A 57,671-nucleotide genomic window follows, 5' to 3' on the forward strand; every position below is an offset into this window, starting at 1 on the left:
GACAACGCTCAGACCTGGCGTCTCGCGCAGGCCTTTTTCGATTTCGAAATAGCGTTCGTTCCAGCGTTCAATCTGCCGATCCAGATCGCGCAATTGCGGGCGCAGGATTGCGGCCCGCAGATTATCCATTCGCCCCGAGACATTGGGGGTATGATACTTGATCCGCTCAAACACCTCTGGCCCCGGTGCCGCAAGGTGGCGTTCGTACAGCATGTAGGACCCCGACAGCATCGTTGCCTTTGCCGCCAGTTCCTCATCATCGGTGATAAGCAAGCCGCCCTCGCCCGAATTGACGTGTTTGTAGGTCTGGCAGGAATAGCAGCCAATCGCGCCTTGTCGGCCCGAAACCTGCCCATGCCACGCAGCGCCCATTGTGTGGGCGCAATCCTCGATCACCGTGACACCTGCGGCATCGCACATCTGCATCAGCCGATCCATGTCACACAGATGACCACGCATATGGCTCAGCATCAAAACGCGGGCCTGATCCAGCTTGGTTTCGAGATCGTCCAGATCAATCGTAAGGTCTTCGGTCACACCCACAAAAACGGGGCGCGCACTGACCGAAGCAATAGATCCGGGCACAGGTGCCAGAGTGAACGTGTTCGTCAGCACCGGGTCCCCCGGGTTGACCCCCACGGCCCTCAGTGCCGTTGCCATCGCATAGCCGCCCGAGGACACGGCCAGACAGTATTTGGCACCTGTCTGGGCGGCAAATTCCTGTTCCAGCAGGGCGGTTTCGCCCAATTCGCCAGGTACGACGTTATAACGATGCAGACGCCCGTGGCGCAGTACCGCCAGCGCGGCCTCAACCGCCTCTTCTGGAATGGGTTCCTGCTGGGTGAAGCTGCCAGTGAATATCTCGGTCATAAGAGTGTTCTGGTCCTGCAAAACGTTCGGGTCAAGGGATTACGCGGCCGCGCCAATCAACTCTGCAACCAATTCTGGTAAATCATGGAAATGGTGCAGCAGAGCTTCGGGTTCCAGCGCGGCCATATCATCGCCGGACGGGCCGAAGGTAACCAATACCGACGGCACACCCGCGGCACGGGCCGTGTTTCGGTCAGTGTCGGAATCGCCAATCAGAACACATAAATCAGGATGACCACCCGCCCGGCGTGCAGCTTCGCGCAACGGCTCCGGATCAGGCTTGCGCACCGACAGCGTGTCTGCACCAACTAAAGAGGCAAACAGTTCACGCACTCCCATCTGCGTGAGCAACTGATGGGCCAAGGCTTCAGGCTTATTGGTACAGATGCCAACCCCGTAACCTGCGGACTTCAACATTTCCACTGCGTCCAGCGCGCCAGGGTAGAAATGGGTATGCCTGTCGATATCGTCGGAATACGCTTCAAGCAGCATCGGGTAGTAGTCTTGAACCGTTGCATCGTCATAAGCGCCCACCCGTTTCAACCCATGGGTCAGCATCATTCGGCCACCGCGCAGCGCAACGCCCGCATCTTCACCGTGAACCAACACATCCCCATGCCCCATATGCCGAAAACAGTGGTTAGCGGCGGCCAGCAAATCGCCCGATGTATCGGCCAAGGTCCCGTCCAGATCGAAGATAACCGTACGCATTTTGCCCCCTAATTCGGCGATACTTCGCCATAAGTGTTGCAAACGGCAATCTTGTTTGATGCCCGAACCGCTTGCGCCTTTGAACTCAGCGGATAAAACGGGCCGCAACAAAACACAAAGAGAAATCGATTTTATGACCACTGCCCTTGTTATCCTTGCCGCCGGAAAAGGCACCAGGATGAATTCGGATACCCCAAAAGTTTTGCACCCGATTGCCCAGACCCCGATGCTGGTTCATGCAATGCGCGCCGGAGCAGTGTTGTCACCCGAACGAACAGTTATTGTAACTGGTCACGGCTCTGAGGAGGTTGCTAAAGCCGCCACTTCCGAGGATGAAGCCGCGCAGATTGTCGTTCAGAAAGAACAGCTTGGAACAGCGCATGCAGTTGCGCAGGCGCGGGATGCACTTGCCGATTTCGATGGCGATGTGATCGTCCTTTACGGCGACACGCCCTTTATCAACCCCAGAACACTGGAGCGTATGATTGAGGCGCGCGCGTCCTTTGATCTGGTCATGCTGGGCTTTGATATTGCCGAAGTTCAACCCCGCTATGGCCGATTGATCATGGATGGCGAAAAACTGGTCGAAATCGTTGAATACAAAGACGCAACCGAAGAACAGCGCGCCATTCGCTTTACCAACAGTGGATTACTGGCCTGCAACGCAAAAGTACTGTTCGAATTGATTGACGCGGTCGGCAACGATAACGCCTCGGGTGAATACTACCTGACCGAAATCGTGGCACTGGCAAATGCGCGCGGTCTGTCGGCAACTGCCATCAAATGCGATGAGGCTGAAACGCTGGGCGTGGACTCTCGTGCTGATCTGGCTGCGGCCGATGCCGAGTTTCAGACCCGTGCGCGCAATGAGTTGTTGGCTTTGGGCGTGACGCTGATGGCCCCCGAAACGGTTTATCTGTCCGCTGACACGATCGTAGGCCGAGACACGGTGATCGAACCCAACGTCGTCTTCGGCCCCGGCGTTACCGTCGAAAGCGGCGCGACGATCCGTGCGTTTTCGCATCTGGAAGGGTGTCATGTCAGCCGCGGTGCCATCGTCGGCCCCTACGCGCGCCTGCGCCCAGGTACAGAACTGGCCGAAAACACCCGTATCGGCAATTTCGTTGAGACAAAGAATGCCCAGATCGCTGAAGGCGCTAAGGTCAACCATCTCAGCTATATCGGCGACGCCTCGGTTGGAGCGTCGACCAATATCGGCGCGGGTACGATCACTTGTAACTATGACGGCGTGATGAAGCACCAGACGACCATCGGAGAGAACGTCTTTATCGGCTCCAACACTATGCTAGTTGCCCCGGTTTCTGTCGGTGACGGCGCGATGACCGCAACAGGTACAGTCGTCACGCGGGATGTAGAACCCGACGCGCTGGCCGTGGCACGTGCCAAGCAGGACAACAAGCCCGGCTATGCGCGCAAATTGTTTGAGATGTTGAAGGCGAAGAAGGCTCGCCGCAACAAGGGAGCCTGAGTTATGTGTGGAATTGTAGGTGTACTGGGTGAGCATGAGGCCGCGCCAACTTTGGTCGAGGCGCTAAAACGTCTTGAATATCGTGGCTATGACAGCGCCGGGATTGCCACGGTCAATGGTGGCACGCTTGGACGTCGTCGGGCGGTCGGCAAGTTGGTCAACCTGAGCGATCTGCTGGTGCACGACCCGCTGCCCGGCAAATCCGGTATTGGTCATACCCGTTGGGCTACCCATGGCGTACCGTCGGTGACCAACGCGCACCCGCATCAGGCCGGCCCTGTGGCGGTTGTTCATAATGGTATCGTCGAAAACTATCGTGAGTTGCGGGCAGAACTGGCCGAACATGGCATCGGTTTCGCGACCGAGACGGACACCGAAACCGTCGCCCTGATGACGGAGTATTACCTGAAGACAGGCCTGTCGCCGGTTGAGGCCGCCTTCAAGACCATCGATCAGCTTGTTGGTGCGTTTGCGCTGGCCTTTCTGTTCGACGGTCAGGACGATCTGATCGTCGCCGCGCGCAAGGGATCACCTTTGGCTATCGGTCACGGAGATGGTGAGATGTACGTGGGCTCAGACGCCATTGCGCTGGCCCCGCTTACGGATCGCATCACCTATCTCGAGGAAGGCGACCGGGCTGTTCTGACCCGAACCTCTCTGGAAATCTGCAACGAAGCCGGTGAATTGGCTAATCGCGAGACTCGCCAGATCAAACTGGACCACACACAGACCGAAAAGAACGGCCATAAACACTTCATGGCCAAGGAAATTGCCGAACAACCCATCGTGATTGCCGACGCGATCCGGTCATACCTGCCAAGTGGTGGTGATCAGGTGGTTCTGCCTGGCGCCGATCTGGATTTCACCAAACTGGATCGATTGACCATGGTGGCCTGTGGCACCGCATTTTACGCCTGCCTGACGGCGAAGTACTGGTTCGAGCAATTGGCCCAAATGCCAGTCGAGGTCGATATCGCCAGCGAGTTCCGCTATCGCGAACCTCCGATCACGGGGCGCACGATGGCGCTGTTCGTTAGTCAGTCGGGTGAAACTGCCGACACTCTGGCGGCACTGCGCTATTGCGAAGGCAAGGCGGACAAGATCGTCTCGGTCGTCAACGTCCCCGAAAGTTCGATCGCCCGCGAAAGCGATATCGCCCTGCCCATCCATGCAGGCGTTGAGATCGGCGTGGCTTCGACCAAGGCGTTCACGTGTCAACTGAGCGTTCTGCTGATGATGGCGCTCAAGGCGGCTGCGGATCGTGGTACGCTGACCGACGACGAGCTGGCCGACCACTATGCTGCGCTACGCGGCCTGCCAACGGTGATGAATGCAGCGCTGGATCAGAATCCGGCCATCAAGACGTCCGCACAGCGCCTGTCCGAAGCCCGCGACGTTCTGTTCCTGGGTCGCGGCCTGATGTATCCGCTGGCGATGGAGGGGGCGCTGAAGCTCAAGGAAATCAGCTATATCCACGCCGAAGGTTATGCTTCGGGTGAGCTGAAGCACGGACCAATCGCCCTGATCGACAAGAACATGCCTGTGGTGGTTATGGCCCCGCGCGACGCCGTGTTCGACAAAACGGTGTCGAACATGCAAGAGGTGATGGCGCGCAAGGGTAAGGTTATTCTAGTCTCGGACGATGACGGGATTGCCGAGGCTGAAGATGGCGTCTGGAGCATCATCCGGATGCCGCATGTCCACCCTAGCCTGGCGCCGATCCTCTACTCGGTCCCGGCGCAACTGCTGGCCTATCACACGGCGGTGGCCAAAGGCACGGATGTAGACCAGCCGCGCAACCTGGCAAAATCGGTTACAGTGGAGTGAGACATGGCCAAGCAATTTCCGGAACTGGACGACGGGCAGCGTAAATTCATCGAAGAACAGCACATGTTCTTCGTCGGCACTGCGGCACCCGACGGACGGGTCAACATCTCGCCCAAGGGCATGGATTCGCTACGCGTTCTTGGCCCGAACCGGATTGCATGGATGAACCTGACCGGCAGCGGCAACGAAACCGCCGGTCATCTGCTTGAAGCGAACCGCATGACGCTGATGTGGTGTTCGTTCACGACCCGCCCCATGATCCTGAGAACGTATGGCACCGCGCGCACGCTGCATGTGGGGGACGATGGCTGGGATGAATTGGCTGGCCTTTTCCCTGATCACCGCAGCGCGCGTCAGATCTATGATCTGGATATCGATGTGGTCCAGACTTCGTGCGGCTATGCCGTGCCGTTCATGGAATATCAGTCCGAACGCGACACGATGCAGAAATGGGTCGATGGCAAGTCCGACGAGCAGATCCAATCCTACTGGGTTGAAAAGAACCATCAGACCATTGATGGCAAACCCACGCGCACCCGACCCTGAGTTTATTGATGCTTGAAGCCTATCTGAACCAGATCAAAGCCCATTCCGATCCCGAGCGCGCCGAACAAATGGCGGCCTACCACAAGGCCGACCGCACCCATCTGGGCGTGGCAAACCCGATCCTGAATGATCTGACCAAAACCTGGCGACAGGAGTTGGATGTGGCAGCGCGCGTCGAATTGGCAGATGCGTTGTGGCAGACCAATATCCACGAAGGACGCCTTGCCGCTGCAAAACTGCTGACACAGGCACGCATACGACCTGATGATGCCGTTTGGGACCTGCTGCAAAGCTGGTTGCCGGATTTTGATGCCTGGGCTGTGGCGGATCACGCCTGCATGGCGATGCAAAAGCGCCTGTCAGCCGACCCTTCGCGGCTGGATCAGGTGGAAAGCTGGACAAAATCGGACCACATGTGGACCAGGCGCGCGGCGCTGGTGGCGACCCTGCCCTGGACCAAACAGAACCACCCCAAACCGGAAGACCTGCAACGCCGAGACCGCATTCTGGGTTGGGCTGCAGGCTACGTGCCCGATCGCGACTGGTTCATTCAAAAAGCCGTCGCTTGGTGGCTGCGCGAATTGTCCAAGCACGACCCGGACCGGGTCATTGCCTTTTTGAACACACACGGCGACGCGATGAAGCCATTTGCGCGAAAAGAGGCCGGTAAATATCTGAAAGGTCAGTTGGAATAAACTTCCAGCTCAACCAGTTCATCAAATGGCAGCAGCAGGGCCCGCATCGCATCCAGCGAAAGGCGGCTGCCGCCCCCGGCTGGCCCGGATGCCGGAATCAGCGTGATATAGGCCTGCGCGCCCGTCCGCGGTACAACCACGCGCCCGGTGAATTCAGTCTCCACCAAAGACGTTTCCAGCCATCGACCAGGTGTTGTGGGATCTCCCAGACCGGCAATCGTGGTTTTTGGACCGAGCCAACCAGTGGCGGCAACGGCAACGGGTTGCGGCTCGACCACCTCTTCTACAACGGCTGGTTCTGCCTCTTCAGGGGGCTTGTCACCACCAAAGACACGATCGGTGGTCGACCGAACGGTGTCACATCCCGCCACCAGAACACAAAAAGCCAAAAGCGCATATCTCATGACGCAAACCTATCGCCCTGCGCGCATCTGTTCCAGCGCAAAGCGCAGTTCGCCCTTGTCGCAGGGCGGTTGCAGCTTTACCTATGTCGCATGACAGCTCCGCTTATCGACCCGTTCGCACGTGCCATCACCTATCTCCGCGTATCCGTCACGGATCGCTGCGATTTCCGCTGCGTCTATTGCATGTCCGAGGACATGACCTTTCTGCCCAAGAAAGACCTACTGACGCTGGAAGAGCTTGACCGCATGTGCTCGACCTTTGTGAACATGGGCGTGGAAAAGTTGCGCATCACCGGCGGTGAGCCTCTGGTGCGCCGCAATATCATGACATTTTTCAATTCGATGACCCGACACCTGGACAGCGGCGCACTGAAAGAGCTGACGCTAACCACCAATGGTTCGCAACTGCACCGATTTGCCGATGATCTGTACGCCGCAGGTGTGCGTCGCGTGAACGTATCGCTGGATACGCTGGACGAGGATAAATTTGCCAAGGTCACCCGTTGGGGACGCCTCAAACAGGTTCTTAACGGAATCGACGCCGCGCAGAAAGCGGGTCTGCGGGTCAAGATCAATGCGGTCGCCTTGAAAGGGTTCAATGAACCCGAATTGCCAAAGATCACCGAATGGTGTGCCGAGCGTGATATGGATCTGACCTGGATTGAGGTCATGCCCATGGGTGATATCGGAAACGAAGACCGCCTGGACCAGTACTGGTCTCTTGAAGATGTGCGCAAGGAATATGAAAAACATTATTCCGTCACGGATCTGGCCGAACGTACCGGTGGCCCTGCGCGCTATGTACGGCTTGAGGATACAGGCCAGAAAATCGGCTTTATCACACCGCTGTCGCATAACTTCTGCGAAAGCTGCAACCGCGTGCGCCTGACCTGCACCGGTGAGCTGTACATGTGCCTTGGGCAAGAGGATATGGCCGACCTGCGCGCGCCGCTGCGCGATCATCCCGACAGTGATAGATCATTGGAAGAGGCAATCAGGTCCGCGATCACGCTCAAGCCCAAAGGGCATGATTTCGACTATTCCCGTCAGGCCGTCGGCGGCCAGATGAGCCGCCACATGAGCCACACGGGCGGCTAAAGTGCCAAACAACCCCGACCAGCCAACGCTGCTGTACAAGCTGTATTGCGGCCTGACTTCCATTGCGGCCCCGCTGGCATGGCGCACGGTTCGCAAAAAGCTGCAGACGGCGGGCGTTCCCGAAACGCGCCAGCAGGAACGCCTTGGCCACGCCACGCAAACCCGCCCGGATGGGCAGCTGATCTGGTTCCACGCCGCCAGCGTTGGCGAAACTCTGTCCGTCATCAGCCTCATCAAACGTCTGGGCGAACGCCTGCCCCAGGCTGAGTTTCTGATTACCTCCGGAACTCCAACTTCGGCCGCGCTGATCGAAAAACGAATGCCACCGCGCGCACGCCATCAATACCCACCACTGGACACAGCCGGACCGGTGAAGCGTTTTTTGGATCACTGGCGCCCTGACGCCGGCGTCTTCGTCGAAAGTGAAATCTGGCCACGCCTGATTGTCGAAGCATCTCGGCGCGAGGTTCCGCTGGCGCTGCTCAACGCGCGTCTATCGGATCGCTCGGTCGAGGGATGGAAGAAGCGACCCAAAACCGCGCGATTTATTCTGGACCATTTCACACTGTTCCTAACCCAGAATGACAAGACGGCGGGAAATCTTATCGACATGGGTGCACTCCCCGATCGGGTACAGCCCGGCACCAACCTCAAAGCCATGTCGGACCCCCTGCCGGTCGATCGGACCACGCTGAGCGATATCCGCGCTCAAACCGCCGACCGCCCGGTCTGGATCGCCAGTTCGACCCATGCAGGTGAGGAAGAAGCGGTTCTGGCCGCGCATGCCAAGCTGTTGCAACGCTGGCCCGATCTGCTGCTTCTGCTGATCCCCCGGCACCCCGAACGACGGTCAGAGGTTGCAGATCTTCTCGAGTCCGCCGGGCAGTCCGCCGCCTTCCGCACCAAGGGCGAAAAGATCGCGCCGCAGACTCAAGTTTACGTCGCTGACACACTGGGCGAAACCGGCACATGGTACGCATTGTGCCCAATCGTGTTCCTGGGCGGCTCGCTCAAGGAAATCGGCGGTCACAACCCGTTTGAGCCCGCACAGGCCGGTGCCGCTGTGATCACTGGTCCGGGGTACTTCAATTTTTCTGAAACCTTCGCGCCACTGATCGAAAGCGGTGGCGCGGCCGAGGTCAACTCCGCCCCGCAACTCGCGGATGCCGTTGCAAATTTGTTGTCAGACGACACCGCGCTGGACAAAGCGCAGGCTGGCGCGAAATCCTGCGTAAATCTCCAGAAATCCGCGTTGGGCGATGTGATCAACACCTTGTGCGAGACACTCAGCCTCGCCTGACGCAGCAAGGGTCCACTTTCATCTGCCATAAATATCCCGGGGAGCGCGAGGGGCTGGCCCCTCGCTTCCTTACGCCTACATCAGGCTGCGGGCATCCGTTGTTCCACGATCCCGGCCCACCAACTGCATCCAGCCGGAATCGCCTCGTCGTTAAAATTGTATTCAGGATGATGCACAGCAGCCGTGTCGCCATTGCCAACCAGGATGTAGGCTCCTGGCCGTTCTTCCAGCATAAAGGCAAAATCCTCACCGCCCATGATCAGGGGCGCTTCGTCACAGTTTCCGGACACCGAGCGCGCGACATCCGCTGCAAAATCGGTTTGCTCGTCGCTGTTTACCATCACCGGATAACCCCGGTAATAGGTCACATCGGCCGCGCCGCCAAAGGTGGTGGCGATACCTGCGCAGATTTCCTGAACGCGCTTCTCAGCCAAGTCGCGCATTTCCTTGCTCATCGTGCGCACGGTCCCTTTGATCTTCACCGATTGGGGGATCACATTGAACGCGTTTGACGACGTCTCAAACGACGTGACCGAAACCACAAGACGATCAATCGGATCGGCATTGCGCGATGCAATGGTCTGCAGCGCCAAAACGGCCTGCGCAGCCATTACCGTAGTGTCGACCGTTTCATGCGGCTTGGCAGCGTGCCCGCCTTTACCTTCGAAAGTGATATCGAACTGATCTGTTGCCGCAAAAAAGGCACCAGGCCGAATGGCGAAACTGCCCACCGGGCGGCCGGGCCAATTGTGCATGCCATAGACCTCCTGAATGCCCCAGCGGTCCATCATGCCGTCTTCGCACATCTCGCGCCCGCCGCCACCGCCTTCTTCAGCGGGCTGGAAGATCACAACCACGGTGCCGTCAAAATTGCGCGTCTCGGACAGGTATTTCGCGGCCCCCAACAGCATGGCCGTATGCCCGTCATGCCCACAGGCATGCATCGCGCCATCGGTTTTTGAGGCATAGTCCAGCCCGGTCGCCTCGTGGATCGGCAGCGCATCCATATCCGCCCGTAGCCCGATCACCTTGCCGCTTGTGTCCGTCTTGCCCTTGATCACGCCGACAATTCCGGTTCGGCCGATGCCTGTCACCACTTCATCACAGCCAAAGTCCCGCAACCTGTCGGCGACCAGGGCACTGGTGCGGTGGGTTTCGAACAGGATTTCCGGGTTTTCATGAATATCGCGTCGCCACTCGGTGATTTCACCCTGCAACTCGGCGAACCGGTTTTTGATCGGCATGTTGGTCTCCTAACTGTTGGTTTTCCGGCCTGCTGCTCCGCTATGGCTCCGCCATGACTTCAATCTGTTTCGGCGGGTCGCAACGAACCCGCCAACAGGACGATGAATACGGCCAGCGGCAACAGCGCCGTGAATGCTATGCGCAATGTAAGCATCTCTGCGAGAAACCCAATAAGCGGTGGGCCAATCAACAGGCCTCCGTACCCCAGCGTGGCGACGCTGGCGATCGCCTGCCCCGGCGGTACGTTGGGATCACTTGCCGCCCGGCTGAACGCCAACGGCATGATCACCGCGTACCCGATCCCCATCATCGCAAAACCTGCCAATGCCAGTCCTGCCTCGGCAGCGGACACAACACAGAACACACCCAAAGCGGCGCAAGCCCCGCCAAATCGCGCTGTTGCCACCGGTCCAAACCGCGCAATGACAAACCCGCCTGCCAAGCGGAAAGCAACCATGGCTACCGAGAATACCGCATAGCCCAATGCCGCAATGCTTTCGGCGGCGTCGGTCACGTCCCGTAGGAAAATCGCACTCCAATCCGCCACTGCACCTTCCCCCAAAGCTCCGCACAGAGCGGTGAAGCCCACAAGGATCAAAGCGCCTGAAGGCAAAGCAAAAACCTTGCCTCCGGACACGGCCGCGCGGCGCGATGTCCAGCGTACCCATGACAATGCCAATGCCAGCCCAACGACGATCCCGCCCGCCAGCAAAAAGTGTTGGATCACTGTCAGCCCCATCTGCACCGCTGCAAATCCGCTGAGGGCGCCCAACCCAGCCCCAAGGCTCCACATCGCGTGGAATGATGACATCACGGGCTTCTTGTACGCCTGCTCAACCTCCGCCGCCCAGGCGTTCATCGCCACATCCATCGAGCCGTGGAAAGCCCCGAATACAAACAAAAAAGCCGCAAGCGACCAAAAGCTACCCGCGAGGGCCAGAAGGATCAACGAAACCGTATAGAGAACGGCAATGTACCGCGTCAGAACCATCGCGCCGAACCTGTCGGTCAACCGGCCTGTGATCGGAAATGAACACACCGCGCCCGCCGCCATGAACAACAGGCCATATCCCAGTGTCTCATGCGTCAGGTCCAGTTTGTCCCGGACCGCTGGAATGCGCGATGCCCAGATGCCGAACAATGCGCCATTCAATATGAACATGGCGGCCACGGCCCGCCACGCCGACACGATTCCAATCACAGAGAATTCCTCGACCCAAGTGTCAAACGCGTTTGTTGTACAACTCGCAGGTCCAAAGGCAAATACGGATCTACTCCAACCGCTTTCGAATCCTGCGAACGGCAAACCATACCGCCAAGACAACCGGAATCGTCACTGCTGCGCTTAACATCCCTTTACTGATCCCGGCACCCGTCAGGGGGTAGAGCAGATAGCTGACCAGCGATACAGCGTAATAGCTGATCGCGACCACGGAAAGCCCCTCGACCGTGTGCTGCAGACGCAGTGCCAGATCCGCCCGGCGATCCATACTTTCCAACAGGGCCTGGTTCTGTGCGCTTCGCTCAACATCTACGCGGGTTCGCAGCAATTCCCCTGCACGGATGGCCCTATCTGACAGGGCTTGCAGGCGACGTTCCGTGGATTTCACCGTACGGATCGCCGGGTCGTATCGGCGCATCATAAAGTCCGCAAAGTTCTGACCGCCTTCAAAACGCTCTTCGCGCAGGACCTCAATCCGCTGATTTACGATGGCCTCATAGGCACCCGTGGCTCCGAACCGGAACGAACACTGCGCCGCCAAAGTTTCCAGTTCAATCGAGGTCGACAGCAAGTCCTGAAGCAACTCGTCGGGCTGGGCAGAATTGTCGGTCATCTGCCCCATCAGGCGCGTCAGTTTTTCATCCAGCTTTCCGATACGAGGCATCAGTTGTTTGACCCGCGCAAAACCCAGCATAGACATTGCCTTGTAGGTCTCGATTTCACACAAACGCTGGACGATCCGTCCCGTCCTGCGCCGACCGGTTCCATTCGCGACAAACAGCGCAAACCGCATGTGCCCTGCCGGATCGATACGAAAATCACTTGCACAAACAGCTGCGTCATCCAGCACCCGAGCAACAGCCAGGCTTTCTGGTTCGAACCATTCCAGCAGCTTGGATTTGATCACCTCGTCGCCTTCGCGTTCGACAACACGCACCATGGCCGACGTGACCCTCTGACCGGGGCTGGCCATCAACCAGTCGGGGGGAAAAACCTCAAAATCAGCCGGGTTGAACGCACGCTCGCTGACGTTCTGGGCGATGGCCGTATAGGTCACGAACTCGGTATGTTGTTCCCACTTCAACCAATGGCGGCCGATTTGTCCGGCATAGTGTGTGGCGTCCGGCTGCGGATGCTGCGCCCCGTGGCGGTCGAGAAGATCGATCAGGTGATCCAGATCTTCGCGGCGATCCCGTGCGACGGCGGCAACAGATTTCTTGATCGCAAGAAAGACCACTGTACAGGGCATTGCCGCCACCGGAAAGGGACGGGCGTGCAATTCATTAGCCAGCGCATAGCGCAGCGGATGGTCATCTATCGGCGTCATCTTGGGCTCCGTTTCGTCCGAGGCACTATACGACACCTATAAAATTCATCAATTCTCTTTTTATTTCATATACTTACAAGGATACTACGGTATACAAACCCGCTATCTCATTGATTTGGCTGCCACAGCTCGATCGGGTTGCCCTCAGGGTCATGGATGCGCGCGAACTTGCCAACCTCACTGTCCCACTCTGCGTTAGTTTCAACCTTGATCCCTGCGGCTTCAAGCTGTGCAATCATGGTGGCTAGGTCATCGACACGAAAATTGATCATCCACTGCTGCTCGGATCTTCCGAAGTACGCGGTGTCCTGCGCAAAGGGGGCGAAGACTGTGTAACCCTCGCGCTGTTTCCATGGCTCCGGGATATAGTGATTTACGCCCAGGTGCTTTTCATACCACGCGCTCAAGGCCTCGGGATCACGAGCGCGAAAGAACACGCCGCCTATGCCGTTCACTTTTTCCATCGGGCACCTCCTTTTCAATTCAGAATACACCAAAAACAGAAAAGGCGCCCACTGGGGCGCCTTTCCGATAGTTATCCTGACCCGTTCAGTCGATCATGGGCAGTAATTTGTCCAGGCTTGCCTTTGCGTCGCCGTAGAACATGCGGGTGTTTTCTTTGAAGAACAGCGGGTTTTCGATGCCCGAGTACCCGGTGCCTTGGCCGCGTTTGGACACGAAGACCTGCTTGGCCTTCCAGCATTCCAGAACCGGCATGCCGGCGATGGGGCTGTTGGGGTCTTCCTGCGCCGCAGGGTTCACGATGTCGTTCGAGCCGATGACGATGGCCACATCCGTTTCGGGGAAGTCATCGTTGATCTCGTCCATTTCCAGCACGATGTCGTATGGCACCTTCGCCTCGGCCAGCAGCACGTTCATGTGGCCCGGCAAACGGCCCGCGACCGGGTGGATCGCAAAGCGCACATTCTTGCCCTGTGCCCGCAGCTTGCGGACCAGTTCGGACACCGATTGCTGTGCCTGCGCCACCGCCATGCCGTAGCCGGGGATGATGACAACGCTGTCAGCGTCGTTCAGGGCCGCAGCCACACCGTCGGCTTCGATGGCGATCTGCTCGCCCTCAACCGCCATCTGCTCACCCTGTGGGCCACCAAAGCCGCCCAGGATCACGCTGACAAAGTGACGGTTCATCGCCTTGCACATGATGTAAGACAGGATCGCACCCGACGAGCCCACAAGCGCACCAACCACGATCAGCAGGTCGTTACCGAGGCTGAAGCCGATCGCCGCAGCCGCCCAGCCCGAGTAGCTGTTCAGCATCGACACAACCACCGGCATGTCGGCACCGCCGATACCCATGATCAGGTGATAGCCGATGAACAGCGCCGCCAGCGTCATCAGGAACAGCGGGAAGAAGCCGCCCGATGCGGTGTACCAAATCAGACAGATCAACGAGAGACCCGCCGCTGCCGCGTTCAGCGCATGACCGCCCGGCAGCTTGGTTGCCGTAGACGTCACCTTGCCCGCCAGCTTGCCATAAGCCACGACCGACCCGGTAAAGGTGATCGCACCGATGAAGACGCCCAGGAACAGTTCGACATGCAGGATCGACAATTCCGCCGGGGTTTTCTTGGCGATCAGTTTGGCAAACCCTCCGAGGCCCGTGTACAGAACTTCTTTCGAGGCATCTGAGACCGCCATCACCTCGGCGACATTCAAAACTTCAAAATGCGCGTTGTATCCGACGAACACAGCTGCCAGACCGACCAGCGAGTGCATCGCGGCCACCAGCTGCGGCATCTCGGTCATCTGCACGCGCTGTGCGACGTACTGACCGATCAGACCACCGCCCGCGATCAGCAGCAGCGACAGCAGCCACAGACCCGAACCGGGACCAACCAGCGTGGCAAAAACCGCCAGCGCCATACCGACGATGCCATACCAGACCGCGCGCTTGGCGCTTTCCTGGTTCGACAGGCCGCCGAGCGAAAGGATGAACAGAACAGCCGCAACAACGTAGGCGGCAGTAGTGAAGCCAAATTCCATGTGCCCGGCCTCCTTAAGATTTCTGGAACATGGCGAGCATGCGCCGGGTTACGAGGAAGCCGCCGAAGATGTTGATCCCGGCCATGAAGATAGACAGCGCCGCCAGCAGAATGACCAGGATCGACCCCGATCCGATCTGCATCACAGCCCCGACGATGATGATCGACGAGATCGCGTTGGTGATCGCCATCAGCGGTGTGTGCAGGCTGTGCGCGACGCCCCAGATCACCTGGAAGCCCACAAAAATGGCCAGCACAAAGACGATGAAATGCTGCATGAAGCTGGCCGGAGCGATCAGCCCCACCAACAGCATCAGCGCGCCACCAACACCCAGCAGGGTGAACTGCTGTTTGGTCTGCGCCTTGAAGGCCGCAACCTCCTGTGCCTTTTTCTCTTCCGGGGTCAGTTCCTTGACTTCCGGTTTCTTCTGCGCCGCGATCGCCTGCACCTTGGGTGGCGGCGGCGGGAAGGTGATGTCCCCTTCAAATGTCACAGTCGCACCGCGGATCACGTCATCTTCCATGTCGTGATTGATCTGGCCGTCCTTTTCAGGCGTCAGGTCAGTCATCATGTGACGGATGTTGGTCGCGTACAAAGACGAGGATTGCGCCGCCATCCGGCTGGGGAAGTCGGTATAGCCGATGATGGTGACGCCATTGTCGGTCACGATCTTCTCATCCGCCACGGTCAGCTTGCAGTTGCCGCCCTTTTCCGCCGCAAGGTCAACAATGACCGAGCCCGGCTTCATCGCCTCGACCATATCCATGGTCCAAAGCTCGGGCGCTTCGCGGTTCGGGATCAACGCGGTGGTGATCACGATGTCTATCTCGGGCGCCAATTCACGGAACTTGGCAAGCTGCGCCTCGCGGAATTCATCCGACTGAACGCTGGCGTAACCACCGGTTGCTGCACCGTCCTGCTGGTCTTCTTCGAAGTCCAGATAGACGAACTCGGCGCCCATGGATTCAACCTGCTCGGCCACTTCGGGGCGTACGTCGAACGCATAGGTGATCGCACCCAGCGAGGTCGACGTCCCGATCGCGGCCAGACCGGCCACACCGGCACCAACGATCAGCACCTTCGCAGGCGGAACCTTACCGGCAGCCGTCACCTGACCGGTGAAAAAACGGCCAAAGTTGTTGCCCGCCTCGATCACCGCGCGGTAACCGGCGATATTGGCCATCGACGACAGCGCGTCCATCTTCTGCGCGCGGCTGATCCGCGGCACCATTTCCATGGCGATGACATTGGCACCCTTGGCCTTGGCCGCCTCCATCCCCTCTTCGTTGCCCGCAGGGTTGAAGAAGGAAATCAACGTCTTACCCTTGGTCAGACGCTTCAGCTCAGCCTCGTTCGGTTGACGCACCTTGGCAACAATGTCGGCCTGCTTCCACAGCGACGCAGCCGTCTTGACGACCTCAACCCCAGCTGCCTCATACGACGCATCCGAAAATCCAGCCGCAGCACCAGCACCCTTCTCAATCAGACATTCATAGCCCAACTTCTGAAGCTGCAACGCTGACTCTGGCGTCATCGCAACACGGTTTTCACCGTCATAAGTCTCTCTCGGTGTGCCTATCTTCACTGGCAGTCCCCCTAATTTTCACTCTGACCGAGCGGGTGGTCGGTATTGTTTGTTAAGCAAAGGTGTATCCTGCGCAACATTATTTCGCAAGCGCAGCATTATTACGTTGTGTCATTACCACATCACCTCATATCCATCGGCGGGTTTGGCGTTCATATCGGGCAAAGTCGGCGCGAAAAGTTCTGCGCATTCTGTCCTCTTCTGGCACGATGAAACGACGTTCCAGAAGCCATACAAATATTGGAATCAGAACCAATGACGATATGGCATCAAACCGCAGGATCAGGCCGGCTAAGATCAGCACATCGCCAACGTATATGGGGTTTCGGCTACGCTTGAAGATCCCCGATTGCACCAGCGATGTAGGCGTTTCATGCGGGATAATCGTGGTGCGATGACGGCGAAACTCGGCCGCAGCCAGGACGATCAGAATAACTCCGCCCCCGATCAGAACACCGCTGAGCAAATCAACAAACCCATTGTCGAGCGACAAACCCATTGGGAAATGCCGCGCCTGCAGCCATGCCAGCACCGCAAAGCCCAGCAACCACACCGGAGGGACGTCGATTTTTCGCATGTCTGGCAGTCTTTCTTATCCGGGCGAAACAAAGTGTCGCTTTTGCCCGATGACCTACCGCTTTTTGCCGGAAATAGCAAAATCACAGTTGGTCGCAGCCGCGCAATCGACGCGGGTCCGGACATGGCTGCAGAGAGGGTCTTCGATGATGGACAGCCGCTTTTGGATCAGATAGCCATTTTGCATCAACAATTGCACACACAATGATGAGAAAACGATGACCGACTTTGCCGCGACAAAAGCCATGTTCAACCTTCCCCAAGGCGTCGTTTATCTGGACGGAAACTCGCTTGGACCGCTGCCCCGCGCCGCCGGAGATCGGGTCAGTGGCATGATGGTTCAGGAATGGGGGCAGATGCTGATCACCGGCTGGAACAAGGCAGGCTGGATGGCGATGCCGACCGGTTTGGGTGATCGCATCGGACGGCTGATTGGCGCAGAACCCGGTAGTATCGTCACCGGTGACACCCTGTCGATCAAGGTTTACCAGGCCGTTGCTTCAGCGCTGGAATTGTGCCCGGACCGCAAGGTCGTGCTTTCGGACAACGGTAACTTTCCTTCCGACCTCTACATGGTGGATGGCCTGCTTCGCTCACTCGGGCCGGAATATGAACTGCGCGTCGTCGCACCGGAAGACGTAGCTGACAATGTGACCAAGGATGTAGCCGTTTTGATGCTGACCGAGGTGGATTACCGCTCGGGCCGGATCCACGACATGAAAGCTTTGACAGAACTTGCCCATGCAAACGGTACAGTGACAGTCTGGGACCTAGCCCATTCAGCTGGCGCGATTCCCGTCAATTTGGCGGCATGCAATGCAGATTTCGCGGTTGGTTGCACCTACAAATACCTGAACGGCGGGCCGGGTGCGCCCGCATTCATCTATGTCGCCCCGCGCCTGACGGGACAGGTGCGCCCCGCTTTGTCCGGGTGGTTGGGCCACGAGTCGCCTTTTGCCTTTGATCTGGACTATCGCGCCGGCAACGGGATCGAAAGAATGCGTGTCGGTACGCCTCCGATTCTTCAGATGGTCGCCCTATCCGCAGCGATGGACATATGGGATATGGCTGACATGCAGGACGTACGGACCAAATCCATTGAATTGACCGAGTTGTTCATCAAACGTGTCGAAGCCGCCTGCCCCGATTTGCAACTGGCAAGCCCGCGTGATCCTGCCCAGCGCGGTAGTCAGGTGTCTTTCCGATTTGCCGACGGCTATGCCGTCATGCAGGCCCTGATTGCCCACGGTGTGATCGGAGACTTCCGCGCGCCTGACATCATGCGGTTTGGCTTCACGCCGCTGTACATTGATGAGCAGGATGTTGAAAATGCAGTCGGAATCTTGGCGGACATCATGCAGAACCGACTGTGGGACACCCCAGAATTCAAGGTGCGCCAGCGGGTTACCTGACTTCTAGCCCTGCCCCTACCAGAGCGGCAAACTGGGCAACACGGGTTTCATATTCTTCCGCGCCAATAGCGCTTGCCTTCAGCCCTTTCAGAGTGGCCGTTATCGTTTTGGCCGTCTCGTCTGCCTCCACCTGCAATCTGACTCGCCCGGCCTGATCTTCGCGCTTCAGCCACTCGGCATATAGGCGCGCAAGCTTAGCCTCGCCTTGCGATATGATTTCTGACGACATGGATTTGGTCGTATCCAACATTTCAAACCCATGTGGGGACGCTAGGATGGTGGCCATCCCTTCGGTTTGAGCTTGAACCGCGCCCTTGAAAATGTCCGAAACTGAGCCCGGTTTGGTCAGCGCCGCAGCCACTGCAACGCTTTTCGCGGCATAGTAGAGTTCGGTCAGCTTAGTGACGATCGCCTCTTTATTTTTAAAATGCAGATACACTGCCGGACGGGACATCCCTGCGCCCTGCGCTATGTCATCCATCGAGGTCTTGCGGAATCCATAAGTCGCAAAGGCCCGAAACGCCGAGTCCAGGATCGCCTGTTGCCGTGAATCTTCAGTTACATCTGCCATCCCCGAACTCGTGACACTTTTTGTTCATTTTGTCAATTGACATACTGACACTTTTCACCAATTATGTCAGAGACCAGCCACAGTTACGAGAGGTGCGCCATGGCGACCGCCCTTAAGATCAATGGAACGCAACATCAGGTTGACCTGCCCGATGACGTCCCCCTGCTTTGGGTTCTACGGGATGAGGTCGGCTTGACTGGCACCAAATTCGGCTGCGGCGTGGCCGCTTGCGGGGCGTGCACCGTGCACATTGACGGCGAGGCTGTGCGTTCGTGCCAAGTGGCCCTGTCCGATGTCTGGGGCGATGTGACCACGATTGAAGGCATTGGCACCCCGGACGCGATGGCCGCGATTCAGCAGGCCTGGGTCGATCATCAGGTGGCGCAATGCGGCTACTGCCAGTCGGGCCAGATCATGCAGGCCGCAGCGCTGCTGGCCGAGAACCCTGCGCCTTCGGATACCGATATCGACGATGCCATGCAGGGCAATTTGTGCCGCTGTGGCACCTACCCCCGCATCCGCGCTGCAATTCACGACGCGGCATCCAAGCTGAAAGAGGCATAAACGATGGCATCTGTTGGAAAAATCCTCCGTCGTACGTTCCTGATCGGCTCGGCCGCGATTGTCGGCGGCGTGGCATTCGGCGCCTATTACGTCAGCCGTCCGGCCGCCAATCCGCTCAAACCTGCTAAGGGCGAAACCGCGCTCAGCCCCTTTGTTCTGATTGATCAGCAAGGCGTCACCCTGTTCGCCCCGCGTGCTGAGATGGGACAAGGTGTAATGACCACGTGGGCGGCGCTGATCGCAGAAGAACTGGATGTGGAACTGGACCAGATTCGCGTTCTGCACGGCCCTGCAGCGGCGGCCTACTACAACTCTGCCCTGATTGGGGAAGGCTTGCCGAACAAGGGTTATGACATCTCGGGCTTCCAGCACAATCTGGGGGAAGCGCTGGGTGTGTTAGGTCGAACGCTGGGCCTGCAAGTTACCGGTGGCTCGACCTCGATGAAGGACGGGTTCGAGCGTATGCGCGAGGCGGGTGCGACCGCGCGCGAAACGCTGAAACAGGCCGCTGCCGACCGTCTGGGCGTGGATCGTGCGCAACTGAAAACCGAGAATGGTGCTGTAATCGCGCCGGATGGGACGCGCATTCCGTATACTGAGCTTGCCGAGGCTGCCGGTCAGATTGAACCGCCCGAAGTCGAACTGCGCGACCCGTCCAACTGGCGCTTGCTGGGGCAGAACTTGCCGCGTGTGGATGTGGTCGGCAAATCCACCGGAACGGCTGAGTTCGGGATCGATGTGCGCCCCGAGGGTCTGAAATTCGCCTCGGTCCGGATCAATCCCAAGCTGGGCGGCGAGATGAAAGGCTTTGATGCCAGCGCGGCCGAACAGATGCCGGGCGTTGAAAAAGTGGTTGATCTGGGCAACGGCGTGGCTGTGATTGCCACCAACACATGGCTGGCCATTCAGGCCGTCGAGGCGATTGACGTAGATTGGGGCGACGCCCCCTACCCGCCGGAAACCGACGCCATTTTCACCGAAATTGCCAATGCATTCGACGCGTCCCCCAATTCGACCATGCGCGATGACGGGGATGTTGACACTCTGCCCGACGGCGCCACCGAAATCACGGCCGAATATACGGTGCCCTATCTAGCCCATTCCACGATGGAGCCGATGAACGCCACAGCGTTGTTCACGGGATCGGCGCTGGAATTGTGGTGCGGCAATCAGGCCCCGACGCTTGTCCAGATGCGCGCGGCCAACACGGCCAACCTGGATAAAGACGCCGTTCAAATCCACACCACCTATCTAGGTGGGGGATTTGGCCGCCGGGGTGAGCTGGACTTTGGCGAGATCGCCACAAAGGTCGCGATGGCCATGCCCGGCGTTCCTGTCCAGACCACCTGGAGCCGTGAAGAGGACATGCGTCACGACTACTATCGCCCCGGTGCGATGGCCCGTATGCGCGGTGCTGTCAAAGACGGTCAAGCCGTTCTGATTGACGGCAAGGTCGCAGCGCAATCCTGCACGCAACAAGCGGTTCAGCGCTATACTGGCCTGCCGGCTGGCGGCCCTGACAAAGTGCTGGTCGAAGGGTTTTTCAACCAACCCTACGCGGTGCCCAACTATCGCATGAGCGGGCACATCGCCGATCTGGATATTCCCGTCGGCTTCTGGCGTTCAGTCGGGAACAGCCACAATGGCTTCTTCCATGAGACCTTCATGGACGAGATGGCGCATGCCGCAGGTCGTGACCCGCTGGAGTTCCGTTTGGAATTGGCCAAGGCCGAGCACGCTCCATCGGCAGGCTGCCTACAAGCCGTGAAAGAGATGTCCGGCTGGACCGGAGAAACTCCTGACGGTGTCGGGCGCGGTGTGGCGATGACCTATAGTTTTGGCACGCCGGTCGCTCAGGTGATCGAGGTCGTCGATGAGGACGGCACTATCCGTATCGCCAAGGCATGGATCGCATGTGACGTCGGTCTGGCCTTGGACCCCGGCACAGTCGAGGCACAGATGTTCGGCGGCATGATTTATGGCCTGTCGGCGGCCGTGATGGGTGAGATCACATTCTCGGACGGTGAGGTCGAACAGTACAACTTCCCCGACTACGACGCTCTGCGGATGCACAATGCTCCGGTGACACAGGTGAAAATTCTGGAAACGAACCACCACATGGGTGGCGTTGGCGAACCGGGGACACCCCCGTCCATGCCGGCCCTTGGCAATGCCCTTTTTGACCTGACGGGTGAGCGCGCCCGCACCCTGCCTTTGATCAATCAGTTCAATCTGCTGGTTTGATCGTGCTGCGCCGGTCCGATCCCTCTCTCTCGGATCGGCGCAGGACTTACGCGGATTGTTGGACCAATGCCCTATCCGAACCGGTTGCCCATGCATGTACAGCAGCACCGAACGCCTTGAATAAAGGGCGGGACACGGGATCATTTTCAGCATCCCATTCCGGGTGCCATTGCACTGACAACGTGAATCCGGGCGCGTCCTGAATGTATATCGCCTCGGGCGTTCCATCGGGGGCTTGACCATCAATCACAACCCGACGCCCAACCGATTTGATCCCCTGTCCGTGCAACGTGTTCGTCATCACTTCGGTCGCGCCCATCAGGCGGTGGAATACACCGCCCTCGTTTAGCGCAACGACATGACGCAGGGCAAATTTCTCTTCCAGAGTCCCATCGGGCGGCATGCGGTGGTTCATCCGACCCGGCAGTTCGCGGATTTCCGGGTACAGTGTCCCGCCCATCGCCACGTTGACTTCTTGGAACCCTCGGCAGATGCCAAAGAAGGGCTGGCCACGCTCCACACAGGCGCGCACCAGCGGCAATGTGATCGCGTCGCGCGCCCGGTCAAATTCACCATGGGCCTCAGTTGCGGGCTCGCCGTATTCTTCAGGGTGAACGTTCGGGCGCCCGCCGGTCAGCAGAAATCCGTCACAGACCTCTAGCAGCTCATCAACCGAGACATAGCGCGGATCGGCTGGGATCAGCAGCGGCAGACAGTCCGACACATTGGCAACCGCGTCCGAGTTCATCGTGCCACCGGCATGGGTCGGATATTGATCATTCATCAAATACGAGTTGCCGATGATACCGACGACGGGTCGAGACATGCTGCGTTCCTGCGTTTTCTGTTTGCTTTCCAAAAACTATCGACCGCAAGAACAGCGCGCAATAGCACAGGCCCTGCGTGTCAGCGCAAGCTCTTGTTCAACTGTGCACATGATGGAATATGAACGCGCTTTGTCTGGTACCTTGGCCATTGGCCGTTTTTATGGCTTTGCACGAACACCGCATTGGGTCAGAGAGCCCAAATGGCTCTCCGACAGTCATCAGGTTCAGATCTCGCCAATCAGGCCGGCAGTTTCGATCCCGGCCAATGCCGCTGCGGCATCATTGTCAGACGTATCGCCGGTCACGCCGACGGCACCGATCACCGCGCCCTTTTTGTCGCGCAGCAACACACCACCCGGAACCGGCACGACCTGCCCGCCATAGACGCCATTCACAGCTGCCATGAAATAGGCCTGCGCTTCGGCCCGCTGCATCTGCGCGGTACCAGCCATGCCCAGCATCACTGCGCCATAGGCCTTGCCATGCGCAATCGCGAACCGACCCGGGGCCGCGTCGTCTTCGCGTTCGAAAGCAATCACGTGACCGCCTGCATCAAGAACGACGACGGAAAGGGGTTTCAGCTCCATTTCGTGCCCCTTCTCAAGGGTCTTTCGGATGATGGTGCGGGCTTTGCGGAGGGAAACTCCCATGTCGTGTCCTATCGTTCCTGATGGTTTAAAGGCTGGCTTTTAGTTCCAGACGGCGGGCATGCAGGACCGGCTCGGTATAGCCCGAGGGTTGCACACGCCCCTTGAAGACCAGATCACAGGCCGCTTGGAAAGCAATTCCGTCGAAACCGGGTGCCAACGGGCGATAGTCTGCGTCATTTTCGTTCTGGCGATCCACCACAGCGGCCATTTTTTGCATCGCAGCCATGACCTGCCCTTCCGAGACAATATCATGGTGCAACCAGTTGGCCAGCGCCTGAGATGAAATCCGGCAGGTCGCGCGATCCTCCATCAGACCGACATCGTTGATATCCGGCACCTTCGAACAGCCAACACCCTGATCAACCCAACGCACCACGTATCCAAGAATGCCCTGCGCGTTGTTCTCGATCTCGCGGGCGATCTCGTCTTCGCTGAGGTTTCGACCGCCCAGCAGCGGAATGGTCAGCAAATCCCCCAGCGTCCCCCGTGCGCCACCGGCAGCCAGTTCATCTTGGCGGGCCAGTACGTCGATCTTGTGATAGTGCGTCGCGTGCAGTGTCGCGGCCGTCGGCGACGGCACCCAGGCACAGGTCGCGCCGGATTTCGGGTGGCCGATCTTCTGCTCCAGCATGTCGCCCATCCGGTCGGGCATAGCCCACATGCCTTTGCCGATCTGCGCCTTGCCCTTCAGGCCACAGGCCAGACCGATATCTACGTTGCGATCTTCATAAGACGCAATCCAGGGCGTGTTCTTGATGTCGCCCTTGGGCAGCATTGGCCCGGCTTCGATCGAGGTGTGAATCTCATCCCCGGTCCGATCAAGAAAACCTGTGTTAATAAAGGCTACCCGCGATTTCGCAGCGCGGATGCATTCCTTGAGGTTGACCGACGTGCGGCGTTCTTCATCCATGATGCCCAGCTTCACAGTGTTGCGCGAAAGGCCAAGGATGTCTTCGACCATGTCAAAAATCTCAACCGAGAACGCGACTTCTTTCGGGCCGTGCATTTTGGGTTTCACCACATAGACCGAGCCTTGGACCGAATTTCCGCCGTCACGCTTGAGATCGTGCATGGAGATCAGCGTCGTGCAGAGCGCATCCATCAACCCTTCGCCGATCTCATTGCCCTGTTCATCCAACACAGCAGGGTTTGTCATCAAATGCCCGACGTTGCGGATCAGCATCAGCGAACGACCCTTCAAGCTGCCTGTCTCACCGGATGCCGTTGTAAAGCTCAGGTCTTTGGCAAGTTTGCGGGTGAAAGTCGTGTTGCCCTTGTTCACCTCTTCGGTCAGGTCACCCTTCATCAACCCAAGCCAGTTGCCATATGCCACCACCTTGTCAGCGGCATCGACGCAAGCGACCGAATCCTCGCAATCCATGATGGTCGACAAGGCCGATTCCAGACGCATATCGGCAATACGCGCCGGATCAGTGGCCCCTATAGCGCTGTGTCCGTCGATCCTGATCTGAATGTGCAGCCCGTTGTTGCAGAGCAGTACCGCATCCGGTTTGCCCGGATCTCCGTCGTAACCTACAAATTGTTTAGGATTGGCCAGAGTTGGCATCAGCGCGCCGTCCTGTACGCTCAGATCTGAGACATCAGCCCATGACCCGAAAGCCAGCGGCACTGCGTCATCCAAGAACCCTTTGGCCCATGCAATCACCCGCGCGCCCCGCGCTGCGTCGTAGCCGCCAGCCGCGGGCAGATCACCCATCGCATCCGTTCCGTAAAGCGCATCATAAAGGCTGCCCCAACGTGCATTGGCTGCGTTCAGTGCAAATCGCGCATTGGTAATCGGAACAACAAGCTGCGGTCCGGGGATCGAGGCGATCTCGGGGTCGACATTGGCGGTTTCAATCTGGAAATCCGCACCTTCCTCAACCAGATAGCCGATCTCGTGCAGGAAAGCCTGATAGGCCTCGGCATCGTGGTCCTGGCCTTGGCGCTCAAGATGCCATGCATCGACCTTACCCTGAATGTCCTGCCGCTTGGCCAGAAAGGCGCGGTTCTTGGGGCCAAGCTCGGCGACCATGCGCGCCAGACCATCCCAGAAGGCATTTGCTGTGACACCGGTTCCCGGCAGGGCTTGGCCTTCGATGAACTCGGCCAGAACCGTATCCACCTGCAATCCGCTGCGCGCCTGTCTGCTGCTCATTTTGTTTCTCCCGGGAATGTGCACGACTGTATGCCGTCAGCATTTAGGACGAAAGTTTCCGATAGGCAACGTGCGCCGCAGCGTCGCGGTCAAAAAGACTTACCAAAATCAATTTTCGGGACATTCCGACGCGCGGATCGCACCGCTTGCAGCCAACCGCCACAGCCCATACGTTCGCGCAAACACAAAATCACGCGAGGCCCCTGATGCGCGACGCTGCCCCAACGACGATCTATCTGAAAGACTACACACCCTTTGGTTATCTGGTGGACAGCGTGCACCTGACGTTCGACCTCGCCGCCCACGCAACCCGCGTCACCTCTCGCATTGCATTTCGCCCGAACCCGGAGGCCAGCGACAAGACGTTCTTCCTGCACGGCGAAGACCTCAAGCTGATCCGCGCATCCATCGACGGCGCGGATATCACCCCCGAGATTACCGACAAGGGCATGACCGTTGTTACCCCCGACGCGCCGTTTATCTGGGAGGCCGAGGTTGAGATCGATCCCGGCAATAACACGGCGCTCGAAGGCCTATATATGTCGAACGGCATGTACTGCACTCAGTGCGAGGCCGAAGGTTTCCGCAAGATCACCTTCTACCCTGACCGCCCTGATGTGATGTCCACCTTCACTGTGCGCATCAATGGTGATCTGCCTGTTTTGCTGTCCAACGGCAACCCTTCGGGCAAAGGCGAAGGTTGGGCAGAATGGACCGACCCGTGGCCCAAACCCGCTTACCTGTTCGCGCTGGTCGCGGGCGAGTTGATCGCCCATCCCGGCCAGTTCACCACCATGTCGGGTCGCGATGTGGAGCTGAACCTCTGGGTCCGTCCCGGCGATGAAGGTAAATGCGATTTCGGTATGGAAGCCCTGAGGAAGTCCATGAAATGGGACGAAGACGTCTATGGTCGGGAATACGATCTGGACGTTTTCAACATCGTTGCCGTGGACGATTTCAACATGGGCGCGATGGAGAACAAGGGGTTGAATATCTTCAACTCATCCGCTGTTCTGGCCAGCCCCGAAACCTCGACCGATGCCAATTTTGAACGGATCGAAGCGATCATCGCGCATGAGTATTTCCACAATTGGACCGGCAACCGGATCACCTGCCGCGACTGGTTCCAACTGTGCCTGAAAGAAGGGCTGACCGTTTTCCGGGATGCGCAGTTTACCTCGGACATTCGCTCGGCCCCGGTAAAGCGGATTGAGGACGCCATCGACCTGCGCGCGCGGCAATTCCCCGAAGATAACGGGCCCTTGTCGCATCCAGTCCGGCCTGAGAGTTTTCAGGAAATCAACAACTTCTACACCGCGACCGTCTACGAAAAAGGTGCCGAGATCATCGGTATGCTGAAACGTCTGGTTGGTGATGAGGCCTACTCAAAGGCCTTGGATCTGTATTTCCTCCGCCATGACGGACAGGCCTGCACCATTGAAGACTGGATCAAGGTGTTTGAGGACACCACCGACCGCGATCTGAGCCAGTTCAAGCGCTGGTACAGCCAATCTGGCACGCCGCGCGTGACAGTGAGCGAAGATTGGAATGACGGCACATATACGCTGACATTGGCGCAGCACACCGAAGAAACACCTGGGCAGTCCGAAAAGCTGCCGCAAGTGATCCCTGTCGCGGTGGGTTTGCTTGGACAAAATGGTGTCGAAGTACGCGCGACCGAAGTTCTGGAACTGACTGAGGCGGAACAAAGCTTCCAATTCACTGGGCTGGCGGCAAAACCTGTGGCCTCGATCCTGCGAGATTTCTCGGCCCCTGTGATCCTTGAGCACGATCACACTGACGCCGAACGCGCCTTCCTTCTGGCCCACGACACTGATCCTTTCAATCGGTGGCAGGCGGGACGGTCATTGGCGCAGGACACGCTGTTGCGCATGATCCTCGAAGACGCAACGCCGGGTGCGGATTACTTGGACGGGGTGCTGGCCGTTCTGCGCGACGGCGAATTGGACCCGGCGTATCGCGCCCTGATGCTGGGTCTGCCTTCCCAATCCGAACTGGCCGCTGCGTTGTTCGACCGGGGTGAAACACCTGACCCGATGGCGATCTGGACAGCGGTAGAAACACTGCGGCAGGCAACAGCCCAGCACGTTCAGGATCTTCTACCGCGTTTGCACAGCGAAACCTTGATTGAGGCGCCATACAGTCCCGACGCAGACCAAGCCGGCAAACGTTCGCTGGGCAATGCCGCACTGGCCCTAACATCCCGGCTTGATGGTGCGGCAATGGCGGCCGAGCAATACGCGGCGGCTGGCAACATGACGCAGCAGCTAAGCGCGCTGTCCTGCCTGCTGCGCGCAAGCAAAGGCGAGGCCGAGCTTTCTGCATTCTACGAACAATGGCAGCACGACCGCTTGGTGATGGACAAATGGTTTGCCCTTCAGGTCGGGATGGCCTCGCCGGCGGCCACGGCAGACATCGCCCGCACCCTGACCGAGCACGCCGATTTCAACTGGAAAAACCCCAATCGTTTCCGGGCGGTGATGGGTGCGCTGGCGATGAACCACGCCGGTTTCCACCGCGCAGATGGTGCGGGTTATGCGTTGCTGGCCGACTGGCTGATCAAACTGGACCCTGTCAACCCGCAGACCACGGCGCGGATGTGTTCGGCCTTCCAGACCTGGAAACGCTATGACGCGGACCGTCAGGACCTGATCCGCGCACAGCTGACCCGCACCGCAGAAACGCCCGACCTGTCGCGCGACACGACCGAAATGGTTTCGCGCATTCTAAACGCATGACAGAATTCAAGTTTACACGTCAGAACCGGGCACCGCGCACTGTCGGTGTCCTGATCTGCGTTTATGCGGCCTTGCTGGCACTTGTGATCCTGTTCGACGCGGCATGGTGGCTGATGGCGCTGTTGGCGTTGCCTACGTTACCGGCCATTTGGGATATTGCGCAGAACACCAGCGCAGGGCTGGTTCTTGATCAAAACAAACTGCGCTGGTTTACCGGCACCCGTGAGGCCGAAATTGATCGTTCGGACATTGATTATGTTCGCTTTGACACGCGTTGGGATTTCTCGGTGCGCGTTTCTCTGATTTTGAGATCCGGCAAGCGGATTCGGCTGCCTGATGAGTCGTCTCCGCACCACAGGGACTTCGAACAGGTCCTGCAACAGGCTGGTTTTCGAATTGAACGTCATCACTTCGTCACATTTTGAAACAATAGGTTCATTTTTGAAAGATTAGAGGCAAATGCTAACCGGTCCCCTTCAAAGACCTTGAATTTGACACCGATTACGGCAAAGCTCTTACCCTCAAGTTTCTGGTTTGTTTGTTTCGAGTGCCGCCATGTTCTGGTTTTTTAGGGACCGTTCGTCCCGTTCCCGATCTTCTATTGCTCATCCCGCTGCATCCGGCGCGTATTTCGCTGACCCGGCTGTTTCGCCCGTGTTACCGGACCAAGGGCAACTGAACATCCCATTGGCTGATGTTCAGGCCCAGGATGAGATTGGGCGCAGCTCGATAGAAAAAGGCCGTTTCCTCGCCAGGCAGGATCGCTGGGCAGAATTGTCCGACCTGATGCACAAAGCAGACGACGCACGGGAAACTGCACCCGACGGCATGCCTGTCGCGGAATTGCTGGCGTTTGGGGCGCGGGCCGATGTGGTTCTGGCGGCAGAACATGCGCTGTCCGATGCCAAAGCGCTATCAGAGTTTGACGTCCTGAGCGGCATTTCCGAATTGGAAGACGAGATGCGCGCGCATTCGTGTGACCCGATGATCGCCTTGGTTGTCGCTTTGGCCCACATTGATATGGCATGGGCATGGCGCGGTACGACGAACGAAGCAACCCTGCCCTCGCTGCACCAATCCCGCTGCGCCGCCCATTTCGATCGGGCAGCTGCAATCCTTCCCAATTGTCGCGAGGCCGCAGCGGACAGCCCCATTGTCGCCTCGGCTGGCTGCGCAATTTTGGCAGGTCAGCGTAGAGCCAACACACGGGTGGCGGATGAATACGAGCGGTTGATTAAGCTCGACCCGTTGAATCATCGGCACATGCGCGCGATGGGGACCCACCTGCTGCCGCGCTGGTTCGGAAGCTATGGCGAGCTCGAGGTCCAGGCGCTGCGTATGGCGGCTCAGACCCGGGACATCTGGGGGGCCGGAGGCTATACTTGGGTTCAGTTCGACGCAATTGCCCTGGACGAAGAGGCCTGCGCGCGTCTGGATGTCGATTTCTTCCTGGAAGGCATGCACGATATTCTCCGTCGGCGTCCTGACCAGCAAACCGTCAACATGTTGTCTGCCTACTGCGCCATCACGATCCAGAACGGTGCTGGCCAGTGCGACAAGGCTGATCTGGTGCGCAGCCAGATACACCAGGCTGCAAACTGGCTGATCCGCGATCACCTGACAGAACTGCACCCGTTGATTTGGGCCCATGCAGCAAATGGGTTCAACAACAGTGTTCGGATCAATTCACCCGAACGGTTCGCGGCCCGCGGGCAGCGCGATGCCCTGCGTGCAATTGGCGATCTGTTCCGCGATGAGCTGCGCAGCGGATTGGATGTGACGTTTACTCCGACGGGTTTGCGCCTGTCCGGGCACTGATTCCCCCTTGCCCCTAGGCCGTGCCGGGCCTAATACGCAGGCTTAGACTTCTGCGGAAATGAGGCGCGCCATGCTCGACCTGACATACGAAATGCCCAAACCCAAAACCATTGCCGGGGCCAAGCACGATTGGGAACTGGTCATCGGGATGGAGGTGCATGCGCAGGTCTCGTCCAATGCCAAGCTGTTCTCGGGAGCATCGACTCAATTCGGGGCCGAGCCAAATTCGAACGTGGCATTCGTGGACGCGGCGATGCCGGGAATGCTGCCGGTGATCAACGAATACTGCGTTGAACAGGCGGTACGAACCGGTCTGGGCCTGAAGGCGGATATCAACCTGGTATCGGCCTTTGACCGCAAGAATTATTTTTATCCGGACCTGCCGCAGGGTTACCAGATTTCTCAGCTGTACCAGCCCATCGTGGGCGAAGGTGAAGTGCTGGTGGAAATGGGCGACGGCACCGCGCGCATGGTGCGAATTGAACGCATCCACATGGAACAGGACGCAGGCAAATCGATCCATGACATGGACCCGCATATGTCCTTTGTCGACCTGAACCGGACCGGTGTTTGCCTGATGGAGATCGTCAGCCGCCCCGATATTCGCGGCCCCGAAGAAGCAGCAGCCTACATCGCCAAGATGCGCCAGATTCTTCGTTATCTGGGTACCTGCGATGGCAACATGCAAAACGGCAACTTGCGGGCGGACGTCAATGTTTCGATCTGCTTGCCCGGTGCCTATGAAAAGTATCAGGAAACGCAGGACTTCTCGCATCTGGGTACGCGTTGCGAGATCAAGAACATGAACTCGATGCGCTTTATCCAGCAAGCGATCGAGGTCGAGGCCCGGCGTCAGATTGCCATCGTCGAAGGTGGCGGTACTGTCGATCAGGAAACCCGCCTGTATGATCCGGACAAGGGTGAGACACGCTCGATGCGGTCAAAGGAAGAAGCGCATGATTACCGCTATTTCCCCGACCCTGACCTGCTGCCCCTGGAGATTGAACAGGCGTGGGTTGATGACATCGCAGCCAGGCTTCCAGAACTACCGGATGCTAAAAAGGCGCGTTTTATTGGCACCTTCGGTCTGACGGATTACGATGCGTCGGTTCTGACGGCCGAAGTAGAGTCGGCTGCCTATTTCGAAGAGGTCGCCAAAGGCCGCAACGGCAAACTGGCCGCAAACTGGGTCATCAACGAGCTATTCGGTCGCCTGAAGAAAGAAGACCACGACATCACCGCCTCACCGGTCTCGCCTGCGCAGCTGGGTGGGATCATCGACCTGATCGCCTCAGACGCCATTTCTGGCAAGATCGCTAAGGATCTGTTCGAGATTGTCTACACCGAAGGCGGCGACCCGGCGCAGATCGTTGAAGAACGCGGCATGAAACAAGTTACCGACACCGGTGCCATCGAAACTGCGCTGGACGAAATCATCGCGGCCAACCCATCGCAGGTCGAAAAAGCCAAGGTGAACCCGAAACTGGCAGGCTGGTTTGTTGGTCAGGTCATGAAAGCAACCGGCGGCAAAGCGAATCCCAAGGCCGTCAATGAGTTGGTCAGCAAAAAGCTGAGCTCGTAAGCCTTTCGGTCCAAGAAACTGCTACGGCAGGGTCCGTGCGTCTGGCGCGGACCTTTCCGGTCCCGGGCGCGGGACGCAACAGACAAAACAGAATTTGCCCAACGGGCGATGATGACTGTTCGAAACTCGACAACATGTTAGATTGCCAGGGATCGGCAACCAGGAAAGTCTGATGCAGCGCTACGAATACAAAGTTGTCCCCGCCCCACAAAAAGGCACCAAGGCCAAGGGCGTCAAAACTGCCGAAGGGCGGTTTGCAGTGTCGATCGAACAGATCCTGAATCAGATGGGGCAGGATGGCTGGGATTACCAACGTGCGGAACTTTTGCCCAGCGAGGAACGCGCGGGCCTGACCAGTTCCACCGTGAACTGGCGCAATGTTCTGGTGTTTCGGCGAGAGGTTGCAGTTGAGTTTTCTTCAGAGCGCGAGCCGGTTGAGGACAGCGATGATGCACCCGTGGCTCAGCCGGTGCCCGGACCAGAAGAAGTGCAGGCCCCTGCACCGATTTCAGAAGAGGTCAAAGACCCGCCATTGACCCTGAAGCCCACGGATCTGTCCGAAAAGGACAAAGAGCAGACCTAAGCGGTCTGCTCCGCGTTTTCACAGCATGCAGCTGAATTACTCGGCAGCGCTTGCCGCTTGGCTAAGATCCTGCGCCAGCATCAGCGCATTGCCGTCCGGGTCGTAGAAAGTTGCGGTGCTGACCATGCCCTCGATCGTTTCAGTCGCCCCATCGAACCTGACGCCCGAGGATTCGAGCGCCTGACGCGCCGTCGCAATATCGGACACCCCGAACACCGGCACCGTATTGCCTGGCGCAGGCTCGGCCTGCTCACCCAGGCCCAAGGTCACACCGTCGGTTTTGGTCTTCATCTCACTCCAACCGGCTTCGTCAATATGGTGGATCAGCTCGAACCCCAGCTTGGCCTGATACCATTCGGCACTGACATGCCTGTCTTGCACGGACATGGCGAGCGTGATCGTGTTTTCCAGTGAAACGAGTGGCATTGAACTATCCTTTTGGCGAAAATTAAAGTAACTATACTTTATGGACATAACGATTCTTGTCAAGCTTACGTCCCGCGCCTGGTCCCTAAACATCCTGGCGTTAATGCATGAAGGCATGCCGGGACGACAGGCACCGCTACAGGCTGCGACAAGCGCCGGCAGAACGGCATTTGCCCAGAGCCTTGACCACCTGATTCAATTGGGTTTTCTGGAACGGAATCCTGGCCACGGTCATCCGTTGCGTCCCGAGTTTCGATTGACCCAAACGGGTGAATCTGCGGCCGAAATCGCCAGCCGAATCGTGAATGCCGTGCCAGATGACGCTGATTTCGCGTTACTCAGACGCAGTTGGACGGCGCCTATTCTGGCGCTGACCGACAGGCCCCGACGGTTCTCGACCCTCAAATCCGGTCTGATCACGATTTCCGACCGCGCACTTTCGACGTCGCTTCATCGCCTGGAAGAGCAAGAGTGGATACAGCGAGACATTGATGCAACGCACCGGCTGCCTTTTCCCACCTATCGCGCGGTGAATCAGGGAATCGCGGTTAACAGGGCCATTTCTCTGGTCGCCTAGGCACCGGCCAAAGGGCCTGTTCAGGTATCAATATCCAGCGCCAGCGCATGAATGCGGGGCACGATGTCTCCCAGTGCCTTATGTACGGCCCGGTGGCGGGCGACGCGGGATTGACCCTGAAAAGCGCTGGCACGAATGCGGACGTTGAAATGGCTTTCGCCGCCCTCTTGAAACCCGGCGTGTCCTCGGTGGCTTTCGCTGTCATCCACGACTTCCAGCTCACGCGGTTCAAAGGCTGCCATCAGGCAGGTTCGGATCTCGTCGGTAACAGTCATTTTTTTGCTCACGGGCGAAAATTTTACCGCCCCCCCTCTTCTACTTTCGGCTGCTTAGACTAAACTGCTGCCTCCGAGTCGAAAAGATGCGTTCTTAAGGATGAGCACATGGTGAAGTCAGACCCCTTCGGATTTGATATGTCCGTATCCACTTCGAAGAAAAAGAACCCGCGCGGGCGTCGCGGAATGTCGGGCGCGTCTGAAACCTCGACGCGTATCTGCGATCACGAAGGTTGCGAAGAACCGGGCAAGTTCCGTGCACCCAAGGCCCCTGACGTTCTGGACGACTTTTTCTGGTTCTGCCAGCAGCACGTTCGCGAATACAACAACAAATGGAACTTCTTTGACGGCACCACCGAGGCCGAGCTAAACGCCCAGCGCTCCAAGGACAAAGTGTGGGAGCGCGAAACAAAGCCAATGGGCGATCCCGAAGCGCGCGCATGGGCGCGTCTGGGCATCGAAGACCCGCATCAGGTACTTGGCGCAAACAGCACCCAAAACAAAGGGCGCACGTCAGGTGGTGGCGGTCGTCGCCTGCCCCCCACTGAACGCCGCGCGATCGAAATTCTGGAAGCCAATGACAGCTGGACCAAGGCCGAGGTGCGCAAAGCGTACAAAAAGCTGATCAAGGTTCTGCACCCCGACATGAACGGCGGCGATCGTTCCCAGGAAGAACAGCTGCAAGAGGTTGTCTGGGCGTGGGATCAGATCAAGGACAGCCGGAATTTCAGATAGTCGATCTATTGTTTGATCATTTCCCGTAAAAGCTCGGCTTCGGGGCGCTTCAAGCAACGCACACGCGTTTGTTTCCAGGCGGATCCACGGCTGAACCGTTCTGGAAAGAGCACACGAAGTTCTTCTACATCTCCGCGACCGAAAGACAACAGCGCCATATCACCCAGAAACAAGCTTTCCGTCGGCAAACCGTGCGACATCAAAACTGCGTGGCGGTTGCAGGCAATATGGAAGTATGTCACCGCCTCATTGGACCACACCTGTCGAATAGTGTTGTCGTTCACAAGATGTATTGCTGCTGCAAAAACCCTCGGCTCACCGAACAACAATTCGGCGCGCCACCCTTCTAAAACAATTCTGTGTTGCGGTGACAAGTACAAATCGCGGTCAGGCAAAGCATCTCCGATCGCTCCTTTTTTGATACAAACGGGACGCAATCGCGGGTTTTGCTGCAACGCTTCCGCGCTAAGGGTCTTCTTGCCAATCCACAGAATGGATAGCAACTCACCGCTGGAAACACGAACTTTGTCCCCAACCGACAGTTCTTCGACAGGGCGAGGGCCTTTTTCGGTTTCTATCAAGGTGCCCTTTACAAAACACGGCACTGTTCCCGCAGGAAGGTCGACTGTCACATTCAGGATGGCATTGTTACCGGCTCCTGGCTGCCCGTTCGTCGCCCCTATTCGAACCGAGAGTTGCGTATTCGGAGGGATGTCTGCCCCCTCAGTAAGCTCAACGGTCAAAACTCCGCTAGGTGAAATTGAAACAGTGTAGTCGGAAGGGTCCAATCCGCCATCGCCAGTTACGGTCACGCTCCACGTCACAGCTTTGGTCGTGGTATACTGCTCCATAACCGAGGTCGACCCACTGGGGATCGAGATAGAAGTCGGACCTGAGATTACTAACGACATTTGTACCTACACTCATAAAATAACAAAATCGGGAACCGCTTTTGCATAATCATATATGCATATTTAACTCATCACATCTTACTATTGCAATATTAATGCTTCACGGGACTGCGTGGCGGCGTTCTGGGCCCAAAATTCGGGCTGTCCAAGATTTGAAAGATTAGCTCGAGACATTGGACGCAACATCGATAAGGCCAGTTTCAAAGAAACATCCGCCTAAGTACCTAGCAGCACGGCTTTCCCTTGCCCTTGCCCGCAATATGTTGCACCACACACGAGTTCAAACCCGGCAACGCGGGGCAAAGGATAAGGACAAGGCGAATGGCTGACGGATCGATCGACGTAAACGCAAAACCCACCGAAGAAATTTCGGTCCGTGACGTGTTCGGTATTGAAACCGACATGGCGATCAAGGGCTTTGCTGACCGCAGTGACCGCGTACCCGCGATCGACCCGACCTACAAGTTTGACCCCGAAACTACACTAGCCATTCTGGCAGGCTTTTCGCACAATCGGCGTGTGATGATCCAAGGCTATCACGGCACAGGCAAATCGACCCATATTGAACAGGTCGCGGCCCGCCTGAACTGGCCCGCCGTCCGTGTGAACCTCGACAGCCACATCAGCCGGATCGACTTGATCGGTAAGGACGCGATCAAGCTCCGTGATGGCAAACAGGTGACCGAGTTCCACGAAGGCATCCTGCCCTGGGCGCTGCGCAACCCCGTTGCCATCGTTTTCGACGAATACGACGCAGGTCGTGCGGACGTGATGTTCGTGATCCAGCGTGTTCTGGAACATGACGGTAAACTGACCTTGCTGGACCAGAACGAGATTATCACGCCGAACCCGAACTTCCGCCTGTTTGCCACCGCGAACACCGTCGGTCTGGGCGACACTACCGGCCTCTACCACGGCACGCAGCAGATCAACCAGGCACAGATGGACCGCTGGTCGCTGGTCTCGACGCTGAACTACCTAAGCCATGACGCTGAGACGATGATCGTTCTGTCCAAGGCGCCGCATTACAACACCGAAAAGGGCCGCAAGACCGTCAGCCAGATGGTCACCGTCGCCGACCTGACCCGGACTGCCTTCATGAACGGCGACCTGTCGACTGTCATGTCGCCCCGGACCGTGATCAACTGGGCCCAAAACGCCGAGATCTTCCGCGACGTCGGCTACGCCTTCCGCCTGTCCTTCTTGAACAAGTGTGATGAGCTGGAACGCCAGACCGTGGCCGAGTTCTATCAGCGTTGCTTCGACGAGGAACTGCCGGAAAGCGCGGCGAGTGTGAGCTTGGGGTGATAATCTTCTTTGTCATAGCATCTATCTGGGTTGTTCTTGATTCAGCTTGGCTTTTTGACAAAGTAGATTGGAAAAAGACGGCGCCTTCAGAAATGACGGCGCCGCAGCATGTCCACCTGACACGGCTGCGCTGGGAATGCTTAGTGCTTTTCTCGGCAGCAATGATCTGGAGTACGTTCATTGTCTAAACCAAACGACAACCCCGCCGATCCGTTCAAGAAGGCCTTGGCCGAAGCCACCAAGGTGATGGCCGATGATCCCGAATTATCAGTGAGCTATACTGTCGACCCCTCGGGTCTGTCGGGCGAGTCGATGCGTTTGCCGCAGGTTTCTCGGCGCATGACTCGCGAAGAGGTTTTGCTGGCGCGCGGTACGGCGGATGCTTTGGCGTTGCAGCGCCGGTACCATGACGATGCGACCCATAATCGCTATGCGCCTCCGGGTGATATGGCGCGGGATCTTTATGAGGCCATGGAAGTTGCCCGGTGTGAGGCGATGGGCGCGCGGGATATGCCCGGCACGGCCTCTAACATCGATGTTAAAATTGGGCACGAGGCGCTGCGCCGTGGGTACGACCAGTGCAAGCAGCCTGCTGATGCCCCCTTGTCGGTGGCCGCGGGTTATCTGATCCGTCACTTGGCAACCGGACGGGACCTGCCGCCTGCGGCCGAGAACATCATGAACCTGTGGCGCGGCTTCATCGAAGAGCAAGCCGGCGGGACGCTGGAAAACCTGCAGGAAATCCTGTCGGATCAGGCCGAGTTTGCCAAATTTGCCCGTCAGATGATCAAGGATCTGGGGTATGGTGACCAGCTGGGCGAAGATCCGGACGAGCTGGACGAAGATCAGGAAGATCAGGCCGAGGACGACGCCGAAGAACAGCCCGACCCCGATAGCACTGGTCAGGATGATCAGGACGAGCAGGACGCCGACGCGACCCCCGAGCAAACGCAGGAAGAGCAGCAGGACCAATCTCAGGCCCAGGTCTCGATGGATGAGATGGCCGAGGATGAGATGGGCGATGAGGCCGAGATGCCCGAGGGTGAGGCCCCGATGGAGCCGCCTACCCTGCCGCCTGCATCCGAGGCCGATCCGGATTACAAGGTCTACCTTGGCACTTATGACGAGGAGATCGCAGCCGAGGATCTGGCCGAGCCTGCCGAATTGGAGAGGCTGCGCGCCTATCTGGATCAGCAGCTTGAGCCGCTGAAAGGTGCCGTCAGCCGTCTGGCGAACAAACTGCAGCGCCGGTTGCAGGCGCAACAGAACCGCTCTTGGGAGTTTGACCGCGAAGAAGGTATTCTGGATGCCGGGCGACTGGCGCGTGTTGTGGCCAACCCGACCACGCCGCTGAGCTTCAAGGTCGAGAAAGACACCGAATTCCGCGATACGGTGGTGACACTGCTGCTGGATAACTCGGGCTCGATGCGCGGTCGTCCGATCTCGATCGCTGCCATCTGTGCCGATGTTCTGGCCCGGACGCTGGAACGTTGCAACGTGAAGGTCGAAATCCTTGGCTTTACTACGCGCGCTTGGAAAGGCGGCCAAGCACGTGAGGCATGGCTGAATGACGGTCGCCCGCAACAGCCGGGGCGTCTGAACGATCTGCGCCACATCATCTATAAAGGTGCGGATGCCCCGTGGCGTCGCGCGCGACCCAATCTGGGGTTGATGATGAAAGAAGGCCTGCTGAAAGAGAACATCGACGGCGAAGCACTGGAATGGGCGCATCGCCGGATGCTTGCGCGACGCGAGCAGCGCAAGATCCTGATGGTGATCTCGGACGGTGCGCCTGTTGATGATTCAACGCTCAGCGTTAACCCAGCAAATTATCTGGAAAAACACCTGCGCGACGTGATCGGGATGGTCGAAAAACGTAAGATGGTCGAGCTTTTGGCCATTGGTATCGGCCACGATGTGACCCGGTACTACGACCGCGCGGTAACAATCACGGATGTCGAACAGCTGGCAGGTGCGATGACTGAACAGCTAGCGGCATTGTTCGACAGCGATCCGCGGGCGCGCGCGCGTGTGATGGGGATGAAAAGGGCCAGCTGACGCTGGCCCTGCCTCCGGCAGGAATATTTTTCGAAAGATGAAGGGGCAGCCCCCCGTTTGCGAGAGGTGTCACATGTTTCAGTCCTTTGCAGTCACTGCGCGTCCGGAACAGGGACCGCCCAGGCTGGCCGCTTTGCGATCACAGATGGCACAGGATGGGCTGGACGGTTTTTTGATCCCACGCGCCGATGCGCATCAGGGCGAGTATGTGGCCCCTCGCGATGAACGTCTGGCATGGCTGACGGGTTTCACCGGGTCGGCCGGTTTCTGTGCAGTGCTGACCGGTATTGCGGGCGTTTTCATCGATGGCCGATATCGCACGCAGGTCAAGGCACAGGTTGCGGCGGATTTCACGCCCGTGCCGTGGCCCGAAACCAGCCTAGGCGCATGGCTTAAAGACCAGCTGCCGAACGGCGGAAAGGTTGGCTTTGATCCCTGGCTGCACGCAGCGGGGCAAATTGCCAGTTTGAAGAAAGAGTTGAACGCGAACGGTATCGATCTTGTGCGATGTGACAATCTGGTGGATCGGGTGTGGCCGGATCAGCCGGACGCCCCGATGAACCCGGTTAAGGCGCATCCGATTGAGTTTGCAGGGGAAACAGCCACAAGCAAAATCGCGCGGCTAGCGGAGGATTTAAAACGGAACGGGTGTGATGCGGCCATCATTACATTGCCGGATTCGATCATGTGGCTGCTTAACATTCGTGGATCAGATATCGGGTATAACCCGGTGGCACATGGGTTTGCCATTCTGCATGCTGATGGTCGGGTTGATCTGTTCATGGCGGCGCAAAAGCTGGCCGGGGTGTTGGATCACCTGGGCGACCAAGTTCAGGTTCACGACCCACAGTTGTTTCTGGAAGCCGCTGCGGGTTTGGACGGCAAGGTTCAAGTCGACTTGGGGACTTTGCCGCAAGCAGTTGCTGACGTTCTCAGCGACAAGATGATGGATGCAGGGGATCCCTGTGCCTTGCCCAAAGCTCGCAAGAATCCGGCCGAAATCGCTGGAAGTGCCGAAGCGCATCTTCGCGACGCGGTCGCCGTTATTGAGACGTTATGCTGGCTGGATGCACAGACCCCGGGCACAATGACGGAAACGCAGGTGGTCACGCAGCTTGAGGAAAACCGCCGCCGGGAAAACGCGCTACAGGATATCTCGTTCGACACGATTGCGGGCACCGGGCCCAACGGCGCGATCATGCATTACCGGGTGACCGAAGAAACCGACAGCCGGCTGGAGTATGGGCACCTGTTGGTTTTGGATAGCGGTGGTCAGTATCTGGATGGCACAACTGACATCACCCGCACCATTGCGATAGGGGAAGTAGGCGATCAGGAAAAAGCCTGCTTTACCCGCGTGCTGAAAGGGATGATCGATATGTCCATGCTGCGCTGGCCCGCCGGGCTGGCCGGACGAGATATCGAATGCATCGCACGCGCCCCCTTGTGGGCAGCGGGCCAGGATTTCAATCATGGGGTCGGCCATGGCGTCGGTGCGTATCTGAGCGTCCATGAAGGGCCGCAGCGCTTGTCAAAGGTCAGCCACGTACCGCTCGAGCCAGGTATGATCCTGTCCAACGAGCCCGGATATTATCGCGAAGGCGCGTTCGGCATTCGGATCGAGAACCTTGTTGTGGTGCAGGATGCCCCGACGCTGCCCACCGCTGACACCGAGCGTGCGATGCTGAACTGGCGGACACTTACATACGTACCGATTGACCGGCGGCTGGTAGTAGTTGATATGCTAACGGTAGATGAGCGCGCGTGGCTGAATTCATATCACCGCGACGTTGCGGAAAAAGTCCGCCCAAGGCTGGGCGACGACGCTCAACTGTGGTTGGATGCCGCAACTGCGCCGATCTGACACTGAGCTGTCACATAATCAGGGCAGAGGAGTGATCCGTACTGAAGACGAGGGAAGAAGCAGAGATGACAGACATAACGATCCGCAATGCAGCTGGCAAATGGAGCGTTCGTTCCGGCGGCGCCGTTCTCGGAGAGAGCATGAATGCGCTGGAGCTGCTGGAAGGTGATCTGGAGCCGGTGATCTATTTCCCCCGCGCCGATATCGGAATGGCCTTTCTGGACCGTACAGAAAAGGTCACACATTGCCCGCACAAAGGCGAAGCAACGCATTTCTCAATCGTCAACAAATCATCGGTGACCGAAAACGCAGCGTGGAGCTATGAGGATCCGGTCGCCGCAATGGCCGAGATCAAGGGTTATGTCGCGTTTTACCGCGTCGATTCCGTTAAGGTCGAGCAGATCTGAACCCCTTAGATGGCCTCTCTGACCCGTTCGGTCGAGGCCATGTCGCGACGCACACGCCCATAAGCCTGCGCCATGGAGGTTAGGGTATGCGGCGCGCAGCCAATTTCTGCGAGGCAAGAGGCGTCAATAACACGCACGCGCCGCTGAAAGGCCTGCTCAACCACCTGATCTACAGGTTCATCGCCCGGCCCAAAGGTCAGGTTGTGATAGTGGAACCCCTGCCCTGGCGCAGTAGTGCCCAGATTGTGACGGACGCGATGCGAGCCCAGCCAGTCAAGTAGAAACTGTAGCCCCTCGTCCTGCCCCGGGTCCGGTACATGCGTCGCCTCGATCTGACCAAGCTCAGGTTGCAGATGAAACTGTACATATGTCTTGGGCGTCCAGATCCGAACGGGTTGCACAAAATCAATGAAACGCCCCATGCGCCAACCGCGTAGGCGCGGACCCAGGCCCAGGGTTGTCGTAACAAGGCTTACCGGGGCTTGCGACACCGCATAGACAGACGCAAAAAGACTGCATCGACCATCCTGTTTCCGCTTGAGTGTCAGCGCATTGAAATTTCCACGATTCGTGTAATTCCGCGGCGATCCCAACGCGCGTGCCAGCCTCAGACAGTTGATCGTATAAGGCGCGTGGTCCAAAAAGCCGATCTGAGTAATTTGTGGCAGGCTTCGCGCAAGCAACGTGGCTGTGCCCAGGACGCCTGCAGCCAGGAACACCTGGCGGGCCTGAATGCGTGTCCCATCCGCCAGTTCCAAGCTTACACAATTCTGGTCATTTTCGATCCGTTGCACACGGCCAGCACGGACTTCGACATTTGGCATTTCGCTTAGACGGTTTCCTACGGCCCGCGCCATTGCACCCAAGCCGATATCCGGGGCGTCTTTTGTTCCCGTCAAAAGGCGTGGCACACTTTTTTCCAACCCATCGCCCAGTTGCTCGCGCCGGATGCCGCCTATGACCTGCAGGTCACTTTGCACGGTCTCGCAGGCGGCGGTGTAATCTGCCCAGCTTTCAAGATATCGCCCCTGACCCCAGGGATCATCGTTATCGTAGACCTGCAATTGTTTGCCCCAAAAATTGGCAAGCCCACCCACTTCGGCGGCGACGAACAGCGGCGGGGCATCCCCGGATACATCGGTCCGTTCGGTCATAAAGGCCGGCTGCTGACGTTCGTACGCGACAGACACAATCTTGGCCGGGCCGTCCTCACATGGTTCAGATCCCGCGCCTGTAATCACCACCACCGAACCTGAAACCGCTCGCATTGCAGTCAAAGCGGCGTAGCCAGCGGGGCCCGCGCCTATCAACGCAACATCAAATACTCGCATAGTGTGGACCTTTGCCCGGCGCCCACCGTTGTATTGACCTGATGGTCGCCAAACAGTGGCTGAAACAGCCTCGTGGGGGCATTGCAGAAAAACTGGTAACAAATTGGACGTCCTGAGATACTTGTTTGCCTGACCCGTCCCGATCAGCAAACCACCTGCCTCCCAATTTGGCGAGGTACGAACCTCCTTGTTCGGACAACAACCCGCCCATCCGGTTATTGCCGTGCGAGACCCTCACACCAGGTCTCCGAGCCGGATACCTGAAGGAGGGGTTTTGAAACATAGCCGTTGAGACACATGATGCGTGTAGGCTGCATAAATCCGGGAGTGCAAATCAAGATGCAGAAATAGCATTTTCAAAGTACTCCCGTTCGCGCGAGTTTCAGTTCAAAAATAAGTCAATGCAGTTATGTCGTTCAAGATCTTGAAATTTCTTGGCTCCCGACACTCGCTTTGGGAGTAAATTTCCTTTGGTCGCGTAGGGATATCGCTGCAATCGTCACAAATATTAACGATTTTTTGGCCTTTTGATCAAGAAATTCGGAAAAAAAGTGAAATTTTTAGCTGTATTTGGGATGCAGCTTACCAGCAAAAACCCGCCAAGACATGCAGCCAGAAGGGTTTCGCCAGCAGTTCAACCCGGGCCACACCCCCAAAAACATCGGGTTCACGATCTAATCACGGGGCTGTTGCATGCATGTGAGGCATCAAGAGTGCACAATGCCACCAAACACCGCCCAGAGGATGCCATGTCACTTACCCGTCGCAGTTTCGCAGGATCATTGGGGACCGTGCTCTTGTTGCCTGGCGCATTGTCCGCGCAACAAGACCCCGTGCTGGATGCTGTGCGTTCCACCTTGTTCGGAAGCAACGCGGAGTTTGAGCAAGGCATGGCCATTCTCGTGCAACGCGACAACCCGGATGTGGTGCCTGCTTTGCTGACCGGTATGCGATACGCCAGACGTCGCAGCAGCGACATCGTGAAGGTCATGCAGACCCTGACTGGTGAGAGTATCGGCCAAGACTGGTTTGAGTGGATGCTCTGGCAGGAAAAGAACCCGCAAATCGTGCCGCACCCCTCGCTCATCCCGTTCAAGCGCGAGGTTCTCCTGGGGATAGATACGAATTTCGATGTCTTCCTGAAGCCAAAGTACTTGCAGCGCGACAAGATGAAGATCCGGCTTGAAGAGATCGCGTGGGGTGGTGTGAACAAGGATGGTATCCCATCGCTGGACAATCCGGCGCTGATCCCTGCCGCGCGCGCAGATTACCTTAAGGACGATGACCTGGTCTTTGGCATTTCGATCAACGGGGACGAACGGGCTTACCCGCTGCGGATCATGGGCTGGCATGAAATGTTCAACGAAGTGATTGGCGGGGTTCCGGTAGCCTTGGCCTACTGCACACTGTGTGGTTCAGGCATTCTGTTTGAAACGCAAGCGCCGGGTCGCAGCAAACCGCTGATCTTCGGCTCATCCGGTTTTCTGTACAGATCCAATAAACTGATGTTCGATCGTCAGACGCATTCCCTGTGGAACCAATATACCGGTAAGCCAGTTGTTGGCGCGCTTGTCGGCAGCGGTATCGAGTTGAAACAACGCCCGGTGGTTATCACCACATGGCAAAGTTGGAAAACATCGCATCCCAAAACGAAAGTTCTTTCAATGAACACCGGTCACCGGCGGAACTATGGGTCGGGTGTCGTGTATCGGGAGTATTTCGCTTCGTCCGAATTGATGTTCCCGGCGCTGGTCGATCAGTCCAGCCACAGGCAGAAAGACTATGTTTTCGCCATCCGGCAATTCGGCGCGGCGCGAGCATGGCCCCTGGATGCGTTCGGCAGGAGCCGGGTAATCAACGACGCCATCGCCAACCGGCCTCTGGTGCTTATCGGAAACGACGAGAAGCGCGCAGTGCGAGCTTATGAACGCGCGTCCCACAAGTTCGCTGCGTCTGGCAGCGAATTGGTGGATGAAACGGGTCAGAAGTGGACCATGACCGAAGAGGCGCTGGTTGGACCGGGAGGCACGGAATTGCCCCGGGTCGCAGGCCATATTTCGTACTGGTTTGCTTGGGACAACTACCTAGGCGATACCGCGACCGTGTATAAACGCTAAGAGTGCTCTTCAGCCGCCGTGGCAGCCAAGGCGCGATTATACGCTTTCAGTGCATCGACGTGGTAAAGCGCTCCGACCGGGTTTTCACTGCCGTCCTCTTCGACAATCACCACCGGAATACAGGGGATGTCATCCCTGTCGAAATAAGGCATCGCGGCCTCTAGCGTGGCGCTAGCTTGAACACATAGCCCTTGTTCGATCAATTCGACCGCCTGTTCTTTCGTGATCGAGCGCGAATCGCCCAAGGGGCGCATGACCGCCCCGGTTCGCAGCATCGCCAGCAGATAGGCTTGCGGCCCTGCGGCCAGATGCACGTTACGACGTTCCAGCTGGGTCAAGAAGAAGGACCGATCCACAAGACGCGAGGCCAGCGCTGTCGACATCGACACCGAAACCATCACAGCCAGGCCGATCTGCCAGTCTCCGGTCAGTTCAAAGACAATCATCGTGGTCGAAATCGGTGCGCCCAGAACCGCGGCAGCAACGGCCCCCATTCCGGCAAAGGCATAGAGCGTATGGGTGCCAGAAACATCAGGCAGCAGCCCGGTTGCGATCAGGCCGAAGGCCAGTCCGGTCAACGCCCCAATCATCAGCGATGGGGAAAACACCCCGCCGCCCATACGTCCGCCCATGGTGATCGCTACGGCAACCGTCTTGATTACCGCAAACAGGATGGCAAAACTCAGGGTCAGGTCACCTGCCAAAGCGCGGATCGTGGTTTCATACCCGACGCCGATGATGTGCGGGAACCAGATCGCCAGCAGCCCCAACATCGCGCCTGAAACAGCTGGGCGCAGCCAGCCAGGCAAGGCAAGCCGGTTCTGGATATGGTTGCCGATATCTTCGGCAAAAAAGATCGACCGCATGAGCAGAAGCGAAACCAGCCCGCAGATTAGGCCAAGTAGCAGGAAGGCGGGCAATTCCACGTAGAATTGCAGGGAACCGGGTGTATCCAGAACAAACTCGGTCACGTCGCCATATTCCAGCCGGTTGATTACTGTCCCAGCAACCGAAGCGATCACGATGGGCGCAAACGCATGCACTGCAAAGTGGCGCAGTACGACCTCAAGCGCGAAAAGTGCACCTGCGATCGGTGAGTTAAAGCTGGCCGAGACGGCGGCGGCAACGGCGCATCCCAACAGATCGCGCCCGGTGATGCCATCGGCATGGATGCGGTTGCTGACCCAGGTTGAGATCACGCCAGCCATGTGCACGACCGGCCCCTCTCGGCCCGTGGACCCGCCTGTACTGAGCGTGACGAGCGAGGCAAAGAACGACGCGATACCCGCCTTGCTTTCCACGCGACCATCGGTCACCGCGGCCCCTTCGATGACGTCAGCGACGGATCGCACGCGTCCGTCGTCGGTGAACTTGTTCAGGATCACGCCCACGATTAGCCCGCCGATGATGGGAATGATCAGGATCAGAAACCAAGGCAGCTTTTCCGCATGGCTGTGCAGCAGCAAAATGTCATCCGTATCATAGACATAAGCCTGCAGCGACCGGATGGCCTTGCGAAACCCCAATGCCATGAAACCTGCCGCAATCCCGATCGCCAGCGCGATGAACCAGAATTGAATCTGGCTGGGCCCACGCCGTCGCATCACCCGCCAAGCGTCCTTGATCGCGGCCAAAGCCTGATTGAGCTGGTTGCGCAGAACAGTGCGGGTTGATTGGGTCATTGGCTCTCGGGGATCACGTCTTTCCCCTTAGTAAGCCACGGAGCGCCCTTATAAAAGTGGGATCGCGACGGATTGAACACGCGAAAGCGGCAGAATTGCCTCAGGCCTGCAAAAGGGCCCGGGCGGCAGCGCGGGCTTCGTCCGTGATCGTGTCACCTGCGACCATACGGGCAATTTCATCCACGCGGTCGGGTTCGGCCAGCGGAACAACGGTAGAAAGGGTCTGCCCGTCGGTGACGTGTTTTTGCACCCGCCAGTGATGCGCCGCGCGGGCCGCCACCTGCGGTGAATGCGTCACAACCAGCACCTGCCCGCCCTGCGCCAGCGCCGCCAGACGCCGCCCGACCGCATCGGCAGTTGCACCACCAACGCCCCGATCGATCTCATCAAAAATCATCGTGCGCGCGCTGTCATCCCCGGTCAGGCAGACCTTGAGCGCCAGAAGAAACCGACTGAGTTCGCCGCCCGAGGCAATTTTGTTCAGCGGACCAGAAGGTGCGCCGGGGTTGGTGGCAACTGTAAACGCGACAGCGTCGATGCCTTCCGGACCGGGGTCTGACGCCATGATTTCCGTTTGGAACACGGCACGCTCCATCTTCAACGGGGCGAGTTCGGTCATCACGGCGACATCCAGCTGCCCGGCTGCCTTCTGGCGCGCAGCACTAAGCTTGACCGCTGCATCGTCATATGCGGTCTGAGCGGCGTCCACCGCTGCCCGCTGAGCGGCAAGATCCGCATCGCCTGCGTCAAGTCGGTTCAAACGGTCACGCAAAGTTTCGGCAAAGGTGCCCAGATCATCAGGTACAACATCATGTTTACGAGCCAGTGCGCGGATGGCGAACAGGCGTTCTTCGGCCTGCTCCAATTCCACCGGATTGAAATCCAATTTTTGCAGACAAGCATCGACACCGTCCTGCGCCTCACCCAATTCGATCAGGGCGCGCCCCAGGGCCGCGATTGGTGCCTCCAATTGGCCGCCGGCATTGTCCGAGACGCCTTCGAGCCAACGCACAGCGTCCGCTATTGCGCTTTCAGCCCCGTCCCCGCCAAGCAGAGAGAAAGCCCGAGCGACATCATCCCGGATACGCTCAGCTCCTTGCATCATGCGACGGCGAGCATCGAGCTCAGCGTCCTCGCCGGGTTGCGGGTCCAGCTGATCAAGCTCAGATACTGAATGCCTCAGAAATTCCTCTTCCGCGCGCATCGCCGCAAGGGTGGATTCTGTTTGAGCAAGAGCTTTGCGCGCACGTGACATCTCGGACCAAGAGGACCGCACCGTTGCAAGGTGGCCATCGACTCCGGCGTAATCATCCAGTATTGCCCGGTGACCGCGCGCGTTCAACAGGCCGCGATCATCGTGTTGACCATGCAGTTCGATCAGGGTCTCGGACAATGCGCGCAGCACCTCGCCCGAACAACGGCGATCATTGACCCACGCGGTCTTGCGCCCCTCGGCCGTATTCACCCGCCGCAGGATCAGTTCCTCTCCCCCGGGCAGGCCCGCCTCGGCCAGAATTGCATGTGCAGGATGGTCTTCTTCTAATTCGAACTCGGCCACGACTTCACCCTGGGCGGCGCCCTGACGGACCAGTTCAGCCCGGCCACGCCAGCCCAGAACAAACCCCAGCGAATCCAGAAGAATCGACTTGCCCGCACCGGTTTCACCAGTCAACGCATTCAGGCCCGGCTGAAACGTCAGTTCCAGCCGGTCGATGATCAGCATGTCACGGATATCGAGGGCGCGCAGCATCGGGTCTTAGCGTCCCACCCCATTGGCCATGGCGATTACAACCACTCACCTTTGACGGTCTGACGGTAGATCGTGCTGAGCCAGTTGTTGCCACGGCTCTTGAGATCCAACCCGCGTGACGTCAGCAACGAATAGCCCGCATCGTACCATTCGGACGATTGATAGTTGTACCCAAGAATGGCCCCTGCCGACTGTGCCTCATCCGCAAGACCCAGTGCCAGATAGGCTTCAATCAAGCGGTACAGAGCTTCGGCGGTATGAGATGTGGTCTGGAAATCTTCAACCACCACACGGAACCGGTTGATGGCTGCGGTATAATGGTCCTGGCGCAGATAATAGCGTCCAATTTCCATCTCTTTGCCAGCCAGATGGTCAAATGCCAGATCGAATTTCAACACCGCAGAGGTCGCGTATTCGCTATCCGGATAGACCTCGATCACTGTGCGCAGCGATTGCAACGCCTGAAAAGTCAGGCCCTGATCGCGCCCGACCTCGTCAATCTGGTCATAATAGCTGAGCGCCAGAAGATATTGGGCATAAGCCGCATCTTCGTCCGTCGGGTAAAAGTCGATGTACCGTTGTGCGGCGCCTCGGCTCTCTTCGTAGTTTTTGTCCGAGTGGTATGAGAACGCCTGCATGATCAGCGCGCGCTTGGCCCAATCGGAATACGGATACAGACGTTCAACTTCTGAAAAATACCACGCCGCATCGTCCGAACGATTCTGCGACAGCTCATATTCGCCGCGCGTGAAAATCTGTTCAGGAGTGAACCCTTCCAGGTTCTGATTGCGGTCTGCGCCTTTTCCAGCGCACGCCGTCAAAACTGCTGTCAGAAGAATCGCGCCTGCGAACCTGACTGCCGCTTTGCTGCCAACCATTCCGCCTATCCTTGTCGTATTACTTGACGGGGTTAAGCCCCGATTTAGGCCAAGGTCTAGCACATAAAATTCCGGTGCAAAACGTCTTATGCGCCCCTTCGCGGAATTGTCGACAGAGTTGATCCAATCAGGCGACTTCGGGGATTTCGTCCCGGACCAGGCCCTGCCCCGGAAGGCGGGCTGCCTGTTCGGGCGTACACAGGATCGGACGGACGGCACCCGGTGTTTCGAACAGCTTGCGCAGCAGAGTATTGGTCATTGCATGGCCGGATTTGTCACCGGTAAAGTGACCAAAGATCGGACCGCCTGCCAAATACAGGTCACCAAGGGCGTCCAGCATCTTGTGACGCACTGCCTCATCCGCGTGGCGGAAACCACCCGGGGTAAGGACTTCATCACCCTGGACAACGACGGCATTTTCCAGCGTACCGCCCAAAGCCAGCCCGTTTTCGCGCATCGCCTCAACATCAGTACGGCGACAGAACGTCCGGCAGTCACACAGCTCACGTGCGAACGAGCCGTTGCGCATATCCAGTGTCTTGGTCTGGCTGCCGATGGCACCGTCTTCGAAGTCGATATGGAAATCGATGATCAGACCATTTGCAGGCGCAATCGATGCGCTGGCACCTTCGCGCACAGCGGTCACCGGCTTAAGAACCTCATAGGCCAGAACCGGGCTGGCTTGGCGACGCACGCCCTTCGCCATGATACCGCGAACGAAATCAATCGAAGACCCATCCATGATCGGAACTTCGGGACCATCAATCTCGATCAGTGCGTTATGTATTCCGCAACCGGCCAGCGCGGCCATAATGTGCTCAACCGTAGACACAGACACACCTGCGTCGTTGATCAGGCGGGTGCACAGCGGGGTGCGCTCGACCACGTCATAGATCGCAGGGACAAGGGCATTGCCCAGCTCAATATCCGTCCGTTTGAACCAGATGCCGTGACCGGCGGCCGCCGGTTTCAGGACCATCGTCGCAGGCTTACCGCTATGCAGTCCGACGCCTGTAAACGTGACCGGAGATTTGAGCGTATGTTGCAAGGTGAACCTCGAAGAGTGGTGTCCGGCCTCGGTTGGCCGTGTTGGACACTCAGTTAAGGAAGGCGGCGTCAAGGCTCAACTCACTCTTTGCAACCGAATGAAACATGTATGTGACAGATCGGCAAATCCCTGCTTACACCCCATTAAGCATCTGTAAAACAAAAGAAAAGGGCCGCCATTTGGCGACCCTCTGCATTCATTTTGTTACCGCGATCAGTTGGCCTGGCGCCGCAAAAAGGCGGGAATTTCGATCCGGTCCTGTTCGGGGTCGACCTCATCCCTTGCAGGTGCCGTAGCGTCAGATTGGCGCATAACGGGCTGCTGGCGCGGTGGTTGCGCGGGAGTATCTGCCGCGTGACCGGTCATCCGATCGATCAGGCGGTTAAAGCCAAAGCGGGGACGATCATGCGCTTCTTCCTGCGGTACAGCGGTCGGCTGTGGGGTCGCGGGGCGGGCCATCGAAGGGCTCCGCTCGGACGGTGGAACGTTCTGAACGGCGGCCTGCAAGCGTTGCAGTGCCTCGGGCGACGGTGTTCCCGCTGCCGGTTGAGGCTGCGGCGCGACATAGTTTTCGGACGCAGGCTCAACCGGTTCGGGGGTCGGCTCGAATTCGGCAACGCGCGGCTGATAGGCCGGCGGAGGCAGACCATCATCATCCTGCCGGACGCGCGACTGGAACTGCGGCTGTGCGGGCTCTTCTGGCGTTTCAAACAGCGAGGGTTCGCGGATCATATCTTGTTGCGGCGCGTGCTCAGCGACTTCCGCAGCAACCGGAGCCTCTTCCTGCACCGACTCTTCTGCCGAAACGGTGCGGGTCAGCGGTGCCGACATTGAACGGCGCGCGACGGGGACATCTTCCTGCTTTTCACTGGCATCGATACCGGTCGCGACAACCGATACGCGCATGCCGCCTTCCATCACGGTATCCAGAGTCGAACCAACGATGATGTTCGCCTCGGGGTCCACTTCTTCGCGGATGCGGTTGGCGGCTTCGTCCAGTTCGAACAGGGTCAGGTCGTGCGAGCCGGTGATGTTGATCAGAACGCCCTTGGCACCCTTGAGGCTGATTTCGTCCAGCAGTGGGTTGGCGATCGCCTTCTCGGCGGCCTGAACCGCGCGATCTTCGCCGGTGGCCTCGCCCGTTCCCATCATCGCTTTGCCCATCTCGTCCATCACGGCGCGAACGTCTGCAAAGTCGAGGTTGATAAGGCCCGGACGGACCATCAGATCGGTCACGCCTTTGACGCCCTGATAGAGAACATCGTCCGCCATCGAGAACGCCTCGGTAAAGGTGGTCTTTTCGTTGGCCAGACGGAACAGGTTCTGGTTCGGGATGATGATCAGAGTGTCGACGACCTTTTGCAGCATCTCAACGCCGTCTTCGGCCTGACGCATCCGCTTGGCACCCTCAAACTGGAAGGGCTTGGTTACAACGCCAACGGTCAGAACGCCCAATTCCCGCGCGGCCTGCGCGATGATCGGAGCGGCGCCTGTGCCAGTACCGCCGCCCATACCGGCGGTGATAAAGCACATATGCGCGCCGGCCAGATGATCAACGATCTGTTCAATGCTTTCTTCGGCTGCTGCCGCACCCACGGTCGGACGGGCCCCTGCCCCCAGACCTTCGGTGACTTTCACGCCTAGTTGAACCCGTGCCGAGGACTGGCTTTGTTGCAGTGCCTGCGCATCGGTGTTGGCGACCACAAAATCGACGCCGTCCAGCTGTTTCTCAATCATGTTGTTGACAGCGTTGCCGCCTGCACCACCAACGCCAAATACTGTGATCCGAGGCTTCAGTTCGTCGTGCCCGGGCATCGAAAGATTCAATGTCATGCTCTGTCCGCCTGTTTTTTTGTTCCCGCCAAAGCGGTGTTTTTCTTACCTATCCACTAACAATCCTACCGTTTGAAACGGCAAACGTCACGCCAAAAATCGCGCAATTCCACAAAATATGGAGGAAATAAGGCGCTGACCGGCAGTATTTCGCAAATACCGCCAGATGTTGCGTAAAGAACTCAATGTAGCACAAAACAGGCGATTTGCGCGCGGCACTCAACCGACGCATCACCAAAGGGACTCATAAACTGTCAAACTGCGGAAAACTGCTCAGGTCCTGCCGCGGGCCTCTGTCGGGCCTTGTGGATATCTTGCGGGATAAACGAGTTAGCTGCAACCCATTTCTTTAGCTGATCGGGGCACTTGGACAATTCAAACCGTCCTCGGTGATGCTGCGCACCTCCTGGATTTCGCTGTCCGCAAAAGTGGCCAGTCGCACCATCAACTTGCCCTTATATTCGAAAGGCCACCAACACACCGCTGGCCCTTCGACGGCATCATCATAGAGAAAACAGATTTGGCCGTTCGGCGTTGTGATATGCCCATAAACGCACCCTCTTCCTTCACGGCGCCAAACCGAAACGGTGGAGCTGAGAAATTCTTCGGTGCCAACAAGGTCGCCGCTGCGAAAGTCATGAAAGTCGACGGTTTTGCCCAGAACCGCATCCAGAAATGCCTCGGGGGTGATCCGGGTTTGCGCCTGAGCGGTCAGCGGTGTCAGGGCCAGCAGCGCTGCGACCCCTAGCTTACCAATTGTCACGGAACCAACGCACGGCCCGCTTGAACGGGCGCGCGGCATAGGTGTCGACAGGGATTTCAAAGTCCCACCATTCGTCCTGTGGGTGCGCTGCAAACAGGCTGAGCCCCACTGCGGAAGAGAATCCCGGCCCGGTCGCCGATTGCGGTAGACCATGCACACGCAGCGGCCGGCCAAGGCGGACACGCTGCCCAAGGATGCGGGTCGCCAGGCCGTCCAGACCCATGATCTGACTGCCACCACCGGTCAGGACAATCTGCTGGCTGGGCATATGCTCGAACCCGGCCGCATCCAGACGAACGCGCACTTCTTCAAGGATTTCCTCGACGCGGGGGCGCATGATCCCGATCAGTTCAGCACGGCTGACGGTGCGGCGATCATGTTCCCAGTCGCCAGTATCCCCGCCGATGTCGATCAGGTCCCGATCATCCGCGCCAGTTGCGTGAACGCCGCCGTTAAAGGTTTTGATCCGCTCCGCCACTGAGGCCGGAATACCCAACCCCATCGAAATGTCGGAGGTCACATGATCCCCACCCATGCGCACGCAGTCGGCGTAAATCATGTGCTTTTTCATAAAGATCGACACGCTGGTCGTGCCGCCACCCATGTCAATACAGGCCGCGCCCAGCTCCTGCTCATCCTCGACCAAGGCGGAAACACCAGACACATAGGCCGAGTTTGCAATTCCGGCCAATTCCAGATCGCAGCGTTTGATGCAGCGCACAATGTTCTGGATCGCGGTCGCGTCGACCGTCAACATGTGCATGTCGACGGCTAGGCTCTGCCCCATTTGGCCGCGCGGGTCGATCAGACCTGAGCGGTTGTCCAAAGCGAAGTTTACCGGTTGGGCATGCAACACCTCACGCCCTGCCCCATAGTCCGGCACATCACAGGCGTTCAGAACACGGCCAACTTCGGCCTCCGTCACGACCTGCCCCTCAAGATCGACCTGCGCATCTAACCCGTAAGAGCGCGGGTTCGCACCCGAGAAGCTGGCAATCACATGATCGACCCGGATATCGGCCATCTTTTGCGCCGCCTGCAGGGCGGTTCGGATCGCCCGTTCGGTTTCCTGCATGGCGGTGACTTCGCCAAATTGAACGCCCCGCGACCGTGTTGTCGCAGCACCAATCACACGAAAGCCGGTCTGCCCGGCCATCGACCCGATGGTGTTGTCCTCGCTCAGGCGGCCGGTCCCGTCAAAGCGAAGTACAAGACAGGCAATCTTGGAGCTGCCAACATCGAGAATGGCGACAACACCGCGCTGCATGGCTTGTCTGCGCATCTGCCGCATGGCGCGCTGGGACTGATAAAGATCGGTCATCATGGTCGTTACTGCTCGCTACCCACTGTCACTTTTGTATTCCACCAGTCTTCGCTGGCAGCTTTGGTCATTCTTATTGTCGGACGTTGCCCAAGGCGCATGTCGACTACAGCCACGTCACGTTCCAAAAGGTCCTGCACTTCATTCACGGCCAGAACGCGTTCCAACGCGCGTACGGGGCGCTCGGTCGGCAACATGATGCGCTGGCCGCGGTCCATAACCAGGTCCCAGCGACGCTCACCGATCCGGACCAGCCCGCGCACACGGCCGCCCAGGCTGCGGGCGGTTGTCAGCAATTCAAGCGCCTCACCCACGTGACCGTCTGCACCTTTGCCCGCGATCAGAGGTAAATTAGAGTGATCCTTGCGCGACGCGATGCGTTCCACATGCGCGCCGGTCTCATCCAGCAATTCGATCCCATGGCGCGTACGCCAGACGATGACGGGCTGACGCTCGACAACATCCACCTGCAGAATGCCGCCCGGGCGCACCCGTACCGTGGCGGATTTGACCGGATTCAGCCCGGTAATCGTGTCGCGGATTTGCTCAACATCCAGATCCCATGAGCTGACAGGGAAATCCAGCGGCACGACCTCACGAATATCCTCGGACAGGTTGGTCCCTGCCCCGTCAATGGCCATCAGATTGACCATGAACTCTGGCCGTTGCTGGATCGAGGTTTTGATGTCGATGACATAGGCCACCACCGCATCGCGACGCTCTTGCGAGCCGAAATAGATGCCAATTGCGGCGCAAACCGCAAATACCGGCAGGCCAATCTTTAGGCTGCGCCGAACGCCCCGCGTCAGCATCCAGCGCTGCAAGCGGTAGCTGAGACGAGACGGGGCCGGGTCGAGGCGATCGCCCTTGCGGCCAAACATTCCGCGCAACCGCAATTTGGGTGCGGCTCCGGTACGCGCGCCGGATTCGAATTCGGCATCGGGACCGGCCAGTTGCTTGGGCCGGTGAACCACAGGCGCTCGGGTGGCTCTTAGCGGTCGCATGATGCGTCCTCCACCATCCAGGCGCAAAGCTGCCCGAAACTCATCCCCAGATGTGCGGCCTGTTCAGGCACCAGGGACGTCGGCGTCATGCCGGGCTGAGTGTTGGTCTCGAGAAGGAAAAGCCCATCGGCACCCATACTGTCATCCCAGCGGAAATCCGTACGGCTTACGCCCTTGCATCCCAGCGCAGAATGAGCGCGCAATGCGTAGTCCATGCACAGGTCAAATATCTCGGTCGGTACGTCAGCGGGCAAAACATGCCACGATCCGCCGGGCTTGTACTTGGCGTCATAATCATACCAACCGCCATCGGTCATGATCTCGGTAACCGTTACGGCCTTGTCGTTCATCACCGTCACGGTCAACTCGCGCCCGGCAATGTACTTCTCTACCATAACCTGATCGGGCATCTCATCCGACAGTTGCGGTGGACCATTGGACCCTTCATGCACGATGTAGATCCCGACGCTGGAGCCTTCGTTGTTGGGCTTGGCCACGTAGGGCGGCTCCATCACGTGAACCTCGACCACTTCGATCTTGGGGACGATCACGCTGGGAACAACGGGCAGGCCCACAGCCTCATAAACCTCTTTGCTGCGTTGCTTGTCCATCGCCAGAGCCGAGGCAAGAACGCCGGAATGCGTGTACGGAATGCGCATCCATTCAAGTAACCCCTGCACACAGCCATCCTCACCCCAGCGGCCATGCAGGGCGTTGAACACAACGTCTGGTTTGATTTCCAAAAGGCGCGCATAGAGGTCAGGACCTGCGTCCAGCTCAACTACTTCAAAGCCTTCTCCCACAAGGGCGGCCGCGCATTCGCGCCCAGAGCTGAGAGACACCTCGCGTTCCTTCGAGGGTCCACCCATCAATACCGCCACTTTGGGGTTTGTCCTGCTCGACATACCCAACGTGCGCCTCAATGTCCCCGGACCTTATGTGGTGGTCCGTACTGCGTTTATCTCCTTGATCCGTCGCCTTAATTTGCCTGTTATGGTCTGACGGTCAGGGCTTTATTTTGTCAACGGATCACCGACCCGCATGATCTCCCACTCTAGCGTGATGCCGCTTGTTTCGTAAACCTTTTTTCGCACCTCTTCGCCCAGACCTTCGAGGTCCGCGGCAGAGGCATCACCGGTATTGATCAGGAAATTCGAGTGCTTTTCGCTCATCTGTGCGCCGCCGCGCGTCGCGCCGCGCATGCCCGCATCGTCAATGACCTTCCATGCCTTGAGGTCGTGCACATCATCCGCCCGCCCGGTCGAAGAAAACCCTGCCGGGTTGCGGAAGGTTGACCCGGCGCTGCGGTCTTTGGTCGGCTGTGTTTCGTCGCGTTTTTGCAACTGCGCGGACATCCGGGCGTGCAGCTCTTCCGGATCGCCGGATGGACCTTCGAAAGTGCTCGAGATCAGCACCGCGCCTTCGGGCAGATCGGACTGGCGATAACGAAAATTCAGGTCTTCCGGAGTCAGTTCCACAAGCTCTCCCTGCCGGGTAACAATGGTCGCCTTGCGCAGCACGTCCGCCGTGTAGCTGCCATAACACCCTGCGTTCATCCGCACCGCACCGCCAATTGAGCCCGGGATGGTACGCAAAAAGGTCAAGTCCACGCCCTCATCCGCCGCCTTGCGCGCCACATGCGCATCCAACGCAGCTGCTCCGGCGGTAACGATGTTTCCCTTTACCGAGATAGCATTGAACCCGCGCCCCAATCGGATCACAACCGCGCGCAGACCGCCATCACGCACAATCAGGTTTGACCCGACCCCCATCGGGAAAACCGAAATATCTGCGGGTAACCCACTCAGGAAACTCTGTAAGTCTTCTATGTCAGCTGGCTGGAACAGATAATCCGCCGGACCGCCAACGCGCAGCCATGTCAGATCATTGAGGGATCTCTGCTCGGTAAGTCTACCGCGAACCGGGAATGAAGTAAGTGTCATCGGCCTCTTCTATAACTGGCTTTCGTGGATGTCATCCTTCGAACAAACAATGATCAATGATTATCCCGCATCTTCTTAAGGGCACCAATCAACCCACCTAAGATGGCTCCCGCCAGAGCGGGAAGTACCAATGACCACGTCAAAATGACCGCCAAAAAATCAGCGTCTTCTGGCGGGCCGTCGTTACCAGAGGGGAAGAGATATGCGATGCTCATAGCTGATACCACGATTGCCACAATCACGATCCACGCAAATCCGCCCCTAAACAACAAATGGGCGACGGTTGTAGTGGCAAGAAAAGAAACAACACCCAGGAAACATAAGGCGATTAATGCAGCTGTCATTCAAAACTGCGCCCCATCCGCCGTACCCACCGCCCCAAATAGATCACCGGCCAACGCAGCACCGACATTCCTGCGGCCAAAACGATCAGTCCAATCCATGGGCCGTTTTGCAAGGTGACGTAACCCAATATCGGAATCCCCACAGCGATCAAAACATAGGCGCGCGTCCAGTGGTTGTCCTTGCTGGGGATCATCGCCAGCACATTCGCCGAAATTCCCCAAAGCGCAGCGAGGGCGATCGACAAATTCATTCCTCGACCTCCTGCCCGGTCCAGCGGCGCCAGTAATAGCGAATGGGATTGCGGAACATGGATGCAAAGGCGGCAAAGGCCAGCACCGAAAAAAACCAGCCAAAGTCACGGCTCAGCCAGACGATCAGCGCAGGTGCGGAAATGAACAGCACAACGCCCGGCGGAAATTGAAGGCGCATCGGCAGCATAGCCACGACCGTTGAGGCCAAAACCCACAAGCCAGCAAAAAGCACTGAATATACCAACTGCCCCTCCGAGGACGATCATTGCTGCAACTGCAACATCACACTTTAAAGTTGCAATGCTAGAGAGTCCATTCCATCAAACGGCTTGTTTTTGTCGCAGCCTTTCTGGCAGCCCGTTGGCCCAAGTGCTGATCGTACCAGCGCCGAGACAGACGACCATGTCGCCGGGGCGGGCCTGTTCGCGCACAAGGCGCTCCAGATCGTTTTCGTTCAGCAATGCACGCGCGTGGCGGTGGCCGTGACGGATCAGGCCCTGCACCAGATCATCTCTACTGGCTCCTTCGATCGGGTCCTCTCCGGCAGAGAAAACATCGGCGATGGCGACAACGTCCGCGTCATTGAAGCAGGTGCAGAAATCGTCAAACAGATTGGACAGGCGCGAGTACCGGTGCGGTTGGTGCACGGCGATAACGCGCCCGTCGGTTGCCTGACGCGCGGCTTTTAGAACGGCTGCGATTTCTACCGGGTGGTGGCCGTAATCGTCGATGATGGTAACTCCATCGACCTCTCCGACTTTGGTGAAGCGGCGGTTG

53 protein-coding genes (2 of these 53 only partly in view) are annotated in these 57,671 nt (G+C 58.1%); 21 read left to right on the plus strand and 32 right to left on the minus strand.

What is annotated here, in order from left to right; all coding sequences use genetic code 11:
• Together AC2FLJ_RS04475 and AC2FLJ_RS04480 are read right to left on the minus strand one after the other, a co-directional pair.
• Window positions 1–870 carry the 5' portion of a DegT/DnrJ/EryC1/StrS family aminotransferase gene (locus AC2FLJ_RS04475; RefSeq protein WP_496704563.1) on the minus strand. The gene continues 321 nt to the left of window position 1, outside the view, so the window shows 870 of its 1,191 coding nt (coding positions 1–870); it begins with the start codon at window positions 868–870; its stop codon lies off the left edge, out of view.
• Between the two features lie 39 nt (window positions 871–909).
• Window positions 910–1,581: an HAD-IA family hydrolase gene (locus AC2FLJ_RS04480; protein ID WP_496704565.1), complete on the minus strand. Its 672-nt coding sequence runs from the start codon at window positions 1,579–1,581 to the stop codon at window positions 910–912.
• A gap of 133 nt (window positions 1,582–1,714) precedes the next feature.
• On the opposite strand from AC2FLJ_RS04480, the gene glmU reads away from it, so the two are divergent.
• The 4 genes from glmU to AC2FLJ_RS04500 are packed head-to-tail and all read left to right on the plus strand — an operon-like array spanning window position 1,715 to window position 6,138.
• Window positions 1,715–3,070 carry a bifunctional UDP-N-acetylglucosamine diphosphorylase/glucosamine-1-phosphate N-acetyltransferase GlmU gene (gene glmU, locus AC2FLJ_RS04485; RefSeq protein ID WP_472723296.1) on the plus strand — a complete coding sequence of 452 codons (1,356 nt, stop codon included), beginning with the start codon at window positions 1,715–1,717 and terminating at the stop codon, window positions 3,068–3,070.
• A 3-nt stretch (window positions 3,071–3,073) separates the two neighbouring features.
• Window positions 3,074–4,897: a glutamine--fructose-6-phosphate transaminase (isomerizing) gene (glmS, locus tag AC2FLJ_RS04490; RefSeq protein WP_496704567.1), complete on the plus strand. Its 1,824-nt coding sequence runs from the start codon at window positions 3,074–3,076 to the stop codon at window positions 4,895–4,897.
• A gap of 3 nt (window positions 4,898–4,900) precedes the next feature.
• Entirely contained in the window at window positions 4,901–5,443 is a 543-nt protein-coding gene (locus AC2FLJ_RS04495; RefSeq protein WP_496695848.1) for a pyridoxamine 5'-phosphate oxidase family protein, read from the plus strand.
• Window positions 5,444–5,451: 8 nt separating this feature from the next.
• Complete coding sequence (locus AC2FLJ_RS04500) at window positions 5,452–6,138, plus strand: DNA alkylation repair protein (RefSeq protein WP_496704570.1); 687 nt, start codon at window positions 5,452–5,454, stop codon at window positions 6,136–6,138.
• Here the strand turns inward: AC2FLJ_RS04500 and AC2FLJ_RS04505 are convergent.
• Entirely contained in the window at window positions 6,126–6,542 is a 417-nt protein-coding gene (locus AC2FLJ_RS04505; protein ID WP_058274375.1) for a hypothetical protein, read from the minus strand. The two genes, AC2FLJ_RS04500 and AC2FLJ_RS04505, sit on opposite strands and share 13 nt — an antisense overlap.
• A gap of 90 nt (window positions 6,543–6,632) precedes the next feature.
• On the opposite strand from AC2FLJ_RS04505, the gene moaA reads away from it, so the two are divergent.
• Together moaA and AC2FLJ_RS04515 are read left to right on the plus strand one after the other, a co-directional pair.
• Window positions 6,633–7,640 (plus strand): GTP 3',8-cyclase MoaA, encoded by a 1,008-nt coding sequence (gene moaA, locus AC2FLJ_RS04510; RefSeq protein WP_496695853.1) that lies wholly within the window; start codon window positions 6,633–6,635, stop codon window positions 7,638–7,640.
• 1 nt (window position 7,641) lies between these two features.
• Window positions 7,642–8,940, plus strand: a complete 1,299-nt coding sequence (locus AC2FLJ_RS04515; protein ID WP_496704572.1) for a 3-deoxy-D-manno-octulosonic acid transferase — start codon at window positions 7,642–7,644, stop codon at window positions 8,938–8,940.
• Between the two features lie 80 nt (window positions 8,941–9,020).
• On the opposite strand, the gene AC2FLJ_RS04520 is transcribed toward AC2FLJ_RS04515, so the two are convergent.
• The 7 genes from AC2FLJ_RS04520 to AC2FLJ_RS04550 form a co-directional block, all read right to left on the minus strand.
• Window positions 9,021–10,184, minus strand: coding sequence for a M20 aminoacylase family protein (locus tag AC2FLJ_RS04520; protein WP_496695856.1), 1,164 nt, complete (start codon window positions 10,182–10,184; stop codon window positions 9,021–9,023).
• A gap of 59 nt (window positions 10,185–10,243) precedes the next feature.
• Window positions 10,244–11,386, minus strand: coding sequence for an MFS transporter (locus AC2FLJ_RS04525; protein ID WP_496704574.1), 1,143 nt, complete (start codon window positions 11,384–11,386; stop codon window positions 10,244–10,246).
• Window positions 11,387–11,456: 70 nt separating this feature from the next.
• Window positions 11,457–12,734, minus strand: coding sequence for a DUF3422 family protein (locus AC2FLJ_RS04530; protein WP_282168803.1), 1,278 nt, complete (start codon window positions 12,732–12,734; stop codon window positions 11,457–11,459).
• A gap of 107 nt (window positions 12,735–12,841) precedes the next feature.
• On the minus strand, window positions 12,842–13,198 hold the full coding sequence (locus AC2FLJ_RS04535) for a VOC family protein (protein WP_282119160.1): 357 nt from the start codon (window positions 13,196–13,198) through the stop codon (window positions 12,842–12,844).
• Window positions 13,199–13,283: 85 nt separating this feature from the next.
• Complete coding sequence (locus AC2FLJ_RS04540; RefSeq protein ID WP_109313492.1) at window positions 13,284–14,738, minus strand: NAD(P)(+) transhydrogenase (Re/Si-specific) subunit beta; 1,455 nt, start codon at window positions 14,736–14,738, stop codon at window positions 13,284–13,286.
• Between the two features lie 13 nt (window positions 14,739–14,751).
• Window positions 14,752–16,323: a Re/Si-specific NAD(P)(+) transhydrogenase subunit alpha gene (locus AC2FLJ_RS04545; protein WP_496695862.1), complete on the minus strand. Its 1,572-nt coding sequence runs from the start codon at window positions 16,321–16,323 to the stop codon at window positions 14,752–14,754.
• A gap of 127 nt (window positions 16,324–16,450) precedes the next feature.
• On the minus strand, window positions 16,451–16,900 hold the full coding sequence (locus tag AC2FLJ_RS04550) for a methyltransferase family protein (protein WP_496704582.1): 450 nt from the start codon (window positions 16,898–16,900) through the stop codon (window positions 16,451–16,453).
• Between the two features lie 217 nt (window positions 16,901–17,117).
• On the opposite strand from AC2FLJ_RS04550, the gene kynU reads away from it, so the two are divergent.
• Window positions 17,118–18,311 (plus strand): kynureninase, encoded by a 1,194-nt coding sequence (gene kynU / locus AC2FLJ_RS04555; protein WP_496695864.1) that lies wholly within the window; start codon window positions 17,118–17,120, stop codon window positions 18,309–18,311.
• Here kynU and AC2FLJ_RS04560 read toward each other — a convergent pair.
• Entirely contained in the window at window positions 18,304–18,882 is a 579-nt protein-coding gene (locus tag AC2FLJ_RS04560; protein WP_496695866.1) for a TetR/AcrR family transcriptional regulator, read from the minus strand. The genes kynU and AC2FLJ_RS04560 overlap by 8 nt on opposite strands.
• Before the next feature lie 99 nt (window positions 18,883–18,981).
• Between AC2FLJ_RS04560 and AC2FLJ_RS04565 the strand changes: the two genes are divergently transcribed.
• Both AC2FLJ_RS04565 and AC2FLJ_RS04570 read left to right on the plus strand, forming a co-directional pair.
• Window positions 18,982–19,446: a (2Fe-2S)-binding protein gene (locus AC2FLJ_RS04565; protein ID WP_282168808.1), complete on the plus strand. Its 465-nt coding sequence runs from the start codon at window positions 18,982–18,984 to the stop codon at window positions 19,444–19,446.
• A gap of 3 nt (window positions 19,447–19,449) precedes the next feature.
• Window positions 19,450–21,690: a xanthine dehydrogenase family protein molybdopterin-binding subunit gene (locus AC2FLJ_RS04570; protein ID WP_496704584.1), complete on the plus strand. Its 2,241-nt coding sequence runs from the start codon at window positions 19,450–19,452 to the stop codon at window positions 21,688–21,690.
• A 46-nt stretch (window positions 21,691–21,736) separates the two neighbouring features.
• Here AC2FLJ_RS04570 and AC2FLJ_RS04575 read toward each other — a convergent pair whose 3' ends face one another.
• The 3 genes from AC2FLJ_RS04575 to AC2FLJ_RS04585 all read right to left on the minus strand — a co-directional run bounded on the left by AC2FLJ_RS04575 (window position 21,737) and on the right by AC2FLJ_RS04585 (window position 25,325).
• Window positions 21,737–22,516 carry a gamma-glutamyl-gamma-aminobutyrate hydrolase family protein gene (locus AC2FLJ_RS04575; protein ID WP_496704586.1) on the minus strand — a complete coding sequence of 260 codons (780 nt, stop codon included), beginning with the start codon at window positions 22,514–22,516 and terminating at the stop codon, window positions 21,737–21,739.
• Window positions 22,517–22,741: 225 nt separating this feature from the next.
• Entirely contained in the window at window positions 22,742–23,167 is a 426-nt protein-coding gene (locus tag AC2FLJ_RS04580; protein ID WP_282119153.1) for a GlcG/HbpS family heme-binding protein, read from the minus strand.
• A 25-nt stretch (window positions 23,168–23,192) separates the two neighbouring features.
• Window positions 23,193–25,325 carry a malate synthase G gene (locus tag AC2FLJ_RS04585; RefSeq protein ID WP_496704588.1) on the minus strand — a complete coding sequence of 711 codons (2,133 nt, stop codon included), beginning with the start codon at window positions 25,323–25,325 and terminating at the stop codon, window positions 23,193–23,195.
• A gap of 206 nt (window positions 25,326–25,531) precedes the next feature.
• Between AC2FLJ_RS04585 and pepN the strand changes: the two genes are divergently transcribed.
• The 5 genes from pepN (at window position 25,532) to AC2FLJ_RS04610 (ending at window position 32,067) form a co-directional block, all read left to right on the plus strand.
• Window positions 25,532–28,084 carry an aminopeptidase N gene (pepN, locus tag AC2FLJ_RS04590; protein ID WP_496704590.1) on the plus strand — a complete coding sequence of 851 codons (2,553 nt, stop codon included), beginning with the start codon at window positions 25,532–25,534 and terminating at the stop codon, window positions 28,082–28,084.
• On the plus strand, window positions 28,081–28,509 hold the full coding sequence (locus AC2FLJ_RS04595) for a hypothetical protein (protein ID WP_058274358.1): 429 nt from the start codon (window positions 28,081–28,083) through the stop codon (window positions 28,507–28,509). Before pepN ends, AC2FLJ_RS04595 begins: the two co-directional genes overlap by 4 nt.
• Window positions 28,510–28,639: 130 nt before the next feature.
• Window positions 28,640–29,902, plus strand: a complete 1,263-nt coding sequence (locus tag AC2FLJ_RS04600; protein ID WP_496695880.1) for a hypothetical protein — start codon at window positions 28,640–28,642, stop codon at window positions 29,900–29,902.
• A gap of 70 nt (window positions 29,903–29,972) precedes the next feature.
• On the plus strand, window positions 29,973–31,484 hold the full coding sequence (gene gatB / locus AC2FLJ_RS04605) for an Asp-tRNA(Asn)/Glu-tRNA(Gln) amidotransferase subunit GatB (protein WP_109313088.1): 1,512 nt from the start codon (window positions 29,973–29,975) through the stop codon (window positions 31,482–31,484).
• A 172-nt stretch (window positions 31,485–31,656) separates the two neighbouring features.
• Window positions 31,657–32,067, plus strand: coding sequence for a DUF4177 domain-containing protein (locus AC2FLJ_RS04610; RefSeq protein ID WP_282119147.1), 411 nt, complete (start codon window positions 31,657–31,659; stop codon window positions 32,065–32,067).
• A gap of 36 nt (window positions 32,068–32,103) precedes the next feature.
• Here AC2FLJ_RS04610 and AC2FLJ_RS04615 read toward each other — a convergent pair whose 3' ends face one another.
• Window positions 32,104–32,493, minus strand: a complete 390-nt coding sequence (locus AC2FLJ_RS04615; RefSeq protein WP_058274355.1) for a VOC family protein — start codon at window positions 32,491–32,493, stop codon at window positions 32,104–32,106.
• 40 nt (window positions 32,494–32,533) lie between these two features.
• Here AC2FLJ_RS04615 and AC2FLJ_RS04620 point away from each other — a divergent pair, with 40 nt between their 5' ends.
• Window positions 32,534–33,070: a winged helix-turn-helix transcriptional regulator gene (locus tag AC2FLJ_RS04620; RefSeq protein WP_496704593.1), complete on the plus strand. Its 537-nt coding sequence runs from the start codon at window positions 32,534–32,536 to the stop codon at window positions 33,068–33,070.
• 20 nt (window positions 33,071–33,090) lie between these two features.
• Here the strand turns inward: AC2FLJ_RS04620 and AC2FLJ_RS04625 are convergent, their stop codons facing one another.
• Window positions 33,091–33,345 (minus strand): BolA family protein, encoded by a 255-nt coding sequence (locus AC2FLJ_RS04625; RefSeq protein ID WP_058279592.1) that lies wholly within the window; start codon window positions 33,343–33,345, stop codon window positions 33,091–33,093.
• A 108-nt stretch (window positions 33,346–33,453) separates the two neighbouring features.
• Here AC2FLJ_RS04625 and AC2FLJ_RS04630 point away from each other — a divergent pair, with 108 nt between their 5' ends.
• A complete protein-coding gene (locus AC2FLJ_RS04630) occupies window positions 33,454–34,080 on the plus strand; it encodes a J domain-containing protein (protein WP_058274352.1) in 627 nt (208 codons plus the stop codon).
• Between the two features lie 5 nt (window positions 34,081–34,085).
• Here the strand turns inward: AC2FLJ_RS04630 and AC2FLJ_RS04635 are convergent, their stop codons facing one another.
• Window positions 34,086–34,991: a Hint domain-containing protein gene (locus tag AC2FLJ_RS04635; protein WP_108859463.1), complete on the minus strand. Its 906-nt coding sequence runs from the start codon at window positions 34,989–34,991 to the stop codon at window positions 34,086–34,088.
• A 321-nt stretch (window positions 34,992–35,312) separates the two neighbouring features.
• On the opposite strand from AC2FLJ_RS04635, the gene cobS reads away from it, so the two are divergent.
• The 4 genes from cobS (at window position 35,313) to AC2FLJ_RS04655 (ending at window position 40,628) form a co-directional block, all read left to right on the plus strand.
• Window positions 35,313–36,299: a cobaltochelatase subunit CobS gene (gene cobS, locus AC2FLJ_RS04640; protein ID WP_058274350.1), complete on the plus strand. Its 987-nt coding sequence runs from the start codon at window positions 35,313–35,315 to the stop codon at window positions 36,297–36,299.
• Between the two features lie 180 nt (window positions 36,300–36,479).
• The gene (gene cobT / locus AC2FLJ_RS04645) at window positions 36,480–38,357 is read left to right on the plus strand and encodes a cobaltochelatase subunit CobT (RefSeq protein WP_496704595.1); all 1,878 of its coding nucleotides are present in this window, start codon (window positions 36,480–36,482) and stop codon (window positions 38,355–38,357) included.
• Between the two features lie 73 nt (window positions 38,358–38,430).
• A complete protein-coding gene (locus AC2FLJ_RS04650; protein WP_496695889.1) occupies window positions 38,431–40,221 on the plus strand; it encodes an aminopeptidase P family protein in 1,791 nt (596 codons plus the stop codon).
• A gap of 65 nt (window positions 40,222–40,286) precedes the next feature.
• The gene (locus AC2FLJ_RS04655) at window positions 40,287–40,628 is read left to right on the plus strand and encodes a DUF427 domain-containing protein (RefSeq protein ID WP_496704597.1); all 342 of its coding nucleotides are present in this window, start codon (window positions 40,287–40,289) and stop codon (window positions 40,626–40,628) included.
• 5 nt (window positions 40,629–40,633) lie between these two features.
• Here AC2FLJ_RS04655 and AC2FLJ_RS04660 read toward each other — a convergent pair whose 3' ends face one another.
• Window positions 40,634–41,959 (minus strand): hypothetical protein, encoded by a 1,326-nt coding sequence (locus AC2FLJ_RS04660; RefSeq protein WP_496704599.1) that lies wholly within the window; start codon window positions 41,957–41,959, stop codon window positions 40,634–40,636.
• Window positions 41,960–42,708: 749 nt separating this feature from the next.
• Here AC2FLJ_RS04660 and AC2FLJ_RS04665 point away from each other — a divergent pair.
• Complete coding sequence (locus tag AC2FLJ_RS04665) at window positions 42,709–44,076, plus strand: DUF3179 domain-containing protein (RefSeq protein ID WP_496704601.1); 1,368 nt, start codon at window positions 42,709–42,711, stop codon at window positions 44,074–44,076.
• Here the strand turns inward: AC2FLJ_RS04665 and AC2FLJ_RS04670 are convergent.
• From AC2FLJ_RS04670 to murC, 14 genes are all read right to left on the minus strand, one after another.
• On the minus strand, window positions 44,073–45,758 hold the full coding sequence (locus tag AC2FLJ_RS04670; RefSeq protein WP_282119140.1) for a chloride channel protein: 1,686 nt from the start codon (window positions 45,756–45,758) through the stop codon (window positions 44,073–44,075). The genes AC2FLJ_RS04665 and AC2FLJ_RS04670 overlap by 4 nt on opposite strands.
• A 100-nt stretch (window positions 45,759–45,858) precedes the next feature.
• Window positions 45,859–47,508 carry a DNA repair protein RecN gene (gene recN, locus AC2FLJ_RS04675; protein ID WP_496695894.1) on the minus strand — a complete coding sequence of 550 codons (1,650 nt, stop codon included), beginning with the start codon at window positions 47,506–47,508 and terminating at the stop codon, window positions 45,859–45,861.
• Between the two features lie 35 nt (window positions 47,509–47,543).
• Window positions 47,544–48,386 (minus strand): outer membrane protein assembly factor BamD, encoded by an 843-nt coding sequence (locus AC2FLJ_RS04680; protein ID WP_058279586.1) that lies wholly within the window; start codon window positions 48,384–48,386, stop codon window positions 47,544–47,546.
• Between the two features lie 127 nt (window positions 48,387–48,513).
• Window positions 48,514–49,434 (minus strand): UDP-3-O-acyl-N-acetylglucosamine deacetylase, encoded by a 921-nt coding sequence (lpxC, locus tag AC2FLJ_RS04685; RefSeq protein ID WP_113789279.1) that lies wholly within the window; start codon window positions 49,432–49,434, stop codon window positions 48,514–48,516.
• A gap of 213 nt (window positions 49,435–49,647) precedes the next feature.
• Window positions 49,648–51,267: a cell division protein FtsZ gene (gene ftsZ, locus AC2FLJ_RS04690; RefSeq protein WP_496704604.1), complete on the minus strand. Its 1,620-nt coding sequence runs from the start codon at window positions 51,265–51,267 to the stop codon at window positions 49,648–49,650.
• A gap of 349 nt (window positions 51,268–51,616) precedes the next feature.
• On the minus strand, window positions 51,617–52,030 hold the full coding sequence (locus AC2FLJ_RS04695; protein WP_496695898.1) for a hypothetical protein: 414 nt from the start codon (window positions 52,028–52,030) through the stop codon (window positions 51,617–51,619).
• Entirely contained in the window at window positions 52,017–53,351 is a 1,335-nt protein-coding gene (ftsA, locus tag AC2FLJ_RS04700) for a cell division protein FtsA (protein WP_058279582.1), read from the minus strand. The genes AC2FLJ_RS04695 and ftsA overlap by 14 nt, the downstream gene beginning before the upstream one ends.
• An 8-nt stretch (window positions 53,352–53,359) precedes the next feature.
• Window positions 53,360–54,355, minus strand: coding sequence for a cell division protein FtsQ/DivIB (locus tag AC2FLJ_RS04705; protein WP_496695900.1), 996 nt, complete (start codon window positions 54,353–54,355; stop codon window positions 53,360–53,362).
• Window positions 54,343–55,266 (minus strand): D-alanine--D-alanine ligase, encoded by a 924-nt coding sequence (locus AC2FLJ_RS04710; RefSeq protein ID WP_282119136.1) that lies wholly within the window; start codon window positions 55,264–55,266, stop codon window positions 54,343–54,345. Before AC2FLJ_RS04710 ends, AC2FLJ_RS04705 begins: the two co-directional genes overlap by 13 nt.
• 102 nt (window positions 55,267–55,368) lie before the next feature.
• On the minus strand, window positions 55,369–56,298 hold the full coding sequence (murB, locus tag AC2FLJ_RS04715) for a UDP-N-acetylmuramate dehydrogenase (protein ID WP_496695902.1): 930 nt from the start codon (window positions 56,296–56,298) through the stop codon (window positions 55,369–55,371).
• A 53-nt stretch (window positions 56,299–56,351) separates the two neighbouring features.
• Entirely contained in the window at window positions 56,352–56,642 is a 291-nt protein-coding gene (locus AC2FLJ_RS04720) for a hypothetical protein (RefSeq protein WP_282168822.1), read from the minus strand.
• Window positions 56,639–56,893, minus strand: a complete 255-nt coding sequence (locus AC2FLJ_RS04725) for a DUF2484 family protein (protein WP_496695904.1) — start codon at window positions 56,891–56,893, stop codon at window positions 56,639–56,641. Before AC2FLJ_RS04725 ends, AC2FLJ_RS04720 begins: the two co-directional genes overlap by 4 nt.
• On the minus strand, window positions 56,890–57,138 hold the full coding sequence (locus AC2FLJ_RS04730; RefSeq protein WP_496704608.1) for a DUF2484 family protein: 249 nt from the start codon (window positions 57,136–57,138) through the stop codon (window positions 56,890–56,892). Before AC2FLJ_RS04730 ends, AC2FLJ_RS04725 begins: the two co-directional genes overlap by 4 nt.
• A gap of 76 nt (window positions 57,139–57,214) precedes the next feature.
• Window positions 57,215–57,671, minus strand: partial view of a UDP-N-acetylmuramate--L-alanine ligase gene (murC, locus tag AC2FLJ_RS04735; RefSeq protein ID WP_496704610.1) — the 3' end only. It continues 953 nt past the right edge of the window; the window shows 457 of its 1,410 coding nt (coding positions 954–1,410); its start codon lies off the right edge, out of view — the gene reads right to left on this strand; the stop codon is at window positions 57,215–57,217.

The sequence above is a fragment of the Ruegeria sp. CDSA034 genome (assembly GCF_059612275.1).

Bases quoted from the DNA above. Each gene is read 5' to 3' on its own strand.
- AC2FLJ_RS04480 (WP_496704565.1), bottom strand. From the start codon at position 1,581: ATGCGTACGGTTATCTTCGATCTGGACGGGACCTTGGCCGATACATCG.
- glmU (WP_472723296.1), top strand. From the start codon at position 1,715: ATGACCACTGCCCTTGTTATCCTTGCCGCCGGAAAAGGCACCAGGATG.
- glmS (WP_496704567.1), top strand. From the start codon at position 3,074: ATGTGTGGAATTGTAGGTGTACTGGGTGAGCATGAGGCCGCGCCAACT.
- AC2FLJ_RS04495 (WP_496695848.1), top strand. From the start codon at position 4,901: ATGGCCAAGCAATTTCCGGAACTGGACGACGGGCAGCGTAAATTCATC.
- AC2FLJ_RS04500 (WP_496704570.1), top strand. From the start codon at position 5,452: ATGCTTGAAGCCTATCTGAACCAGATCAAAGCCCATTCCGATCCCGAG.
- AC2FLJ_RS04505 (WP_058274375.1), bottom strand. From the start codon at position 6,542: ATGAGATATGCGCTTTTGGCTTTTTGTGTTCTGGTGGCGGGATGTGAC.
- moaA (WP_496695853.1), top strand. From the start codon at position 6,633: ATGACAGCTCCGCTTATCGACCCGTTCGCACGTGCCATCACCTATCTC.
- AC2FLJ_RS04520 (WP_496695856.1), bottom strand. From the start codon at position 10,184: ATGCCGATCAAAAACCGGTTCGCCGAGTTGCAGGGTGAAATCACCGAG.
- AC2FLJ_RS04530 (WP_282168803.1), bottom strand. From the start codon at position 12,734: ATGACGCCGATAGATGACCATCCGCTGCGCTATGCGCTGGCTAATGAA.
- AC2FLJ_RS04535 (WP_282119160.1), bottom strand. From the start codon at position 13,198: ATGGAAAAAGTGAACGGCATAGGCGGCGTGTTCTTTCGCGCTCGTGAT.
- AC2FLJ_RS04540 (WP_109313492.1), bottom strand. From the start codon at position 14,738: ATGGAATTTGGCTTCACTACTGCCGCCTACGTTGTTGCGGCTGTTCTG.
- AC2FLJ_RS04550 (WP_496704582.1), bottom strand. From the start codon at position 16,900: ATGCGAAAAATCGACGTCCCTCCGGTGTGGTTGCTGGGCTTTGCGGTG.
- kynU (WP_496695864.1), top strand. From the start codon at position 17,118: ATGACCGACTTTGCCGCGACAAAAGCCATGTTCAACCTTCCCCAAGGC.
- AC2FLJ_RS04560 (WP_496695866.1), bottom strand. From the start codon at position 18,882: ATGGCAGATGTAACTGAAGATTCACGGCAACAGGCGATCCTGGACTCG.
- AC2FLJ_RS04565 (WP_282168808.1), top strand. From the start codon at position 18,982: ATGGCGACCGCCCTTAAGATCAATGGAACGCAACATCAGGTTGACCTG.
- AC2FLJ_RS04570 (WP_496704584.1), top strand. From the start codon at position 19,450: ATGGCATCTGTTGGAAAAATCCTCCGTCGTACGTTCCTGATCGGCTCG.
- AC2FLJ_RS04575 (WP_496704586.1), bottom strand. From the start codon at position 22,516: ATGTCTCGACCCGTCGTCGGTATCATCGGCAACTCGTATTTGATGAAT.
- AC2FLJ_RS04580 (WP_282119153.1), bottom strand. From the start codon at position 23,167: ATGGGAGTTTCCCTCCGCAAAGCCCGCACCATCATCCGAAAGACCCTT.
- AC2FLJ_RS04585 (WP_496704588.1), bottom strand. From the start codon at position 25,325: ATGAGCAGCAGACAGGCGCGCAGCGGATTGCAGGTGGATACGGTTCTG.
- pepN (WP_496704590.1), top strand. From the start codon at position 25,532: ATGCGCGACGCTGCCCCAACGACGATCTATCTGAAAGACTACACACCC.
- AC2FLJ_RS04595 (WP_058274358.1), top strand. From the start codon at position 28,081: ATGACAGAATTCAAGTTTACACGTCAGAACCGGGCACCGCGCACTGTC.
- AC2FLJ_RS04600 (WP_496695880.1), top strand. From the start codon at position 28,640: ATGTTCTGGTTTTTTAGGGACCGTTCGTCCCGTTCCCGATCTTCTATT.
- gatB (WP_109313088.1), top strand. From the start codon at position 29,973: ATGCTCGACCTGACATACGAAATGCCCAAACCCAAAACCATTGCCGGG.
- AC2FLJ_RS04610 (WP_282119147.1), top strand. From the start codon at position 31,657: ATGCAGCGCTACGAATACAAAGTTGTCCCCGCCCCACAAAAAGGCACC.
- AC2FLJ_RS04615 (WP_058274355.1), bottom strand. From the start codon at position 32,493: ATGCCACTCGTTTCACTGGAAAACACGATCACGCTCGCCATGTCCGTG.
- AC2FLJ_RS04620 (WP_496704593.1), top strand. From the start codon at position 32,534: ATGGACATAACGATTCTTGTCAAGCTTACGTCCCGCGCCTGGTCCCTA.
- AC2FLJ_RS04625 (WP_058279592.1), bottom strand. From the start codon at position 33,345: ATGACTGTTACCGACGAGATCCGAACCTGCCTGATGGCAGCCTTTGAA.
- AC2FLJ_RS04630 (WP_058274352.1), top strand. From the start codon at position 33,454: ATGGTGAAGTCAGACCCCTTCGGATTTGATATGTCCGTATCCACTTCG.
- AC2FLJ_RS04635 (WP_108859463.1), bottom strand. From the start codon at position 34,991: ATGTCGTTAGTAATCTCAGGTCCGACTTCTATCTCGATCCCCAGTGGG.
- cobS (WP_058274350.1), top strand. From the start codon at position 35,313: ATGGCTGACGGATCGATCGACGTAAACGCAAAACCCACCGAAGAAATT.
- AC2FLJ_RS04650 (WP_496695889.1), top strand. From the start codon at position 38,431: ATGTTTCAGTCCTTTGCAGTCACTGCGCGTCCGGAACAGGGACCGCCC.
- AC2FLJ_RS04655 (WP_496704597.1), top strand. From the start codon at position 40,287: ATGACAGACATAACGATCCGCAATGCAGCTGGCAAATGGAGCGTTCGT.
- AC2FLJ_RS04660 (WP_496704599.1), bottom strand. From the start codon at position 41,959: ATGCGAGTATTTGATGTTGCGTTGATAGGCGCGGGCCCCGCTGGCTAC.
- AC2FLJ_RS04665 (WP_496704601.1), top strand. From the start codon at position 42,709: ATGTCACTTACCCGTCGCAGTTTCGCAGGATCATTGGGGACCGTGCTC.
- AC2FLJ_RS04670 (WP_282119140.1), bottom strand. From the start codon at position 45,758: ATGACCCAATCAACCCGCACTGTTCTGCGCAACCAGCTCAATCAGGCT.
- recN (WP_496695894.1), bottom strand. From the start codon at position 47,508: ATGCTGCGCGCCCTCGATATCCGTGACATGCTGATCATCGACCGGCTG.
- AC2FLJ_RS04680 (WP_058279586.1), bottom strand. From the start codon at position 48,386: ATGGTTGGCAGCAAAGCGGCAGTCAGGTTCGCAGGCGCGATTCTTCTG.
- ftsZ (WP_496704604.1), bottom strand. From the start codon at position 51,267: ATGACATTGAATCTTTCGATGCCCGGGCACGACGAACTGAAGCCTCGG.
- ftsA (WP_058279582.1), bottom strand. From the start codon at position 53,351: ATGACCGATCTTTATCAGTCCCAGCGCGCCATGCGGCAGATGCGCAGA.
- AC2FLJ_RS04705 (WP_496695900.1), bottom strand. From the start codon at position 54,355: ATGCGACCGCTAAGAGCCACCCGAGCGCCTGTGGTTCACCGGCCCAAG.
- murB (WP_496695902.1), bottom strand. From the start codon at position 56,298: ATGACACTTACTTCATTCCCGGTTCGCGGTAGACTTACCGAGCAGAGA.
- AC2FLJ_RS04720 (WP_282168822.1), bottom strand. From the start codon at position 56,642: ATGACAGCTGCATTAATCGCCTTATGTTTCCTGGGTGTTGTTTCTTTT.
- AC2FLJ_RS04725 (WP_496695904.1), bottom strand. From the start codon at position 56,893: ATGAATTTGTCGATCGCCCTCGCTGCGCTTTGGGGAATTTCGGCGAAT.